Raw genomic sequence first — 57,671 nt, forward strand, 5'->3', positions numbered from 1 at the left:
TGTTTATCCTGCCGCTTAAGTGGCAGGATAAACAGATCCCGAATCATTAATATTTTAGCGACCTTAATTCAGCCACCAACACTATTTGACAAAGAGCCACTTTACTGTACATTCACACATACAGCCTCATCAAGTACTCGCGTGCATAACACGCTTTATACTGTGGTGTTGGTAACGAGCACCAAATCTCGTCGTAACCTACTAGTATCAAATAATACGTTCAGCACGAAACTCTAAGGCCATTGTTCAGATTCGTATTTTCACTTCTTTTCAGCTACCGAAGCTCTCTGTACAAAATAACTAAATCCTACTTTTCCTTGTCATCGTCTTTAAAAAATTCACCATATTTCATGTTTAACCCATTATAATGAATTATTTTAAAATAAGCAAGTGAAACATGGGGACGGTTCTCGTGTTTCATTTTGTGGCGAAACGCAGGGACGGTTCTCGTGTTTCATCTGTAAGTAACATGAGAATTACTCCGCTTCTAAATGTTTAGTTAAAGAAACCTTCTTTACTTTGGTTGATCCCCACACCACACTTATCATATAAAGTGATTTCCTCAAAATCCAAAACCGGAGGCTGACTATAGCAAGTTAGCCATCCTAGATAGATTCCGTTTACGAACAAAATATTACGATGATGGGTCTCAGCCATACTAAGTCGTGCATTTTTCCTTGCTGCCCTCTCTAATCTATGCAATAATATAAACAGAACAAACGTACGACTTTTTTAGAAATAGAGGTGCTATGATGAAACCCGTCATTTTAGCTGAAAAGCCGAGTCAAGCGAACGCTTATGCGGATGCATTCACTACACGTAAATATGAAGGCTATATGGAGATTTCCCCCTGCCCTACATTTCCTAAAGGAGCTTATTTAACTTGGGGTGTCGGACACCTCGTCGAATTAAAAGAACCTCATGCCTACAATCCTTCCTGGAAACGCTGGTCTCTCGGTAGCCTACCAATTCTGCCACATCGTTATGAATTTCAAGTCGCAAAGGGGAAATTTAAGCAATTCTCTATTGTGAAAAGACTCATTCGCAGTACCGATACGGTCATTAACGCATGTGATGTGGATCGCGAAGGCTCAAATATCTTTTATAGTATTTATTATCAAACTGGAGCCCGTGGGCAAACAATCAAGCGGCTGTGGATTAATTCGCTAGAAGTAGACGAGGTACGCAAAGGTTTTGAAAACTTACGTGATAACAGGAAAGATTTACAACTTTACGAGGAAGCGAAGGCTCGTCAGATTAGTGATTGGCTTGTTGGGATGAACGGTTCACGTCTTTACACACTACTCATGAAGAAGAAAGGCATCCAGCATGTATTTCCGATTGGACGCGTGCAATTGTATCCCTCTTAATAGTGGGGTGTAATTATAAAGACGTTGTTTTACCTAGGTTGTACGAATTTGACCCGAAACTTATTGGGCATTTTAATTGACTCTTGTAAAAAAACCATCTATATAAGCTAGTTCTTCCTGCTTTTGTCTCTTATCTTAATTTTATAGAATCTATCTATTGAACAGATCAGATAAATCGCTTAACAAAGAGAGCGGGAGAATATCAAATATTACCGAAGGGGATTGTTAGATATGAAGGAGTTTCCAAATGCCATAATTTCAATAGAGAAAACAAAGCAATCTGATATCAGGAAGATGGCTGGTCTTGCGAGTACTGCAGGTCAAATTAAGTTCCCCAATATGGACAAGTTTGCGGATTTTTCGAGTGCTGCAAGTCAAATTAAGTACCCTGATATGGACAGGTTTGTTGGTCTTGCGAGTGCTGCAGGTCAAATTAAGTTCCCCAATATGGACAAGTTTGCGGGTTTTTCGAGTGCTGCAGGTCAAATTAAGTTCCCCAATATGGACAAGTTTGCGGGTTTTTCGAGTGCTGCAAGTCAAATTAAGTACCCTGATATGGACAGGTTTGTTGGTCTTGCGAGTGCTGCAGGTCAAATTAAGTTCCCCGATATGAAAAAAATTTCTGGCCTTGCGAGTGCTGCAGGTCAAATTAAGTTCCCCAATATAGAGAAGTTTGCTGGTCTTACGAGTGCTGCAAGTCAAATTAAGTACCCTGATATGGACAAGTTTATTGGTCTTGCGAGTGCTGCAGGTCAAATTAAGTTCCCCGATATGAAAAAGTTTGCTGGTCTTGCGAGTATTGCAAGTCAAATTAAGTTCCCAGATGTGGAGAAACTTATTCCTTTAGCTCAATCACTATCTACATTGTCAGATAAGATAAGTGATCTAGACTGGGAAAACCTTAAATTAACTGATGAAGATATAGCGCTATCCCAGACCATTTTAGAAAGTGATAAGGCAGAAGAAGTAGTATCTAAAGAAATTAGTGAAAGTATTGATGCTAAGAAAATAAGTAAGCCAATTATGAGTATTATTATATTTATCTATTATTTTATAGACTTCCTTAACTCCCTTACGCAAGTTGCACAATATGTGGAAGAAACAGTAATACCAGTCGTTCAATCGTACACATATCATGAAGAAGAGGGTATTTTTCAATCAGAAAAAACTTCAGTTAAATGGATAAAAGATGAGCTTAAAAAGGACGTTTCTAATCAAATAACTAACAATTTCAGAGTAGTTTCTAAGAATAATCTTGTTGTGCGAGAAGGCAAGTCAAAAGACTCAAGAATAAGTGGTACGTTAAACGCGGGATATGTAGTACAAATTGTTGAAAAGAGAAAGAACTGGACTTACGTGATTTATTCTGACTATGAGAATCAACAAATTGTAGAGGGGTGGGTTTTTACAAGATACCTCGAACAAATCAAATAATAAGAAACAGACTACTGTTTGTATTATGGCGGAACGAATAAGCCCAAATTAATCATCAAAGAGAGGCCTTCCGTTGCAACTACATAACAGACACTCTGAAAATTTAAAGCAAAAAATGCCTATCCGAAGGAAATGGCTAAATTATCATATAAGCTTTTGGAAATTTGCTATTACTGTATAATGTCACAAAGGATTACGAAGAAATAATGGCATAATGGCGCCTAAATAGTCTCTCTATTATGGTTGAGGAAAACCCTTAATAGTGGGTGCGGAGATTCTGGTGCTGGAAAGCAATTGAAGATTATATATAGTTTTAGTGATAGAAAATGACTTGAATATGATTACCCTGGTTGTCGACTTTGTTCGGTATGGAGGAATGTGCTATGAAGCTAGAAGAGTTCATAAAATTAATTAACTATTTCGATAGCATTTTATGGGATACAAAGGTAGATGAAACCAATTGGTATTATAATGGTTTAGTTCTTGATTATTACTTTGAAGATTCAGTCCTATCAATCGACTATTTGAATCTCGAAGATTACTTTGATAGCTTTTTAATCTTTAAGTATATCGATACAGAACAGCTATCTGAACAGTTCAAAGAGCTAAGTGAAGCTAAAAGATTAAAATTAGTTGAAGCTATTTTAAATATCTTCAAGTTTTCTACATATGATAAAGAAATATCTAAAACTGTCTTTGATAAATCAACTAGATTTCTTAAAAGAAATGATATAGAGTTTAAAAATCCTGAGAATGGCTTATTACAGCTATCTAATAACGACATTTTTGATCAAGGTTCTTATTGTGTAATTATAAAAGTTGAAAATGGCATTGTAAAAAAGGAATTAAAACCTCTATATAAAGATAATCTTGAGTTCCAAAAAAGAATGAAGTATGAATTTGAGAACATGTATAAATTACGGGACTCTGCACAAATTTTAAAGGTATTTAGCTATGACCACGAAAACTTTTCTTACCTAATGGAAAGAGCCGATGAAAATTTATATGATTACCTAAAAAAAGAGGTAGAAATCCCCTTTGAACAAAAATTGAAGATTATATATGATGTACTAAATGGAATGAGCTACGCTCATAAAAACCATATAATTCATAGAGATTTACATTTAGGTAATATATTAAAGATAAATAATGATTTTGTAATATGCGATTTTGGACTCAGTAAAGATGAATCAATAGAGAGGAGTTTAAAGTCAAGTGCTTCCGAAAAAAATAATCATCTGTTTTTAGATCCTTTAGCAATAGGAGATTTTACAAAACTTGATAGAAAAAGCGATATATATTCTCTCGGTAAATTTATAGATTATGTATTTACTACTGGATCTACAGATGCTGAACACTTACTATCATTTGTGGTAGAGAAGTGCTGTAGTAGAGATAAACTTAAACGATATAATTCTGTTGACGAGATATTAATTGATATCAAGATGAAACTCAATGAAAGAAAAAACAAATTCGATAAAAGAGCTACACTAGAGAAAATACATAATTCAATATTAGACATTCAAACAAATGAATTTATTACAGAGTTAATTAAGTCCGGTAGGCTGTGTGATTATCTAGTAGATAATAAATTAAATTCATTCGGTAAGCTTATTCTAAAACTCAGGTATATAGAGCAGATTGAAATCCTTGATGCCATTAGAAAAAATTATGCAGTAGCCACTGGTTATGGGAGATTTCATAATTACGATATTTTTTCTGACATTGCTTATTTTGTTTGTTTGAATAGTAAAGAAAGTAATGTTTATAATGTTGCTTATGAAATTTTAGAAGGTTGTGCACAATATAGATATCAAGCTGCAGGTTATTTAGAAATTGTCAACAGACGTAGTATTTAAAAAGTGGTGGGTAATTCTTTTAAAATATCAGGTGTATATTACTCTCAATAGTTTACACCTGATATTTTTCCAAAAAGAAACACTACAAAATTCCTAAAAGCCTATTGTTATCTAGTTACACTCAGCAGTTATCTAGCTTGATAGACTTTTCATTAGCAAGCAACTTAAAGTTTCTGTTCTAGTTAAATCTTTTGAAGTCATCTCTGTCTGCGAATTTTTGATGTAAACTCTTGGAGAAACAATTTCTGATCCAAACGACAATTTGATAATCTGTCCTGTAACTCTCCTACAGTCCATTCATTTGAACCTTTGACACTTAGTTTTTCGCCCAATGCTCTTACTTTTTCTCTTAAGTGAGTTAGTTTCTCTTTATTTACCACGTTAAACTCTGAATCCCCATATGCATCTCTTCTGAGAATACTTTCCGGGTGGAACATTACCAAACATAGCCTGTTTTCTTCAGCATATAAATCAGTATACCATCTCTTAGATGAGGCAATTTGAGAAGTCTCAGATCTGCTAACCTCTCCAGTCGATTGATTTTTACATTCAATAACAAAATCGAAGTTTTCTGTTCTCCAAAAATTATCTGGCCCATCTGATTTTTTGTCCGGCTGCTCTGAAATAAACCCTAAAAAGTACCCGAGATCTTTTACAGCCTTTTCAAAAATTTGATAGTCATGACTTGGAGAATATAATAATTGCGATGTTATCTCATCTAAAGCTATGACTATATCGTTTGCAGTAGAGTATTCTTTTAAGCGTTCTTTAAAATTCTCAACCTGACTACTACACTTTTTCACTTTTTTCGATTTCACAAATGTCAGCGGTTTCAATAAAGCGCTATTAAGGTCGTAAGCCTTAAGTTGCAACTCTTGCGCTCTTACTTTATTTATTGTGCTTATAAGATTAGAATATAACTGGTAAAACCAACCTTCATCTGCAGTATCTGTTACCTTTTTTACTATCTCATTCATGCAAACATTAACGTTCTGTTCATCTCTTCTTGAAGAATATCTTGTAGCTTTTCTCAAGAGACTCGCTACTCCAATATAATCATCTAATTGTACTTTTTTATACTTCTCTGACGCATTACTCACTAACTCCTTATGGAATTTCCTCCATTTTTCATCTGCAGCTAAACATGTATCCATTGCAGAGTTTATTGCTACCGCTACCTCTTTTACACTCATATTATTTTCTCTAATTAAACTCATACCAAAATCAATTTGTGCTTGTACACTTGGGCTAAATAACTTTTTATTTTGATTTTTCCCTATAAAAGAAAGCAAATCATTTCCAAGTAAAAATGTGATACAGTGATCGGTACCGGATCTGACACCCCTACCCATGCCTTGTTCTATGATCTGCGCTCTTTTGAGGTTAAGATAAGTAGAATCCTCTCTATACTGCATCTCAATTTTGTCCTTTAGACTTTCTTTTGTAGGCATGCCATCCAGAACTAAAATTCTACACATGTCGTTTATTAAATCAATACCATCATATCGATTCATAAAAACTAAAACATTACCCTCACTATCCCTAAGCTGTTGTAAGCTTTCCTGTATATTATTACTTGTTACTAGTTTAGCTCCAATCTTACTCCATTTCTGCGCTATTGAATCATTAGGGACGATTACCACTACATTAATGTTTTTCCTCTCAGCCCATATTAGGCATTGTTTCCGCATAATATCATCATTAAATTCCGTCTTATACCTCTTAGGCGTCAAAATAAGCCTTTCACCTAATTGGGTATTATCTACTGTTATAGGGTTCTTTAAAGTTTCTTCTGATATATCCAGATCACTAATTAGCTCGTAGCTATTCCCTAACGTCGCCGATAAAATATAACGGTGTTTAGCATTTTTATATGATGGTACACTCTCAACCGGTATTGAAATAGGTGTTATTTCTATTTTTCCGCCACTAACATAACAATCACACAATGATAAGCAATCATTTATCAATGGCAGATTGAAAAAGATATTAGGGTTTCCGTCGTTATTATTATCAGCCAGTAACTTCTTAACCATTGTCAATTTATTTTCCCATGCCCAGGAGGGCACTTGTAGGATTACAGAATACTCGCGTTTTTGGATATTATTAAAAGCACCTTCCCCTTGGTACCTTAGTTCCTCCTCAAAGAGAGCCAAAATTTCATTATAAAGTGTCTCGTTCCCACTTCTAGTTATTTCTACAGTAGCCTTTTTCCGAGCTTTTATCACACAGTCATGGGCATCGTCTATAACTAGAGCACCTATATCTTGTATTTCTCTTCTCATACTATTTCTAATCCCAAATATTGATTGTCCGTTGAATAGTTGCTCAAATGTTGCAACTAAAATTTTCTCTTGGTTTATAAATTCAAGAGGAAACTCTCTTCTACTACCTTCTACTTTCTCCACGATACAAGTTGGTATTCCATATAAGGCTGCCTGAGCACATACCTGTTCCACTAATTGATTATCTGGACAGAAATAAACAACAGGTCCTACCCCCTCTAAAAGCTTTGAATATAACATAAGAAGGCCCAAAAGGGTTTTACCAGATCCCGTTTCCATAATACCAACAATATCTTTATCTTCTCTTTTCCTATCCCACTTGCGTAAAAATTCGGTTTGATTGTCTCTCAGAAAATTATAGGTAGGCTTTTGAATTAATTCCTCATAAAAGATTTTAACTGGATCTATCACCTTCTTCTTTTTTTCAACACCAAATTCCTCCATTGCTTTGCTCAAGAAATTCATTAAAACACCCCTTTTTTTCTAATTAATCTATTCACAATATACCTGCTCTAAATAGCGAATTATATTCCTGATAATTCTAAATTCATTATCGATTTTATCATATAATTGGGTATATTATACTACTAAGCTAGGTTTGAATAGATATTGTTGAAGAATAAATACAATAAACTGAGTTAATATTGTACCTATGGTGTTCAAGGATACTGCCACATAGAATAAAAACTAACGTAAGAGGTTAGTGAAAAAAGCTTTGAAAAAGCATTAAAACTTAATGGGAAGACCTCGAAGAAATTGAATGGCTAATTAAAAAAGAGTTAAACATTGCTTCATTGAGGTATCAAATTGACTTTAAAAGAGAGATAAGAGATTTTTTATTTTATATAGGGTATGCATAAGAGAAAATCTCTAATTTTTTAAAGAAATAATTAATTGCACCATTGGTTCAATATCTTCTCTGTCTTGGTAACAAATTCATCTAGCAATTGATTCTAATACGAAGGCAATTGCGAAAATGGTTTTAAGAGGTGGGGTTCTTTTTCCTCTTTCCATAAGGCCTATATAAGTTCTATCTAAATCGCTAAAACTCGCTAGTTATTCTTAAGACAAGAAATATTCAGTCCTAACTTGTTTTAAAACTAAGCCAAAGGCCTCTCTCACTTCCATAGATATTTCCTCACAACTCTCTTAGTACATAATCGAAGAAAATAGAAGAAAAGTCTAAGAACTATAATCCACAACACCTTTTGATTGTGCTAAACTACTGAATATATGTACTAAATCATGGAGGAAGAACAGCTATGGATTTATTTATTGACAACTTGGATTTACCTCTCCAATTAAAGGAATACTTTTCGAAAAGCAAGGTTCATAAAAAAGAATTAAGTGAAAAGGTTCTTAATGATATTGAAGAATTTTTTATTTTATATAGATCGCTTTACACGTTTGATGAAACAGAATTTAGTGCTAACGTAATTATAACTTTAAAAAAGTGTAAGGATTTTTCCTCATTCTATTATTATTTAAAAAAGGTCTTAGAGAATAACCTAGAGGTTTTTCCTAAAACAAACGGAGTTGAAGATAACGAAAATAGAAAATATATTAAAATAGAATGGGATCTATTAGAAAGTGTTTTTAAGCAGTCCACAAAGGATTATATTGAAACAGTAGATGTTATTTACGGAAAATCAAATCTGCAAAATATAGATATAATCAAGGTATATAAAAATTTAGGGAAAATGGAGTTGATAAACGAGCTGATTGAAAATGAGTATTATGAGAGTTTATTAGTTGCCGGTACAGAGATAATTGAAACAAATCTAAAGGTTTTAGAAGAAAAAAGCCAAAAGAGTATGCATTCGTTGGCGAATCTAGCTTCTACACAAACTTAACTTAGTTACAATATTGTATTAAGCAAGGATAGGGCATTGTTATAAAAGTGAAAACATCTTTTAAGAGGGGAAGATTAATCCAATTTCTTACTCGAGCAGTAATTCTCGCTATTAAGAATCCCCTCTTTTTCATCATGAAAATTCTTGCTCCTTAAGTATAGATCAACAAGCAATTACCCATCTCCCTTATAATAGTAATCCTCGTAAAAAGTTTCAATTTTATAATATAATCCTTAAACATTTGGTTCTTTATTCAATCTGTGAGATAATATATTCACAGAACAAACGTACGATGTAATTTGAGGTATTACTCTAAAATCCTCCACCCTCTTCAAACATAAAGTCTAGACACTATTTAAAAGTCATTTATATAACTTGCACAAATTTCACTCAATTTTATTTGGGTGTATTTATTTTCTATGTAGTAAAATCCAATTTCCTCTCTAAAAAGAGGGGTAATGGAGGGATAAAATGGTTAGTATAATTATTGCAGAAAAACCATCCGTCGCAAAAAACATTGCGGATGCCTTAAATATTAAAAATAGAAAAAATGGATACTTTGAAGGAAAAGACTATATTGTTACATGGGCTTTTGGGCATTTATTACAACTTTATGACGTTAGGGATTATGACGAAGGATTGGCAAAGTGGAAAATGGAAAACTTCCCTTTTATTCCTTCTAAATTTCGCTATAAGGTGAAAAGCGATCCTCGTAATAAAGGAAAAGAAGATCTTGGTGCTAAAAAGCAATTGAAAATCATATACCAATTAATCAAACGCAATGATGTAGACTCAGTGATATCGGCTTGTGACTATGATCGGGAAGGACAAGTTATTGGGGATACGATTATTTATAATCTACATACAAAAAAACAGGTATATCGCTTATTACTGAACGAATGGACTCCAGACGAGGTGTTAAAAGGACTCCAAAAACTAGTGCCAAATACAGAAATGAGACCTCTTTTTGATGCTGGTATTAGCCGTCAGTGGGCTGATTGGGTCATTGGTATTAATTTAACCTCCGTGGCGACGTTGAAATATCAAAAGGGTTCTGGAAAGGCACTGAACATAGGAAGAGTGCTACTTCCAACGTTGAAAATTATTTATGATCGAGATAAGGAAATTGAAAACTTTGTGCCAGAAGATTTTTTTAAATTAACAGCTATATTTAAAACAAAAGATGAAAAAGAGTACGAAGGGACATACGCGGAAGATAGGAAGGAGAAATTTAAGGATAAGGAAGCTTTGGAATTAATTCAACAAGCTCTAAGTAATCAATCAGCCACAATCTTAGACAAGAAAGTTGAACTAAAAATGGAATACCCCCCACATTTATTCAACCTTTCAAACTTACAAGGTTTTATAACAAGTAAATATAAAGGTTGGACTTCTGATAAAGTCCTGAAAGTGGCTCAATCTCTTTATGAAAAGAAATATATTACGTATCCACGCACCGCTAGTGTAGTGTTGGAAGAAAGTTTAGTAGATAAGGCAGCAAAGGTACTTAATAATCTAAAAGAAGGACTACCCTATGAACATGAAATTAAATTTGCAAAAAAGAAGCGTATTTTTGATAATTCTAAAGTAGAAAGTCACAGTGCGATTACTCCGACTTATTTACTTCCGAAATCATTATCGGGAGATGAAGAAATTGTCTATACTTCTATTAAAAATCGTTTTATTATGCAGTTTATGCCTATAGCTAAACATGAGGAAACTAAAATTATCACCAAATCTAATAATGATGAAATAAAAGGTGTTTTTTTATCAAAAGGGAAAGTACAACTAGTTGAGGGATGGAAAAAGGTTGAAAAAGTCGAATCGAAAGATACTATTTTACCTTTAGTCAATATAAATGACACCGTGAGTATTGAAAATCACAAACTAACTTCTCATGTAACAAAGCCACCAAAGCATCATACAGAAAAAACACTATTAAGAGTAATGGAAACATGCGGTAAGGTTAAGGACAAAGAGATTGAAAGTAGTGAAGAAATGATGGCTGCTATTTTAAGTGGCTATAGTATAGGTACACCAGCTACAAGGGCAGAAACAATAAAAAAGCTAAAGGATGTCGGCTATATTGCCACTCAAAATAAAAATTTAATCTGTACAGAACTCGGAAGAAAGTTAGTTGAGACATTTCCAGTGAAAGAATTATTTGATTTAGAATTCACTGGAAGGTTAGAAAAAACATTGTCTGATATTGAAAAGCAAAAATTTAATAAAGAAAGTTTTTTAAACTTAATTTTCGATTTTACTAAAGATGCTGTTAAAACAATTAAAAATGAAAAAGACATCACTATTAATGAGGTATCAAATAAAAGGAAAACAAATGAGGTTCTTGGAAAATGTCCTCTTTGTGGCCATGGAATAATTGAGGGCCAAAAAGGCTTCGGATGTAGTAACTGGAAAAACGGCTGTAAATTTGTTATTTGGAAAAATGATAAATATTTAGCGTCAATGAAAAAGAAACCAACAAAAACAATGGTAAAAGGTCTTTTGAAAAATGACGTTGTTTTGGTTAAAGGATTAACGAGCAAAAAGGGGAAAAAGTTTGATGCTAATTTGCGTTATGAGAAAAATCCTGATAACGAATATTTTAGTTGGAAGATGGAGTTCCCAAAAAGATAAAAATCATAAAGTTATCTAATAAATCATTAGTTCGAGATGTTGTTTAATGATCTTAAAACAGTTTACAACTCTCTTTTTCTAATCCCTAATTTTTTATGTACAGGTAACTCATGTGTAGCCAAATGGCTGAAAGTTGGGCGAAGAAAAAGCATCTGAGTTTTGAATGGGGTGTTAAAAGTGCTGGACTTGAAGCATATGGTTTGAATCCAGATGCTTATAATCTCAACATGAACGAAAAAAAACTGCATTATTAATGGAGTTTTTTTTCGTTCATTTTATTGATATAAGAATTCCAAATTATTCATTTAGTTATTCAAAATCCAAGAGTTTTAAAATACTATAAGCTATATTTCGTTCCTTACCTATGTAAGGATAAGAGTGAATATGGATGGCTGGATTAAAATTTAATTCAATGATTGCGTAGGGTGAACATTCATCTTCTAAATCCTCAATCATCATATCCACTCCACATATTTTTGCACCTACTGCTTGTGATGATTCTACAGCAATTTGTTTAAATATTTCTGGCACTTGATCTGTTACATCGATACTATCTCCACCAGTTGAGATATTAGAGTTCTCACGTAAATATTGTAATTTACCTTCAGGAAGTACGGTATCAATTGTAAAGTCTTCTTGTTGCAAGAAGAGCTTCATGTTTTCATCAATTTCAATCTTCTCTAATGGTGTTTTATACCCTTTACCTCTTAACGGATCTACATTTTTTTTGCCGATTAGTTGTTGAATCGTAGATATTCCATCACCAGTAACATTCGCAGGTACTCTATGCAAGACAGCAACTGTTTCATCTCCAATGACCATAAAGCGATATTCTTTTCCTTTAATAAAAGGCTCAATAAGAATTGTTGAATCTTCACGAAAAGCGATTTTTAACGCTTTTATTAAATCTTCTTCATGGGCTCCATTTGGGAAGATGGAGATACCTAAACCAAAATTTGTTGATTTTGGTTTTATCACGAGTGGGACACCAATCCAATTACCAAGTGATTCCTTGGCAGAATCTATATCAAAAAACTCTTCGCCTTCAGGAACGATGATGTCATTTCGCTTAAGAATATGCTTAGTCACACTTTTATTTTCCATGATCAATACTGAAACATACTGATCTTTACTCGTTTTGGTTGCTTGTTTGATGAATTGTATATTTGTCCCTTTGATTAATTCAATAAAATTATCACTTCTATCCAGGATGTTAAAAGAGATACCTCTTTTAATGCTTTCTTTCAGAAGGATTTGAGTGGAAAGTTCCATATCTGTATAAGGTTTTAATTTGAAACGCTCTGAGAAAGCATCTTTTCGATGTTGTTCTGCTAGTTCCAAATGAGCTTTTACATACCCTTTTTCTTTGCACAGTTCAGAAAGACGATAAGAATACGTCTTTTGATAATTAGTTATTACTTCTTTTTTTTCTTTGAGAAGATGATAAAAAGGAAGTCCATACTGTTGATTCATTTCTATAAGGTCATGTAAAATTTCCATTCCCCAATTTTGTAATGAAATAGGTGATCCATCTTTAAGAAGCTCTAATTGAAGATTTTGTCCTTCAATCGCTACTTTTTTGCTATTACTTTCACTCTCTATCTGCCAATTATCATACAATGTTTCTTCTTTCTCTAGACAATATAACAAGAATAGGTGAATAAAGTTCATATCCTCAACAGATAAGCCACTCTTTATAAATGGATTAATATCAATGGTACGAATCTCTAAATATTCAATGCCATTTTCCACTAAATTTTCAGCTGAATAGATTCCTTTACTTTTTAAGCGTATTTGTGAATACAATTCCCTTATATCTTCAATCACACCTTTACCAATATAAGATGTCACGGATTTCACATATTGATCAATGGAAGAGTAATCGAGCGTAAGGAATTCTTTATTTTGATAACCACAGATACTATTCCTATAGGAAGTGGCTTTTCCATTAGAGTATGTCTCCTCTGAAATTTCTTGAAGTGTTTCTACACACTGTTGCTCATAGGTTTTATGAATGGTATTAGTGGCACCAAGAAAATAGACTAGTAACCAATGATGACGTAAATAGTTACGTGTCATTTTTAAATATAGTTCTTGTTTAAAATCTTTTAATGATTGTTGCTTATTCGTTTTACTATATAAGGTCTGTATCAATTTATCTCCTAAAGAGAAATTGATATGAATGCCTGAAATGAGTTGTTTCTTTCCACCATATTTTTGTTCTAAATATGCTCGATAACTTTCATCCTTTCCTTGTTTAGAAAATGTAGCTATAGGAATATCTTGTTCTTCAGGCGTTACAGAAGGCATTGATTGTGGCCAAATAAACTCATTCTCTAGTTCCAATGCAGCTATGTTATATAAAGAATCTAAAAAATCAATGGCATCATTTGTCGTATGAAATACGGGTGTAACTAACTCTAATTGACTTTCCGAAAAATCGGTAGTGATATAAGGGTTTTCTTTTTTATCACCGAAAACTTCAGGATGTGGGGCTAAAGAAAGCTGTCCATTACTAGTGACACGTAAACCTTCCCGTTCAATGCCAAAGTTAGCATCTAGAATTTGTTTATTTGAAAAATGAGAAAACATGTTAAAGCGCATTTTGGTACTTCCTCCTATAAATAACATTGAAAATGGTGACTGATAACAGACCTTTCACTAAAGAAGAGATGGCGATACTTAACCAAATTCCATTTAATCCAAATATCGGCATAAGAAATATAGCTAAAGGTATCCGTATAAGTGTAAAGATAATGGAAATAATTGATGGTATTTTAGGTAAGCCGATACCCGTATACACACCCGTACCAATCATCTCCATAGCCATAAATATTTGAGATAACCCTATAATTTCTAAATAGGAAGATGTGATGGCAATCGTCTCGCTATCTTGAGTAAAAAGTCGAGCTAATTCTTCAGAGCAGAAGATAAAGACTATGCTAGTGAAAAGAGCGTATAAACTTCCCAAAATCAGGCTTACCCGGTAACCTTTAAGAATTCTTTTAAACTTTTTCGCTCCAAAATTTTGTCCGACAAAGCTACTTACAGCACCATTTAAGCTCCCCATTACAATAAAAGTAACAGATTCAATTTGTAGACCAATTTTTTGTGCAGCAACTGCATCTGTCCCATAAGAAGCGATAAATTTAGCTAAAATAATATTAATGACAGTAAAAAGGACACGTTGTGTTGACATCGGGATACCGAGTCTAATAATTTCTGAAGCCTTACGGTAACTTGTCTGGATAATGTTTTTCTGAAATAATATATTTCTGGCTAGATATACAAATAAGATAAGCATGAGTATCTGTGCGATTAACGTAGCAATGGCAGCCCCAATTACACCCCATTTAAATGTATAGATGAAAATAGGATCAAGAATGATATTGAGTACAAGACCAAATGCACTGATATAGAAGCTATGCTTATTATTTCCGAAACTGCTAAACATTCGTATAAAAAATGTATTAAAATAAGAAAAAAACAGCATAAAACCAGAAACGGCTAAGTATTGATAGGCATTGGTTTGAACGGCTTCGTTTTTTAAATCTAAAAAGGCTAATAAGTAATTCCCTAAGAACAATAGCCCAAAAATGGTTATAATTCCTATGATAAAGTTCAGAAATAAGGAAATACCAATGTAGGAGCTACTTTCTTTATCATTTTTACTACCCATTGCATGAGCAATTTTGATTCCTCCACCAACAACGATCATTGCCTGAATGGAATATCCTAAGTTAATAAAAAAGCTAGCAGATCCAACAGATGCGATAGCATCAGGACCTAGACCTCCGACAAAGAGCATATCTATAAAGTTATATAGGAACTGAAGTAAGGAACTTCCTATTAATGGTATAGACAGAAGGGTGATAACTGAAAGTTCTTTTCCAGAAGTTAAATCAATTTTTTTCATGTTCATTTCCCTAATTAATAAAATATAATTTTCTCTTATATAAGAGGATATTTATATTATAAATATTTACTTGCAATTTGCAAGCGTTTAGTCTATATTTTAACTATCAATTTAATTGTAACTTACAAGGTATACACAACATACAAATATAAGAGGTGATTACAATGGAACAAAATTTAAGAGAGTTATTCCAAGTCTTTAGTCGACGTTTTGGCTTTTTAAATAAAGATTGCTGTCAAGCTGGAGGGCACGATATTTCTTTGGTACAAAGTCATATTCTATATGAAATTGAACATCAACATTATCCTTCCATGCAACAAGTGGCGGAAACTTTAGGGACGGATATTACAACGTTTAGCAGACAGGTACAATCTCTAATTAAAATAAATCTCGTTACTAAAGCACCTGACCCAAAGGATCGAAGAATTTCTATTTTATCACTCACTAAGGAAGGCAAAGGAGTAGCAGAAAACATTGATCAACAAATGAATCAATATTTAGATGACGTTTTCTCAAACATGAGCCAAAAAGAGAAAGAGATGGTTATTCATTCTGTTCAATTACTGAATAAGAACATGCAAAAAACAAGCAAATGTTGTACTACCCCATTAGGGTAATACAAAGTTGCATAAAATATGCAAATTACAATTAATCAATAAAATACTTGCAAATTGCAAGTGTTTGGTTTATATTTTAATTATTAATTGTAACTTATAAGAAATACAAAGCACACAAATATAAGAGGTATTTACAATTTCTCTTGAGCAGAGTCATATATTATGTGAAGTCGAATATCAACATCAAATTTCTATGCAACAAGTGGCAGAAAACATTAATCAACAAATCAGTCAGTATTTAGATGATGTTTTCTCAAATATGAGCCAAGATGAGAAATAAATGGTTGTTCATTCTATACAGTTACTCAATAACAGTATGCAAAAAACAAGTAAGTGTTGCGCTAATCCACTAGGATAATACAAGGTGGCAAATACTTGCAAAATACAATTAATCAAATTAAATACTTGCAAATTGCAAGTAAAAAGGAGTAAGAGAATGATTAAAGAAATAATAAGCGAATTTTTTATTATTGCATTAGAACTAACAGCTCTTTTCGTGGCTATTTCATTTGCAGTTAACTTGCTACAAGCAATTGTGCCTTACGATAAAATTAATAAATATTTGACTGGTAAAAATACCTTCTTAGGAGTGGTTGCAGCTTTAGTGTTTGCTTTTGTGACACCTTTCTGTTCTTGTTCAACCATTCCAGTGGTAGTCAATTTGTTAAATAAAAAGGTACGCTTTGGTATTGTTATGGTGTTTTTATTCTCATCACCTTTATTAGACCCAACGATTATAACAATGATGGGCGCGCTTTTGGGAGTTAAAGTGGCCGTGACATATACAATTATTACAGCTATTTTCTCAGCAATTGTTGGATTATTATTGGAAAAAATGGGATTTGAGACAGCTGTTAAAAAGGTCAAAATGAGTGGATTTAACGAAGATGAAATGAAATTTAGCTTTAAAGCTGCTGCCAAAGAAACATTAAGTTTGATGAAAACCGTATATCCATATCTTCTATTTGGAGCAGCTGTTGGTTCTGTTATTCACGAAGCTGTGCCAACAGAATTTATTACGACCTATTTAGGAGGGGATAAATGGTGGCTGGTTCCTATTGCAGCTGTGATTGGAATTCCATTATATGTTCGCATTGAAACGATGATTCCACTATCCAAAATATTAATTGCAAAAGGGATGGCATTTCCACCTGTTATGGCATTAATGATTGGTTCAGTTGGAGCAAGTATTCCTGAGGTAGCACTATTAAATTCTATCTTTCGTAAGCGATTAGTTGTTGCTTTTGTGGTATCGGTTATTACAATGGCTACTCTTTCAGGATTCTTATTCTATATATTTTAAGGAGGTGAAATAATTTATGTTGAATTTTTTTAAAAAAGCGAAGAAAAACGATGATTGTTGTAAGATAAAGATTGAAGAAGTAAAAAAAGAAAAGAAATCTTGTTGTAATGTGAAAATTGAAGAAGTTAGTGAAACTGAGAATCATAATGATTTAAAGTTAAATGCAGAATCTAGTTGCTGTTCTTCAAAAACTGAATAATAAAGTTTACAAAAATAAAGGTGTTTTTCAATAAAAAAGATCAAGTGAAATATATTTAACATTTTACTTGGTCTCTTTTATTTTTATAGAGCAGCACCCTTTAAGGTATACATTAGTGATATGGGGATTATTGGTGGTATTAATGGTTTGGCTTAATATAAAACGTTTATTTGTAAGTAAAGCATAATTAATTTATTTCTTATTAATCTGTAGAGAATAAATGATATATCACCCTAGAATTTTTAAAAATTTTCTTGTTCCACAACCGGAAGATCAAGTGCAAAAATGACCAAACGTCTTTATGAAAGTTGTATATTTGAAAAATACCAGGATGAACTTGGTTTTCATATATCCCCCTATACATTACAGCATACGTTTGCTGCACATCTGGCAAGGAAGGGGATGCACCTTTCAAGCATCCAACAGTTACTTGGCTATGTAAGTCTGCAGCAAAGCCAAATGTATGCAAGACTCACGATCATGCGCGAAAGGAAACTTATGATGAATATATGAAAAATTTTGCTCATTCGGCGGAAAGATAATACCTTCATAAAATCATTAGTTTTGAGAAAAAACGCCCCTGTCTGTTGAAGGGACGTTTAAAGTTATTCTGTTTCAGGACTTTCCCTAAAGTAAATATAAGCATTTGCTTATTTACTTTTTTATCACTTAGGTATATCCTATATAAGAGAAAACTTATATAGGAGGTATACATTTGAACATTTCCTCAATGGAAAAACAATTAAAGGCTTTGGCTGATGCCAATCGCTTAATATTGTTATCCTGTTTAAAAAATAAGGAGGTCTGTGTTTGTGACCTCGTGGATGTTTTAAACATCTCACAACCAGCTGTAAGCCAGCATTTAAAAAAACTGAAAGACGCAGGGATTATTAAAGAACGCAAAGTCGGAACCTGGAAGCATTACAGCATAGTAGAGAATTTATCTCCGGTAGCTCAACAAGTAGTTGATGAACTGGATGTACTTACTAAATGCGATTGCGGAGGTGAATCATGTTCTATTTAGCAGCATCCATTTTTATAGTAACGTTAATTTTTGTTATTTGGCAGCCACGAGGACTCAATATCGGCTGGTCAGCCATGGCAGGAGCTATTGTCGCACTGCTTTTGGGCGTCGTCAATCTGCAGGATGTACAAACAGTAATCGGAATCACATGGAACGCGACGCTATCATTTGTAGCCATCATTTTAATTTCGCTCATTTTAGACGAAATTGGTTTGTTCGAATGGGCTGCACTTCATATGGCTCGAATCGCTAAAGGGCATGGAGTGAAAATGTTTGTACTTGTCAGTTTGTTGGGTGCTGTCGTAGCCGCACTTTTTGCGAATGATGGGGCTGCACTTATTTTGACGCCTATCGTCCTGGCAATGGTTCGAAATCTAAACTTTAGTGAAAAGATGATTTTTCCGTTTATCATGGCAAGTGGATTTATCGCTGATACGACATCACTGCCTTTCGTTGTAAGCAATTTGGTCAATATCGTATCAGCTGATTTCTTTAATATTGGCTTTGGTGAATATGCATCACGCATGATTATCCCGAACCTCTTCTCAATTATCGCAACGATTGGTATTTTGCTGTTATATTTCAGAAAATCAATTCCACGTGTGTATGATGTGAACATGTTGAAAGAGCCGGCACAAGCAATCCGCGATCAAAAGCTGTTTCGCTTATCGTGGGCAGTCTTGGTTGCGCTTGTCATTGGTTACTTCATCAGTGAGCCTCTAAACATTCCAGTATCGTTTATCGCAGGCGGGATTGCGATCATCTTCTTTATCTTTGGAAGAATGAGTTCGGCGGTTGATACCAAAGCGGTAGTTAAAGGTGCTCCATGGAATATTGTTATCTTTTCAATTGGAATGTACGTTGTGGTATATGGGCTTGGTAACGCTGGATTAACAGAAGCGCTCGCTAGCTTCATTGAATGGTCTTCTGAAAAGGGGTATTTTGTTTCAACTATTGTGATGGGCTTCTTGGCAGCGTTCCTGTCTTCAATCATGAATAACATGCCGACTGTTATGGTCAATGCGCTAGCAATCGCAGAAACCCATACCTCCGGAATCATGCAAGACGCATTAATCTACGCCAATATTATCGGTTCGGATTTAGGTCCCAAAATAACACCAATCGGCTCCCTTGCGACGCTTGTTGTTACTCTATGTGGTGATGCGGCAGATAAATGTCCTGTGATTCCACCAACTGTGAAATATGAGCACTGGGGTTTTGATGATCCGGCAAAGACGACTGGAACGCTCGATGAGAAATGGCAAGTGTTCCAGCGTGTGCGAAATGAAATCGCATCTCGCTTGGAAAAGTTTGCGAAAGAGGAAGCGCGATAGACATTGGATTTCAAACGCTTTTAACGTATATATAACTATATTCTTATATTAAAGGAGTCTTTCAAATGGAATTTAACATTTTAAATCAAAATCAAACTGATTGTTGCAGCCCTGAAACAGGTTGCTGTGATACGACGCTGCCCGTCGCAATTATCGGTGCAGGTCCAATAGGTTTAGCTGCCGCTGCACATCTGAAACAACGTGAAGTTCCTTTTTTCATTTTAGAAAAAGGGGATCTTGCCGAAAATATTCGTACTTGGGAACATGTTAGACTTTTCTCACCATGGAAATATAATATAGATACGGCGGCAAAATCCATGCTGGAGGAAACGGATTGGGTGATGCCTAGAGAAGAAGAAATTCCAACAGGTCGCGAGCTTATCCAGGAATATTTGGAACCTCTTGCTGGTCTATTCAGCGATAAAATCCATGCCAATCATCAAGTGCTCGCGATTACACGCGAAGAAACAGACCGCATGAAATCGAACAAACGCGGAGATCGTCCATTCCAAATTTATGTGAAAACAACTAATGGTACTGATACCTTTACAGCGAGTGCAGTTATTGACGCGACAGGGACTTGGGGTCATCCAAACCCAGCAGCTAGTAATGGCCTATTTCTTCCTGAAGAAAGGCAGCTAAGTGATAGAATAGATTACAAGATTCCAAATGTACAAGAAAACATTGAAACCTATGCGAATAAGAAAATCGCTGTGATTGGCGGTGGCCATTCTGCTATTAATTCGTTGTTGCAACTTGCTTCATTAAAAGAGCAATATACAAATACAGAAATAACTTGGATACTTCGCAAGGCGAAAGTAGAAGATGCTTATGGCGGCGGTACAAATGATGAACTTGCTGCGCGTGGTGAATTGGGTACACGAATCGCTTCACTTGTTGAAAATGGTACGGTTAAGGCTGTTACACCTTTTCGTGTTCAGTATGTATATAAAGATGCGAATGGAATTATTTTGAAAGGAAAGAGTAAAGAATTAGGTACATTTGATCGTCTAATTGTTAACACTGGTAGTCGTCCAGACTTTAGCATTCATCGTGAACTTCGATTTGAAGCTGATGCAATTACTGAAGCTGTTCCTACACTTGCCCCATTAATCGATCCGAATCACCATAGCTGTGGTTCAGTCGATGCGCATGGCGAAAAAGAACTTCGTCAACCAGAACCAAATTTCTACATTTTAGGTGCTAAATCATATGGTCGCGCGCCAACATTCTTGATGGCGACAGGGTATGAACAAGTACGTTCGGTGGTGGCCTACTTAGCGGGAGACCTGGAAGCAGCTAAACTCGTCCAACTTTCACTACCGGAAACGGGTGTATGCAATAGTGGAGCTGGTGGTTGCTGTTAAATAAAACGGTTAAGCAAAAAAATGGTTTGCTTTTTGAAAGTTAGTTCTTCGAATCGCATAATTGTCGAGTAATGACTCGAAGTAAAATGCGGCAAGTCACCAAAATTTTCAAGTTATGGTGTCTTGCCTTTTTATTATTTTTTTAATAACTGCTCTCCTATTCAAATAAGAATCTACTATAAGTCTAAATCGTCAATTAGAGTATTCTCTTTATTGTCCCTGAATGGTACTACACTGGTAACATTTTTCTTGTTTTTCCTAAATTCCTCAAACTTTTCATAACCCTTAACTGGATTCTCACTGAACATAGTATCAAATAAGTGTTGAACAATTTTATTCCTTGATTTCCCTGTTGTTATCACGTTGATAAGTGGTACATCTTCATGGCTACTAGCATCAATCCACTGAAAAAAAAGTTCTTCGTACTCGGCTAGTCTTTGTTTAAGGAATCTGTTTTCTTGTTCTAATAAATGGACCCTTTTTTCTTTATTATTATGATCGGCTATAATTTTCTTGTTTTTTTGTATATATTTTTTTAATTTATTTTCGTTAATAATAATAGCACCAATAAGTTTATCTTTATTGCTTTCCGTTCCTTGAAAGAACTTGTTAATTGCATCAATAGAATCCACAACTTTTTCATCTTCTTGAATTGATAAAGAAACGGTATGTTCGAGAACTTCATTTGCCTTGTCAATTGTTTTTCTACCTTGTCTTCCTTTTTTTCTCCAGAAATCTTCGCTAAGGAGAAGGTTAGATTTGTCGATTTTATACAATTCCTTGGAAAATCGGTAAATTTCCATATACTTAATCAGCCCATTATTTTTTTGCTGTTGAAGATACTGAGATATAATGTTATCAATAGCTTCTTGAGGATAAATTTTTGGTTTCCGACCTTTTTTACTCATTGGTAGTCACCTTTTCTTTTAAAATTGCTAGCTGATACAGGGAATGCTTTAGCTGCTTAGAGGTTTCTATTAGTTCGCGGTTAAACAACACATTTTTTTCAGAATATAGACCCTCTTTAAAACCTTTCATAGCTATTTGATATAGATCTTTCAAGTTTTGGAGCAATTGTTTTGTCATGTTTTCTTTATCATTAATTTTTTTTAAAATGATATCGGCTTTTTCTTTATATTCTTCAAAGCTTATACGCCATGCATCACAAAAAACATGATCGTCCACCTTGCAGTTTTGATTAGGATCTGTACAATATCCAATACTCAAGGGGATTCGAACATCCTTGTTTTCAGAAGGTCTTAAAATAAACTTCTTTTTAAATTCCTTTTCATCAAAAATTTCCTTTGTGTGCTGTCCTATATTTTGATTTAAGCTGAACTTGAGCATTAACTCCAGTACTTCTGAATCAACCCAATACTCCAAATGCTGATGATAGTGGTATTGGGAGTAGATGGAGACATGTCCACCCAATCTTGCAATTTCTACCGGATGGTAGCCTTGTGTCATAAGATTTAAAAAGGCGAAATGCCTTGTATCGTTAGGTCTGATTTTCCTGTTAATTACTTTTTCAAGGTCTAGGTTATGTTCGGCTATCTTTACTTCTTCTTGTTCCATAATTTTAAATCCATATTTTTTGCAGACTATTTCATAGTAGAATTCGTTTAAGATATACAAGAATATCTTTGAGTCAAATGCCTCAGGATCAAGCTTATTTTCCAAATAGCGTTTTTGAAATGGCAAGGACAAATATGAAATTAGAGTTGAAGAACTCCCATAATTATCAGTTGAATTTATATAAATATTTATTGCCTTAGCTAATCTGTTAGGAATTAAAATAGAGTCAATTACTTGTACCCTCCGGTTATTTTGCTTTTTTCTAGGTAGTTTTAATAGAAAACCGTCCTCTTCTTCTATTAAACTATCCCTTTTAATATCGCAGAATTCTGAAATCCTTAAAGGAATAATAGTAGTTAGATTCCACCATAAATAAATACAAAAGTACTTTCGATAATTCTCATCTGATAAATTATTTTTAAAATAATCCTCAACAACCATTGAAAATTTTAAAGTGTCCTGGGAACTAGGTAGTTCTCTTATCCCTTGCTTTTGTTCAGTCTTGGATTTAATGTTCCATATCCCTTCTGTATAAATCCCCGCATCATCTGCAGATGGAAAATAATCAAGAAAGTTCAACACAGAGTTGCAAAGGGACAAACGTTGTCTAGATGTTGAATTTTCTATGTACTTAATAGTGCTGCCTAAAAGGTCATTAGTAAAACCATTAGATATTGTTGCAATCTGCAAAAGCCCATTGACTTTGCCTTTTATAGTTACTGCGGCTAGGCCCTTGTCAATTAATGTTGCTGTCCAGCATTTCACAATAGTTTTTAAATCAAACTTTACCTTTTTTAACAACGTTTCCGTCAGACACTCGTAGTTTATATAACGTTTGTTTTTTTCTGTTTCATCGTATAAAGCCCAAATATCCTGATTAAACTCACAGTGATTAAATTGACTCTCATTCGAATATCTTGATAAAGAATCATGTGCCTGCAAAACCGAATGTTTTATATCAAACTCCTCACTCGCCAATACTTCAACTTGCTCAAAGTCCTCTACTTTTATATTCAGCATTTTCAACCTCTTTCTATTGTTATATATTCATAGGGGCTTGGTAATGCGCTAATTTGCTCTTTTAAATCGTCATATTCTATCTTAATAAAAGCACTTAGAACATCTGCACCAAACTTTTGTTTAGCATGGCTTAGAACTATGAGATCAGAAAATAGCAGGTTCGATATTCTCACCTTTTCACCTAAATACTTTGAGTTTTCATGTATTTCTAGGTAATCTATAATTCGCTTCTCCATGTTTGCGGCAATCTTGGTTAACGCGTAAAAATGGGGGACAGCGAAAGGGCATTTGTTACAGTCTCTATCTAAAAATATGCACTTTCCATAAATACATTGATAGTTTGCTTCTTTGGCTGGAAGTTGTCCGAAATTTAGTAAAAGCATCTTTTCTTGAAGCGCATTTTCTGAATGACCATTTAAATAATGAAAGAGATCTTCATCCTCTTGTTCAATAACATTAATATATCTAGCTAAATTTTCAATTTTATAAATATCGCCAAATATATCTTTTATAACGGCCGATTTCCTCAAGGGATCATCTGAGCTTATACTAGTCTCCCCAAGTAATACTTTAGAAAATAAGTCATAAGTATATCCGAAGTATCCTTTATCAAAAAGCTGACTGGCGATATAATCTACGTGCTCTTTTGGAATATCAATGTAAGTATTTGTCGTGTCTAGGTCTGAATGATTGCGTATGAATTTAGAGATTTCTAAGGGATTCCTCTTTGTTTTTTTCTTTACAACATCAGTCATTAGGCCAATAAAGGTACGGTTCATTTTTAATGAACCGAATATAAAGTTCTTTTTAAAATTAGTAAAAAGCGAATCATGTGTACCTTTAAGCATTTCGTTTCTTTGATTCATAAAGTCGATTAAATAATGTTTATTTGTTCCCAACAACCTTGTCCTTAGTTCACAAATTATTAGTGCGTTGGCAAGAGGGGGTATAAGCTCATCAGAACAAAAAAAGTAATTTGTTTTTTGATTTTTGGTATGCTTCAAGGACTGTAATTTACTAGAAAGCTGAACAACAATATACCTTGCATCCTCCAAACCTAAATTAGTATTCTCAAAATCAGAGATACTTCTAATTTTGTCTGGCAAATCCAGTCGAGGAATTTTATAAGCAAAATCAGAAGCTCTCCAGCCATTATTCATATGAAGCAAAACATATAACCAGGCAGAATCATACTTTTTATATGTATCTCTATCGTTTAATGCACTATTAATATCCTTAATTGCATTATGCTTGTGCAGCTTGATATCCTTAATATAATCTAACAACTCAATAAATTCAGTAGGGGAGTAGACCTCCTTTTTACCAATCCCTTTTCTCCTTTTCACCTCATAAGGATTATTTATTTTGCCCACACCTATTAAAGCAGTTGGCATTGCATTATTGATGGCATTAAAGAATGAAAAAAGGGTCATCTGATACTCCAGAAAGATTTCATGATTAAATAACAATAAATTTAACTCCTTTACAGAGTAAGAGAATATCTCTTTTGATTTTGTTATGTTCGCTATCAACTTAGTTATCGAAGCAAAACGAATAATTTGCTTCTTAACGGATTGTTTATTTCCTTTTGTTTTATTTAATATTTGCTGAACATAGGAAAACCAGTATTTTTGCGTTAAAGGGGCATTAGCGGAAAAGGAGATCTCTAATGCTACAATTAATCGTTCATAAGTAGCATAAGGGAGAGCAATGTCCTTTGTTATTTCTTTTTGAAGTTGTTCTCTTCTCATCTGACTCATATACTCATCAACACTGTTCTTAGGGTAAACCACTTTAGAATTTTTAAATTTCCCAATCTTTATAAGCCTAGGAAGATCTCTAGCAGTAAACTTTTGAATAGAGTTTCCACTTATGTTTAAAGAACGTAGCTCAATAAACGTCATGTACTCATTTTCAAACTTAGTCAACAGACTATTCTGAGCCTCTTTAAGCTTGTAAATTTCGTCTTTTGAATACCATTTGACGTTACTAATAACATGCCTTGGGGTAATTTCATTTTCTTGCAGGGCTAAGACCACAAGTTCTTTAGATAAGCCTAAAACTTTACTGATATCTCTTAAAAGAAGATGCTTATTTTTTAGATTCCCTTCTTCTATAAATTGACATCCGCTTTTCCCCTTCTTTAGAATAAAATCCTTTCTTTTACTTTTCGACTCCTTTAAGTTTAAATACTTCTTTTTACCTTTTGCCTCTTGCCTCTTTTCTCCCTTTTCTTTTTTGGCCTTTAAGTATTTATCTATTGACGATTTTCTAAAAGCTACCTTTGTTTTTTTGAAGCGATTGAATTTAGCAAGCGAAGGAAGTTCGTCTAGAATTAAACCATTGCTCTTGATTGTGTACGAACTAACCATTTTAACGTTTAATAATTTACTAACCTCTTTATAAGTCAAATGATTTTGATCATAATAGTTGTATAATTTTTCACGTCTTTTAAACAGTGAATCAATTTCATTTTTATCCCATCGATTGTAACTCCCACTTTTGCTATTTATAATTATCGGTTCAACATTATTACTTTTCAGAAATCTCTCGATGCATACGACTTTGAATAGTAGTGAAACTTCTCTTCTCGTATAGTAGGACGTATTATTTAATAAGGCTTTTCTTTCCAATGCTACGTTCACTAATCTTTTCTCGTAAACTGTTCTTATATTACAATACTTTTTTACTCTTGCAATTATAGGCAACTCTGTTGGATTAGATAAACTTAAACTATGAGCGCTAACACCTAGTCTTATTCCCTCATTATAGGTGACAAAGTTTGTTTGATAATACTCGTAAAGCTCACTTTGTATTTTTAGTAATTTTTCTGTATCACTTTTTTTATAATACTCAATATTACGTGTATCTTTTGAAATAGGATTTATATTATACTCATTCAATATCTTGACTAATTTAGTTGAATATGTAATATTCAATAGCTTACTCAATTCATATCTCGGATACATTTCTTTATCCATGTCCTTTATCACTCGCTTCCTCCCATTTTTCTAAATACGCCGTATCAATGGTTGAAACTTTATTATCATAAGCCTCTTGAATGAAGTTAATGGCCACTTTCATATTTTCAATTGCCGTTTTTTCATCAACATATGCTAACGCTGAGTTGATATCTCTGTCCCCCCGCGCAATGGCTATTTGAGTCGGATTTAGTCCAAGATCGAGCAAGAAGTTAGTAAATACCCCTCTGCCAATATGTGTAGACCAACTATTCTCTGCTAACAGGGCATAGTCGCCTATATTTTCTTCCATGCTTAACGCCCTTAAAAATGCTTTTTTTACTTTCATAAACCTCAAATGATACTGTTTTCCAGTTATAGGCAACCCGGTACGTCCAGATACAAACAAATAAGCTGGATTATTATAAACTCCTTTGTTCATAAGATTTTCAAGTCCCTCTAAATGCTCCTTATATATATTTAGCATTAGGTTGTTCATTAAAAGTGATTGATTTCTTGGGTTTTTCACTTGTATATGAGAAGTATTTTTTATGTCAGGAAAAAGTAATTCTTGGTTATCCCTTATCTCCAAGATCAACCCATTTCCTTGCTCCTTAATGTTTTGCCGAGTCAAATTAACTACTTCTGATCGTCTTAATCCGCCAAAGAACTGAAAGCAGATTCCTAACACTATATCTGGCGCAATATTTCTAGCAATATTTATTAACTTTATCGTAAGTGAATATCTATTTGTACCAAAATCAGACAACATACTTTTTACTCTTTCGTCTTTTCCAACAAATATAGTACCAAGCTCAATATCATCAAACGGATTAATTTCCACTAAATGATTGAGTTTTCCTCGTTTAATTGACTTATAAGTAATTTCAAAATCCTCATATATAATCCCTTGAATTTTTAACCAATAATAAAATTTGATTATATATCTCATTTGATCATTAACATATCCCGGGGAAAGTTCACCAGCCCTTGCCCTTAAAGATAGGCTTGAAATATATTTAGAACCGTGAATTAGTCTCATTCCGTTTATACCTTCATTTTCCAGACAAGCAAAAGAAATATCTTTTTGCTTTATCTGATCGATTATGTAGTTTAGAAACCTAGTTACCGCATATGCACTGTTACGTTGGCTACTTAAAGACTTACCTTTGTTTCTATACATTGTCTTGATAAAATTAGTAATAGGGGATGGAAAGATATTGTCAGTATTAGGATTTTTCATCCCAATTCCTATTGTCCTTACTTCACTTTCATATTCACCACTCAACTCAGTAATGCTGTACTCCCTTACAACAAAAAAACTCATATAATTGTCCTCCTTTCGTATTAATTTAACTTCTTTAGTTTCATAAATGGGAGAAGTGTTTTTTACAGTTTACACCATTTATTATAAACCATTCCCTCTAATATGGGCGGAATACTTAAGTAGGTTTAATGCTTTTAATATAAGTATTTATGGTGTATTTATTAAGTTAATACTATAAATAGCCCAGAAGTAGTTATACAAGTGCAATCACCAACAGTCTATTTGATTTATCAGCGTCAGAGAGAAATTGAAACGTTTGTTTCCGAACCATTTTTCGAAGTGGAAGCCCAATTTACCGCTCAACACGGAGTATATAAAGGAAAGGCAAAATTAAAAGAACCGAAGCGAGAAATCATTGCCAACCTGTTGCGTGATCGCAATATCCATCCCGATACACCGGGCACGATTACAGAGCTCACCCATACAGATAAGCGCATGCCGGCACCGCAGCTTCATTCACTTTCCACACTGCAAGCTACGGCCAATCGTAGATGGAAAGCGAGTCCAGCAATCGTATTAAAAACAATGCAGACTCTTTACGAAAAGAAAATTGTCTCTTACCCAAGAACGGACGCACGGCACATCACACCCGCTGAATTCGCCTACTTGTCAGCTTCAATTGAAGATTTTCAAAATCTTATTGGGCACGAATTTGAAGTCGCATCAAGAACACCGAAGAAAAGATTTGTCGACAGTTCCAAGGTGAATGAGCACCATGCCATTATCCCAACGAAGAAACTGCCCACTGCAGCAGCTGTCGCCAAACTGTCACCGCTTGCGCGTAATTTATATGAGGAAATCGTCCGGACTACACTTGCCATGTTTCACCGTGATTACTTGTATACTGAAACGAAAGTAACGACAAATGTAAATGGACTTCCGTTTTTCACAACAGGCAGGACAGAGCGCGATAAGGGGTGGAAGGAACTTTTCCCCCCATCTAAAAAGACAAAGAACTCCGAGGAACTCACTCTTCCGCAATTGGAGCGTGAGGAAACGGTACAAAGTGAAATTGCTATCAAAGAAGGAAAAACGCAAGCCCCGAAACCATACACTGAAGGCCAACTAATAGCGATGATGAAAACATGCGGAAAACTTGTTGAGGATCAAACTGAGACAAACGTTTTGAGGGAGATTGAAGGACTTGGTACTGAGGCAACACGTAGTGGAATTATTGAAACGATCAAAAAGCACGGCTATATATCAGTAACCAAAAATATCGTCGCCATTACTGACAAGGGTCGCGTCCTATGCCAAGCAATTGAGGGAAGCCTACTCGCAAGTCCTTCCATGACAGCGAAATGGGAAACATACTTGAGGAAAATTGGGAATGGAGAAGGGACAGGTCAGCACTTTTTAAACAACGTCACAAAGTTTATCCAAAAACTGCTTCAAGATGTCCCAAACGAGTTAGACAAGCAGGAAATCAACATTGCACTCCCGCCTGCACCTTCCTCTCGCAGGAAAACTTATAAACCAAAGGAAGTAGCACCCTGCCCTGCTTGTGGTAATGGTACAATCGTGCATCGAAAGTCATTTTATGGCTGTAGTAATTATAAAAATGGCTGCAAACAGACATTTCCCGGTACATTTCTCAAGAAAAGGCTAACCCCAGCCCAAGTAAAGCTGTTGTGCACAAAAGGACGGACAAGCGTTATCAAAGGATTCACTTCATCTGCAGGTAAAAAGTTTGATGCCCCACTGGAATTTAAAGATGGAAAATTGATGTTGGATTTTAAATAAAAATACGAGGTACAGACAACATTCTAAGTTCCGTCTGTACCTCGCCTCATATTATTTCTGATGACCACATGATGTGATAAAAACAGGGACGTTTCCGCCGTATCTTCAGCATAGAACTGAATCAACCGAGACAGCATTCCTCTCGGTGGATTCCTACTGCTTTTCTTAGATAATCAACCGAGACAGCACTCCTCTCGGTGGATTCCTGCTGCCCTTCTTAGATAATCAACCGAGACAGCAATCCTCTCGGTGGATTCCTGCTGCCTTTCTTAGATGATAAACCGAGACAGCACTCCTCTCGGTGGATTCCGGCTGCTTTTTTTAGATAATAAACCGTGACAGCACTTCTCTCGGTGGATTCCTTCCGCCTTTCTTAGATAATAAACCGAGATAGCACTTCTCTCGGTGGATTCCTGCTGCTTTTCCTGGATGATAAACCGAGATAGCACTCCTCTCGGTGGATTCCTGCTACCTTTCTGAGATAATCAACCGTGACAGCAATCCTCTCGGTTGATTCCGGCTGCTTTTCTTGAATGATAAACCGAGACAGCAATCCTCTCGGTGGATTCCGGCTGCTTTTCTTGAATGATAAACCGAGACAGCAATCCTCACGGTTGATTCCTGCTGCTTTTCTTGGATGATAAACCGAGACAGCACTTCTCTCGGTGGATTCCTGCTGCCTTTCTCAGATAATATGCGGCAGAACCGTCCCTCTGCTTCACCCATCCCTGCTTCATACCTCGGCTTCTTCATAACAGTAGTTTGAGTGATTCTTGGAGCGTTTGAATTTCTGCATAGATTCTTTGATTATGTGGCATATGAGGTACTTGAGCTGCTCCCAGCAACTTATTTTGTTCAATGGATTGTGCCATTGTTTCAAAGATATATAAAAACTGGGCAGTCTCATCTTTTGTGAGCAATGTTCTTCCTTCTCTGTTTACATTTGATTGCAGAAAATAACCAAGTTGTTCCATGGAAAAGAGAACTGGCGATATGTGACTTAGCCTGTCCATGTTATGGGGGATTTCACCTAATGCCGTATCATAAACCGTACGTAAATTACTTAGATTCGTTCTCATTTTATTTTGAATTCGGCTGATTCTTTGCGTATTCTGGGAGCTGTTACTATTATCAGCAAAGAGACTAAAAAATAGCTGTGATTGACTACGTATCGTTTTTGACATTAAATGTGGCAATCGACTAGAAGCAGAATGTCTACCAACTAGGAGAACCCCTATAACTCCGATAACACAACCAATGAGCACATCCGTCACACGTGCAGTTGCAAAATAAGAAATATCTCCAATTTGTGTTGTACTTTCAGCAGCCAAAATAGCATTCGGTGTAATGAAAGTAACAGCAAATGCATAATTACGTACAATGAAAATTTCTGTAAGGAAGAACAAGATACCGATAAGAAAAGCAACAACAATAGGTGATGGAGCAATCAAGAGAATGCTAACAGCAAGAAGGACACCAACCAAAGTTCCGAGTGACCTTTGAATCGAACGGTGAAATGTACTAATAATGGTAGAGCCAAGCATAACAGAACCACATGTAACAGGAATCCAATAAGAACGATCAAATTCATAGGAAAAGGCAATCAATGCGGCAATACTAAGTACAATCGTGTAGCGAATTGCTGATAAAAGCACAACTGAATTCTTGTCAAACGCATCTATAAATGTTCTTGTAAATGGCTGCTTTTGAATTTGAACTTCCATGTCTAAGTTTGGATTTGTTGCATGTAACACCCTATTTGCTTCCGCTACTTTGTTCAATAAACTTCCTTCAATAGATCCCACATCTTCAATCATAGGAGTAGGAATCATCTTCCCTTGACCCTTATTATGAAGAGATTGTGTCACTTGCTCCAAAAAGTATACTGTTTCAGAAGATAAGCCTCTAACTCCTTTCGCCTCAAGTTCTAAAATATCCATCCATATTTCATGGGCAATATTTTTTAGTACATATAAACGTTTAAAATACTGCTTGCTGCGCCATGAAATATAACCAGAAGTCAATGTTGCATCTGCATTCTTTAATGAAAATAATGTATTTTCTTTTATCTCAATAAACTTTTCCGTCCCTATTGATTTTGTTAAATTCGTAAGTTGCCCATAAAGGTAGTAAATGGATTCCTTTTCCGGTTTGTAAGGATCCGAAAACCAACCAATCATCGCTACTATCCAAGAAATTACTCCGCCCGAGAAAACAAGTGAAGCTCTTAAAAGCGCATCATGGGGGCTCACTTCCATCGCGGATGTCATCGCAAAAATTATGACAAAGAAGATAGCTGCTGGGCCTTGAATTTTAAAAGCACCGAACGTAAATGTCGCCAGGCCACCTATTAGCCCTAATAAAACACCAAATACAAGCGGATATCCGGCTGTTAGTGAACCAAGTCCCATCGCTAAAGTTAGTCCAAGTAAAACAAAAAATAACTTCTTTGCTCTATGCTTGTACGGCTCGTTAAATACATATAAATATGCAAATCCTCCAATCCCAGCGAGTAGTCCATATTGAAAGTTGCCAAGTAATATACCAATCATGACAGGTATGGATGAACTTAATGCCGCTCCAAATGCTTTTCGCAAGGGAAAAGGAGACTGCTTGATCTTGAAAGCATCTCGAATAATAGAGAGTTTCACACAATATTCCTTCTTTCTTTTTATAAAGCGAGTTTTCAATCAGTAGTAGGGTAATCACACTTATTCCACTGACGTTCGTTGAATGAATCGGGATTTTAGGCTATAAATTCTTCACGTATCATTCTTTAAAATCCCATCAAGTTGTGAAGTAGGGTCATACAGCCTGCGGTAAGCCTTAAATCTTTTATCCATTTAGAAGGAAAAGGGGGAAATTTACGCTTATATAATGAACATGTACGAAAGACTTTCTATACAAATATTAATTTTAATGAATTTACTTTTTAACGTCAAATGATGGCCGACTACATTTGACCACCCAACAACATGATGTATGCTAGTTAAAATATTTACCAACATTTATTTACTCACTTAAACAGGCATATAAATCCCCCATTTATCTCAAAATAGTAGATAACCTTTCTAAATAAATTTACGATAATCATTGCTATAATAGTTGTATACATTTTACTTACATAATGAAAATCAGTATATTTAAATAGGCAGTAATCAAATGTTTTGTTTGATTTTATATGGATGTGATTTTACAAATTATGTTTTTTATTCCATACATAAATAGTAGCAAGAAGAAGGAGCGATTTTTGTGGAAAGAGTTGTAGGTACTATCGCAAGGGGGCTTCGTTGTCCGATTATTAATAAAGGTGATCGTATTGAGGAAATTGTTGTTGATAGCGTATTAAAAGCTGCGGAAGTTGAAGGCTTTACGATACATGATAAAGATATTATATCCGTTACAGAATCCGTTGTGGCACGTGCCCAAGGAAACTATGCCACTATTGACCATATTGCCAAAGATGTCCAAGCTAAATTTGGTGATGATACAATTGGTGTCATTTTCCCTATTCTAAGCCGTAACCGTTTTGCAGTTTGTCTTCGTGGTATCGCAAAAGGCGCAAAGAAAATTGTATTAATGTTAAGCTACCCTTCCGATGAAGTAGGTAATCATTTAGTGGATATAGACACACTTGATGAAAAAGGGATAAATCCTTGGACGGATGTTTTAACAGAAAAACAATTCCGCGATCACTTTGGCTACAATAAACATACCTTTACTGGTGTCGATTATATCGATTATTACAAGTCATTAGTTGAAGAATATGGTATAGCATGCGAAGTCATTTTTTCAAATCAACCAAAGACCATTTTGGACTACACAAAGAATGTGCTTTGCTGTGACATTCATTCAAGAGCTAGAACAAAAAGAATTTTAAAAGCTAATGGTGGCGAGAAAATTTATAGCCTTGATAATATTCTTGCCGAATCAATCGAAGGCAGTGGATTCAATGAGAACTATGGTCTATTAGGTACGAATAAGGCAACAGAGGATAGCGTAAAGTTATTCCCACGTAATTGCCAACCAGTCGTAGACAAAATCCAAGAAGTCATGAAGGAAAAGACAGGTAAAACCGTCGAGGTCATGGTTTATGGAGACGGTGCATTCAAAGACCCTGTAGGAAAGATTTGGGAGCTCGCTGACCCAGTAGTTTCCCCAGCCTATACTCCTGGATTAGAAGGAAGACCAAATGAAATTAAATTAAAATACCTTGCCGACAATCAATTTGCAGATTTAAAAGGCGAAGAACTAAGACAAGCCATTGCAACATATATAGATGAAAAAGAAGATGACTTAGTTGGAGCAATGGAAGCGCAAGGAACTACTCCTCGTAGACTAACAGACCTTATCGGCTCACTATCCGACTTAACTTCGGGTAGCGGAGATAAAGGAACACCGATTGTTTATATTCAAGGATATTTTGATAACTATACAAAGTAATAATTATCGTAATCTTATTGGACAAGGGAGAATGGCTCCTTTGTCCTTTTTTCATCGTATTTTTCTGAAACTGGGGTAAGATCAGTATTATCCTTTAAATTAAATTCAGAAATATGATTTCAAAGGACTTTTATGAACTACCTGCCCAGGCTTAAGGTATCAGGTTGACGGATCATCAACTCCATCATATGAAAGCCAAAAGACAAACTACTCCATTTTAAGTAGGATTTAGGTTGCCCTTTACACAAGGCTTATAGGTTTAACTTTTTTATAATGATTCACAAGGATTAGCAACCTTATCTCCCAAATTAACATTACAATTGTTACAATTACTTTGATTGTGTTGAACCCATTTCCAACAAAGTTAATTGAAAATGTTTCTATGATGTAGAATAGAAGAGAGAGTATAACATAACTATTGCATAGTCTAGTTGTCAATTGATGAATATTACTCACTTCAGCAAGACGACTAATGTCTAGCATAAGTTGAAAAATGTAAAAAACGAGCACTAGTTTTAGTAACCCAAGCAATAATGGATACATACTCCAAAGTGAAAAAGTCTCCAAAAATAAATCACCTTGATTTTGCGGAATAAATACAGATGGAATCGAAATAAACGTAAGAATAGCCGCCAAATAGCTAGCTTTTTTCTCTCCATCAATTTGATTAGTCAGATTTACGACTCCTTGATAAATCAAATAGTAACCAATTGGGTTAGGAAGTATATCCACAAAGATGTGAATATCTATCAAAATGATAATTAATCCCCAAGTTATTTTTGTAAATGCTACCTTCATTTTAATTGATCCTTACTTTCCTTAACCAATTGATTGACTGATGTTTGGTTTAACCATGGTTCACGAATAACTGTTAACATATATGTAAAATCCCCCTCATTCTCAGTAACTCCGTGCAATGCCACATCTAATTCAATAAAGCTAGTAAGATTCTCATCTGTGGAGAATTGCAAGATAAGGCTATCGTCTTTTTGTAGTTCCATTGCCCCAAATTCAGATGCCACATAGGGTTTACTGTTTATTTGCATATGTAATTGATTTTCTACTTGTTTATAAGGTAGCCTAATCTCTTCAAGCCGTACTGACTTCTTCACTTCCAAAACATCTTCACTCGCTCTATCACCACTATCGCTTGAACTCCTATGTTCAAATACATCAGTATTTTCCTCATTCATGCCAATCGTAACTGTACCGATGTTAGTATGCACCTGTTGATGATTTGAAAAAGTAACATCAATCTCTTCAAACGTCCAAACCTCTTTAGAGAAGTCAATTGGCACCTCGCTAATGGGAATTTCAAGCAATACCTCCATTAAATAATTTTGGTTGAATGCTTGTTTGTAAGAAATTTGCTCTTGCCCATCACCAAACCACACACGGCCTTCATTCGTTGGTGTTAAGATAACCCCATTTACTTCCACGTAACTGACATGTATAAACTCATGCTTATCGATTAAATAATTGAATCGAATTTCCACAGTTTCTTGGTCATCAAAGATATTTTTTGTTATATAATGTTCTAGAAAAATTGGCTCTTCTAATTTACTTGATTGGAAATAAATGTAGTTTCCAACTCCACTTATCAATACGAGCAATATGCCTATCCAAAACATCCAAGGTTTCAAAAAATCACCATCACTTTTATGAATATATTTATTTCTTAGATTATAACATAAGATTTTTAAATATTCTTAATAAAGTTTGTGACTATTGTAAATCTGCTATTAGAGAAGAGCTTGACTCATAACACGTACCTACCTCGTGTCATTTCCATCTGGCTTACTTTGAATTCAACCTCTCTACAGGTTAAAAACACCTTCCCTTTATAGGCGAAGTAAGGATGCTTCAAGCAATACCACAAAACTCTTTTGCATTAAAGTAAGCTAGTCGTCCTACATTGTGCAATGAAATGAAAGATACATCCGGGACAATTAGCCAATTTTACCTTTTTGATAGAGGTTGTTTCCTAAAGATTGTTGTTATTAGGTGTTTTTGTTATAAATAAGTTCCCTTGGTATAATATATAGGAATGACTATTTCAAAGGGTCAAAATTCCGTTTGGCAAATGGTGAAATCCTTATCACTATATGTTCGTTATTTAATTCGGGGGGATGCACAATAAACAAGAAAATAATTCACATCATAAATGTTTTAATAGGTATTTTAAGTATAGGGTTCAGTTTATTCTTTACTTGGGGAGTTTTAGGGTTCGGTCCAGAGGGAAATATGCTAATCATCGCCTTTCCGTTGGCGGTTATTGCTGTATGGGCAGTAATCTACTACTTACAGATTAAATTCCGTTCAATAAAAAGTTTCGTAATCTTACTATTGGTAGAATTGATTTTATTTTTTTCAATAGTTGCGATGATTAACCTTCATTAGCATCGTTAAAATATTGGTTGAAAAACCTCCCACAAAAATAATTTCTATATAATGAGCAAATTGTACATGTTAATCTATGTAACCACGTTCAGCCATTAATGCACCTCTTACAACGGGCAACTAGGTACCCATATTCGAATAGGTACCTAGTTGCCTATAAAGAGGCTTTTATTTATATCTCTTTATCAACTCCAAATATTGTGTATCTCCATACCCCAACATTGGAAAAAGCGCAAATAGTTTTTGCAGCAGTTCGGAGGTTGGCAAATGTTTATGTTTCACAATATATTTTATCACCGGGTTATCTTCTGTCTGCATCTCTAGGAATAAATTGACAGCCTGATACATCACCGGTAATAGTTCTATAGATGGCCTTTGGTGCTGAATCAATACTTTCTCATAAACAGTTGCATACTTACCCAGTGTCACTTCCGTCTGACTTACTTTAAATTCGTCTTCTCTAAAGCTATTTAAAAATACCTTCCCTTTAAACCTCGACTGTTCCAAATAGGCGAGGATCGTCAATGCATTCATCTGGCAAAATACATCCTCCCCAAACCATAAGACAATATAGTTGTAATCCTTCTCAAACAAATTACACAAAGGCTTGATCACCTTGTTCCGGTAACTTTCTACCGTATCACGATGTCCAGATGCCCGCATTTGGATGAACGCATCATCAAAGACAGGTACTGATGTTTGGTGTACACACATCGCTTCATTGAATGGCACATAATCAGACATTCCCATCAATTTTTTACTGTTAAATTCATCATACATCACTTGACCATTTAAAATATTTAGCACGTCCTGATCAAACAATTCCTGTTTCCTATCTTTCAACTGTTTTACTTCTACTTCTCTACTCATTTTTACATCTCCCTGCTGCATGATAATTTTGGTAAAGGACTGGACCGGCTGAGGATGAAGCTGGAATTCCTTTGGATTAAGACCAAAAGCAGTTTTAAATGCTCTACTGTATGATTCCTGTGACGAATATCCATAATCCATGGCAATATCAATGATTCTTCTGTTTTGGATGAGATCTTCAGTTGAAAGATATAACCTGCGTAGAAGAATATAACGTCTTATACTAATTCCAGTTAATTGATGAAACTTAAAAGAACAATAATAAGGTGAATATCCCATATAATCCGCTAAATCCTCTAACGAAAACCTTTCTCTCATCCTCTCCTCCATCCAGTCAATCATCCACTGTATATATGTATCCATTTGCTTCACCTCTATTGTCATTATATTGGAATGAAGAATAAGTAATTTGACATTTGTTGTGCAAAAATAGTTTTGAGCTTTATAAGTTTCACAGATTGAAGGGAATTTTTATTGGACAAGTTTTGGAGAACCCCTTTGTGAAGTGAAAATTCAGCAAGTAGCTGTTACGCAATGACAATTTCCCCCATCGCTCATGCTCCATCGTTTTATCTATTAGCTTGTCTACTAAGCACTTTCACATAAAAATCTAATCGAAATCTAATCTCTTTCAAATGGCGCTCTCATTGAACCTCTGCATAATAAACAATGAAGGGAATGAAATAAAATGGCAATTGAAATTTTCAGGAGAAAGGAACAAAAGTATCTCATTTCAACAGATCAATACAAAGAATTGATTTTCCAGATTTCGCCTTATATGCGCCCAGATAAATTCGGTATTGATGGCAGATATACGGTAACAAGCCTGTATTTTGATAGTAGTGACCATAAAATTTACTTTGAGACAAAAAATAAATTAAAATTTCGACAAAAGTTACGGTTACGAATATATGATGATACGGATATTGATGGGACTGCATTCTTTGAAGTAAAACAAAAGCATAAAAAAGTGGTAAATAAGCGCAGAATGCTACTTCCACTTCGAGAAGCTTATCGTTATTTAAATGATACAACTAACAATGCCGTGGAACAATATGAATCATCTAATCCACAAGTATTCCGAGAAATTGACTACTTCCGGAAACACTATCAATTACGCCCTGAAATGATTGTCAGCTATGATAGGCATGCACTTCATTGCACATATGATCCTAATTTAAGAATTACGTTTGATCTAAACTTACGTTGCCGAAACGACGACCTTTTACTTGAAAATGGTTCTAGTGGAGAACATTTTATCGATCCGAATTTAGTCGTTTTAGAAGTGAAGGTGGATGACAGCGTACCATTATGGCTCACACGAATTTTGCAAAGTCTTAACTGTGAGCAAAGGGGCGCATCCAAATTTTGCACGAGTTTAGAGATGTTAAGAGGAAATCAACTACCCAATGGAATTGTACCAGAACCTGTACAGTTATCAGGGGTACAAAATGAAAAAATATTAATTGGAGGAATTTAAAATGGATGTATTAAATCAACTTTTTTCAATTCAAGCAGGAGTTGGACACAGTATTACCATGACATTTCTTGGCCTACTCATTGCAACAGCATTAAGTTTAGTTATTACAAAGGTGTATCTCATTACTTTTACAGGGGAACGTTATTCCCAAGCATTTGTTCATACAATCATTATATTGAGTATTATCGTATCCGTTATCATGAATGTTGTTAGCGATAATGCAGGCGTAGCGTTTGGTTTATTTGCTATTTTTTCATTAATCCGCTTTAGAAGTGCCGTAACGGATGTAAAAGATATTGCCTATATCTTTTTTGGCCTATGTGTCGGAATGACGTGTGGACTCTATCAATTTGATCTCGCTATATTACTCACTTTATTCGCTAGTTTCGTATTTTATCTTCTCTATCGTTTTGATTATGGAAAAGGTAAAGATACGCAAATCCTAAAAGTAACTGTACCTGAAAACTTAAATCACGAAAATCTACTTGATGATGTATTTCATGATTATACAACAAGCCACACATTACGTCAGGTCGAAACAACGAACCTCGGTACCATGATTTTGTACACGTACGCGATTCGTAGTAAAAATACTACAAATGATAAAGAATTACTTGATCGCATCCGTGAAAAAAATGCCAATTTAAAAGTATCCATTACGTATATGGAAAACGGTAATTAAAACTTTAAATAGAACTTGTATGGATAAGGATACTAAATTGATTTGTACTTCTATTCACATTCTACAATCCGTAACTTACATATCCATCACAAGTTAAATAATTAACGATAATGATAGAAAGCTACAGCACGTTTGTAGAGGAAATTTTAAAAAAAGCAGTAGGGATCTTGCTCTTTCTCTACTGCTTAATTAATGAATCAAGCCTTTTCTGACTATTGATTTAGCATTCTTTAAATCCCCGGAAATGCTAGAAATCTTCGTCTTACATCTTGTTAACAAGCGATAGAAGTTGCAAACTGTCGGAATTTATATTTCCCATACTACATTGAGTATAAGAAAGAGGCCATCCTCATTTACTTCCTGATGATGGCCTCTGCAACTGTCCTTGTCATTCCGCGCTTAGTAATATCCGCCATATGGTTGGTATGGATAGTTCTGATAATATGGGTACGGTGTCTGTGGATAGGTAGGGTAGTAACCATAATACGGATTAGGCCCATATGGATAAGGACCAGATGGGGTGAGTAAAGATCCCGCTAATAACCCGCCTGCAAATCCACCTAGTAATGGTAGCCCACCTTGGGATCCCCCGTGCGGTCCGTGGGGTGGTCCATGCGGTGGTTTTCCATGGCCACCACCATGATGCCCCGGATTACCAGGAGGTCTAGGCGGTCCATGGTGCCCGCCAACATGCCCATGACTAGGCTCACGCATCATGTTCTCCTGTTCAATATCATGCTCCAATGGAAATTGCATAGGATTAAATTGATTCCATTCGTGATTCATAACTTTCCCCTCATTTCATGATCATCGTCCATACAGCATATGCAGCGGCCTATAAAAGGTATTGGGCACATGTCTCTGAAAGTGAATATTAACCTAGCAAACCATTAGGGCTAGGCTTAAGCAGGACTTCCTTTTTAAACTAGCCTTTCAATTAAATCCCTCTCTCCTTTACCTATATACTTACCACTCGAACTGTTTATAGCCGATGTTATCATCTTTTTATAAAAGGGCTTTTTTAAACAACAATTAACACAGACAAGTATCCATTATTTAACCGACAAACCGTCATCCACTCCCTAAAATTTACATTGGTAAATATGACCAAACAAGGATACATAAGCGGCGTTTTTATGACTACTTTTCCTAGATGAAAACCCAACTGAACACTGGGTTATATTACCATGTAACGTACTTATTAATTATCTAATCGATACTTCCGATAGTATTAATTGAAGGGAGAGTGTTCTATAAAGCAGAAATTCTCGTACACGATATCGCATTTATTTGTAATGTACTAGTAATAGAAAAATTTATTTAATATTGCTCTTCCAACAATCACCTAATTTATTTCCCTCTCATCTATTCCTTATATGAACGACATTAGCAAGATGAAAATGCATTTATAAATGGTAGCTTACGGAAAAGGAAATAACTGCACTTGATTATTTTCGATTGAAACAGAAAACCATCCTCTGTCTTAGTTCCCTACTGAGGTTCATACTTTATCACCTCGGTTTATCCGCTAACCTCTAGGAATCAGATCAGAGTAAAATCCATTGGGTGTAATAAACACAAAAAAATTATAGAAAAAGGAGTGACATATAGTGAAATTTCGTAACATGAAAACTTCAACAAAATTATCTCTACTAATCATTATTTCTATCATCATTTTTGGCATCATTGGTGGTAATGGATACTACTTTATGAATAAAATGGATAAAAATTCAGATGCCATGTACAAAGATACTTTACTTCCAACTAAATGGCAAAATCAAATTGAGGCAAATAATCGTGCTATTGACAGTTATGTACTGGAGTTATTGATTACTACAGATGCTACTGTGGTACAAGAATTAAAAGACGCAATTGTTAAAAGGGAAAAAGAAAATGAAACTTTAGTAAAACAATTGGAAGAAAGCCTCCTTTCCGAAGAAGAATCCGGCTATCTCCAAAAATATAATGATATCAATCAGACTTATGTCAAAAAACTCGATGAGGCAATACAATTATCTTTAGCAAATAAAAAAGATGCAGGTTACGTTACTTATCGAGATGGTATGCATGATCGCGACAATGCTAATGTTTATATGAACAAAATCAAAGACTATTTAGATTCATATGCTAAAAACCTTCATACAAATATCACAAAGGACAAAAAGTTTAGTACGTCGATCATCTTTACTGTATTTGTCTTGGCCATTATCTTAATAACAGTCATTGGCTATATTTTTACCCGTGCAATTGTAAAGCCAATTAGGGAAATACAAGGACTTATGGAAAAGGCTGAAAATGGAGATTTGACAGCCCACGGGAAGTACGTTTCAAAGGATGAATTAGGTCAATTAACCACTTCCTTTAATAGCATGATGGATAAACTAAGAGACCTTATGAAGCAGGTAAGTATTACGTCTGAACACGTAGCAGCATCTTCTGAGGAGTTGTCAGCAAGTGCCGTCCAAACCACTGAGGCAACGAATCGTATTTCAGCATCAATTATTGAAATTGCAAGCGGATCTGAAGTGCAGAAACAAGCAACAAATGAAAGTTCCATCGCGATGAATGAGATTACAACTGGGATTCGTGAAGTATCAAAATCAACTACTTCTGTCTCTGAATTAGCAATGGATACTAGTACTGAAGCGAATAGCGGGAATCATTCCATACAACAGGTCATTCAGCAAATGGAAAAAATCGATAAGGTAGTAGATAACTCCGCTTCTATTGTGAAACAATTAGGGGACCATTCAAAGGAAATCGGGAAAATTATTGACGTCATTACAACAATCGCAGATCAAACGAATTTATTAGCCCTAAATGCCGCTATTGAGTCCGCTCGTGCAGGCGAACATGGCCGTGGCTTCGCGGTTGTCGCTGATGAAGTAAGAAATCTCGCTGAGCAGTCTAAAAGTTCCGCCGAACAAATAGCTGCATTTATTGAGAAAATACAAGCGGACACCTCTTTTGCAGTCGATGCAATGGATATGGGTACGAAAGAAGTGAAATTAGGAATGGAAGTCGTCCAGGAAGCCGAAAAAGGATTTAAAAAAATTCTAAGATTAATTGAACACGTTACCGCCCAGACCCAAGAAACTTCGGCAGCATCAGAAGAAATGTCCGCTAGTTTAGAACAAGTTAATTCATCGATGGGGGAAATTGCTAGTATTACCAAAGCTTCATCAGATAGTACGCAAAATGTTGCCTCCTCCTCAGAAGAACAGTTAGCAGCTATGGAGCAAATTAATTACTCCGTATCCGAATTAACTAAAATGGCTGAGGATTTACTAGAACATGTAAGTAAATTCAAGATTTAATTTCAACATAGGGGGATAAATTAAGATTTACTATCCCACCATGAATAGCATTACTGACAATGCTCCTTTGTAGAAAATCCGGGATAAGTATAGTCCCTTCTACATTAGGAGCTTTTTTTGGAGTCAGACCCCTCAAAAGAGGGGATATGAAAAGATTAATATTTTTTACCATGTTCATATTGATCCCCTAAAAATTACTATTGAAAATAAAGGATTACAGCGGGTAAGCGTAGAATAATGATAGGGAAGGATAACTAAGGTCTTTCCCTTACTAAGGGACAAAATAATTATCAACGGAGGAAAACTTCATGAAAAAGCCTATTGTATTCACCATTCTTATTGGTATTACATTACTTGCAGCATACTTAGGCTGGTTTGCCCAAGATATAGCTTATTATTTTCAAAGTCATTTATTCTATGTAGAGCCATTCATCACACTTATTATTGTAACCGCCATTAGCATCTGTTTATTTGTACTTGCTTTTATCATAGAATTCATTTTATATTCTATAAAGAAGATAAAATCCAACATGCTCTTTGCTTTATTCATTACGAATATCATTGCTGGCATTTTCATATCACTTTGGTCTTTATTTGTATTAGTTATGTGGTGGGGATAAGATGGATGTTCAACCTGCGTGAGTTCTCATACCACCTAACAACTATTAGTTAAGTTAATCGTGGTGTTAATTCTAACAATTGAGGCCCGTTTTCAAATACTAATATACTATGCTAGTGCTCATGACTAAATAAAAGTAGGTAATCATATTGGAAGTTATTTCAGAAAAACTGATATACATCGCTTTGTTTATATTTATCATTCACTCTATTGAAACGCTCGCTTATGCCGTAAGGTTGTCAGGAGCTAGAGTAAGAATGATTGCTTCAGCTTTATCTCTATTTAATATCATGGTGATGGTATCAAGATTGGCAAACATGATGCAGCAACCATTTACAGGGAGCTTAATTGATACTGCACCAAGTAATAACGCACAAGAATTTGTAGCAATGCAGTTTCGATTTCTCATTGGCGCATCAACAGTTGGCACCATTTTTGGAATACTTCTCCTTCCCACATTTATAGCTCTATTTTCAAGGGCAATTATTTACTTGGCAGAAGAGAAGGGCTCCATTCCATCTTTATTTAAAAGGTTATTTTCCTTACAGTACATAAAACGTAGTATCACACATTTTAGCTTGCCAAAATTTTCTTACTTAAAAGAGACTAAAATCAAAGACATACCAATAAGATTGTTTTTGGTGAATATGATCATTACCGCAATATATACTATCGGAGTTTTATCTGCATTGTATGCGGCATTATTAGCACCAGCACGCGCATCAACAGCTATTATGGCTTCCGGTTTAATAAATGGCATAGCGACAATATTATTAGTTATTTTTGTCGACCCAAAAGTCTCTGTCGTAGCAGATGATGTAGTTAACAAGAGAGGAAGTTACCAAACTCTGAAAAACATATCCCTCATGATGGTAACTTCCAGACTATTAGGTACACTGCTAGCACAATTATTTTTTATCCCCGGAGCAAAATATATTGCCTGGTTCACACAATTCATTGTTTAAAATACTTTAACAAGCTAATACAATTATAGGGAAGGAACTGTACCCGTTAAGCAGACTTTATAGTTACATTTTATCGGATAGGATGTTATTGAAAAAACCATCAAAGCCGGTTCTTCTACCATGGATTCGCAGACTTCTACAATCAAAACCAATTCTTCTACCATGGATCCGCGAACTTCTACAATCAAGGCCAGTTCTTCTACCATGGATTCGCGGACTTCTACAATCAAAACTAGTTCTTCTACCATGGATTCGCAGACTTCTACAATCAAAACCAGTTCTTCTACCATGGATTCACTAACTTCTACAATCAAAACCAAATCTTCTACCATGGATTCACTAACTTCTACAATCAAAACCAATTCTTCTACCATGGATTCGCGAACTTCTACAATCAAGGCCAGTTCTTCTACCATGGATTCGCGGACTTCTACAATCTAAACTGGCTCTTCTACCATGGATTCGCAGACTTCTACAATCAAAACTGATTCTTCTACCATGGATTCGCGGACTTCTACAATCTAAACTGATTCTTCTACCATGGATCCACTAACTTCTACAATCAAAACTGATTCTTCTACCATGGATTCGCGGACTTCTACAATCAAAACCAATTCTTCTACCATGGATTCGCGGACTTCTACAATCAAAACCAAATGTATAGCTACTCGTTTATATCAATCATTCAATAATTATAGAATAACTCATTCTATAATTATTGAATTTTATTATTTTATAGGTTACGATGTTTATACAAAAATAAATAGAAGTTTAGGAGGTTTATATGGATATTCTAAATACAACAAGCAGAAAAAGAGAAACATACCAAGTAGCATTCACTTATTCTCCATTATGGGAATGTGCTTTAGGTATTGCTGCTATAACAAATACAAAAATGCTGCATACTTTAGAAAAGCCAACATCATATTGGCAAGCATTAAAAGAAGGGTTTTCAGAAGAACTTTTAAACGAATTGAAATATGTAGAGGAAAACAATACATGGAAGGCATTACTACAACTTCTTCACTCCTTTGAGGGCCAAGGGTTAACTGACTTTTGCGATTACATAAATGGATTACATACATACCAACTTAAATTTATTTGTTTACCGTACATTGGTGATCAGTATCAAGATGTTAGGAAAAAAGCTGCACATGCTGATAAGGAAGCTAATTTGGGTTTAATAAACGTAACTAAAGATAACCCGTTCTTCCCACAGTATGTAGATTTTATATTTCATGTTAATCCTGATAAATTGAAGCAACATTTGGTTAGTGTGATGTCTAATTGGTTTTATGCTGTTGTGGAACCTTCATTAAAGAGAGTGACTGAAATACTAGAAATAGATTATCAGTCTAAAATTAGCATGGCCGAAACATTGAATCCAGAGCAGTTAGTTCATTGGGCAACAGGAGGAGTGGATTATCTGCCTGAACCTAGTGTTCATAAGGTGTTGTTAATACCACAATATGTTTATCGCCCTTGGAATATAGAAGCAGATATCGAAGGTACAAAAGTATTTTATTATCCAGTTTCTAACAAAAGTCTATCACCAGAAGATAAATATATGCCATCAAACTTTATGGTTCAGAAATATAAAGCACTAGGAGATGAAGTAAGGCTTAAGATAGTTAAAATACTTTTTGAAAATGCTCGTTCACTCCAAGAGATAACCGAAATACTTAATATGGGTAAATCGACTGTCCATCACCATTTAAAAATATTAAGAGCATCTAAAATTGTCGAGATAAAGGAATCTAAATATTGCTTAAGACTTCATGTTTTAACCATGTTAGACCAGGAATTAAAGGGGTTCTTAAAAAACGAATAGGGTGGTTTTATATTGAACAAACGACTATTAAAAAACCGTTCCTTTATTGCTACCTGGATGGGCAATGGAATTTCAGAAATTGGAGGAGCCTTTGGTACATTTTGTAACTCGATATTAGTATACCAATTAACAGGTTCAACTTTAGCTTTGGGAAGTATGTGGTTGCTCTATTTCCTCCCATCCTTAATTATTCAATTATTCATTGGGCCATATATCGATCGTTGGAGTAGAAAATGGATATTAGTTATCTCACAATGGACAAGAAGTATTATCTTTTTAATCCCTTTCGTAGCTATATTTTTAGATAGCATACATGTTTGGCAAATGTACACTGTGCAAATTGTTATAGGCTTCATTTCACCACTTTATGTACCAGCAAATCATGCGATTACACCAACAATCGTAACAAAAGAGGAATTAAAATCTGCAAATGCCTACATTGATGGAACTACGCGTATTATGTCCTTTCTTGCACCCATACTAGCAGGAGTTGTTATTCAATATTTAGGAGTGAACATCACCCTCATGTTTGTTAGTCTTACACTTTTTATCAGTGGGTGCACCTTACTTCTCATAGATGAAAAGAGAGATAAGATAAATACGGTGAGAAATACTTGGTTATATGATTTTAAAGTAGGGCTTCATTTTTTCCTTGAACAACGAATCATCGTTTGGCTTGGATTTTTTTTAGCCTTTGTTCAATTTGGCGTGGGAGTAACAATGGTTACCACACTACCTTATATAACGGATGTATTAAATGGCTCATATTCTGATTATGGTTATTTTATGGCGGGATTTCCAATAGGATATTTTATTGGAGCTATGCTCGTACCAAGAATTGCATTTACAAGTAGAAGGTTTCTAATGTTAGGCTCCCTTTTTATCGGTGGTATTACCTTTTTTGTCCTAGCCTTTAATTACAGCATTTATTTTGCAATTATAACAGAAATAATTGGCGGCATCGCAATGGCCTTATTTAGCATACATAATACGACTATTTGCCAACATGTTGTTCCAAATCATTTAATGGGCAAGGTATTTTCAGTTCGTTTGTTCATCATGAGAGGAACAATGCCTTTGGGCGTTTTATTGGGTGGAATAGGAAGTGACTTGTTAGGTATACGACCGCTCTATTTGTTCATCGGACTCCTTATTAGTATCGTTGCTTTAGTTGGTATGACATTACCATTCTTTAAATTTATTGATAATAAATTAGAATTTGAAGAAGGGTAAAATGGATGATTGGGCTTTAAAACTATTTGTTTTAAACAAGGAAAAAAGTGGACAGGAATAAACAAAATCCTGTCCTTTGAATTGATTATTGCTAAGTTAGAAATACCATATTCGATCATGATTGGATGTTAACAAAGGTGTATTTTATAAGATAGTCCGAACGTATTGACATGTTGCAAAGCAGCACAGCTAGCTACCTTACAATTTCCACCTTATCAGCCACCCGTAAATATCTGATATAGCGCTCATCATCAGGAGAGATACCTAAGGTTTCGAAAATCCCAACAAATCTATATCTATTAAAGCCTAGATTATCTTTGTATTTTGCAAATACAGCCCTTTTGCTCCCAAAGCTTACTTCCTCCATATAGTTTTCTTTTCTTTCTGCAACAATTTCCTCTTCTTGATGGGATTCATCAATGTATGACCAGTCTTCAGCCAAGAAATTAAGCCATCCTCTCGCTACTGATTTGGTATCACCATTTATAGTAACTGAAAGTTTAGGACACCATAGCCACAGTTTATCTATTACCCTGAAAAAACTCCGTTGGTACCTTTTGGAATTCCTTCCAAACACAGTATTTGCAATATCCTTAATATCTCTAAACGATACATCATCGTAAATTGATAAATATTCTTGTTGTTTCAGCTGCTGTAATTCCTCTTCATATGTCCGCCACTTCAATGTAGTGTTTGATGCCTTATCATTGATAGCCGCTAAAATCTCTTTAATCCTATCATTTATTTCGTCTAAAGATTTGGTAGCATCTATTCTAAAGCACTGGAAATCCTTAATAGACTCTTCATTAACTGCGGATATGATATCATCCATGCGAAGTTCATCAGCCTTTTGATTATCTTGATGATATGCTTCATCTACTTCTATTCCAATATGTAGTTGCGGGAAATAAAGATCCATCAAAGCATGTTTTCCATTTGGGCGTTTAACGTATTGTTGGCTAACAGGCTTAAGATTCATATTGTCCAATTTATGCCAGATTGCAGTTAAAATATAATTCTCGTAATCTTTCCTTTTGGTACGCGAAAAAGTCTTCACTAAGTAATCACGCTTGTTCATCTCTACACTCCTTTTCACGCCTTCTTTATGTAACTAGATATGATCTTTTCAGAGATTATCTTTAATCAATACTTCTTTATCATCAAAGCCTTTATCCTTTATTTGCTTCTAATATTTGAGAAATTTTATTGTCTGCCTTTCGTAATACCTGTTTTATTTGTTTTATATTTTTTTCTCTTTGTACCATTTGTGCATACTTTTCTTGGAATACCTCTTTTATTCGAAGAACATTTTGCATTTCCTCATTTGTTAGTCGTTTATTTGGGTCAGTATCTTTTGACCACTCAAAAAGCATTTTAATCTCTTGTAGTGAAAATCCAGTTTGTTTAAGTTTAATAATAATATCCATTATATCGATATCGTGGTTACCGTAAAAACGTTGTGTGTTTTTTATTTCTGGATGCAATAAATCTATCTTCTCATAATAACGAATCGTATCTATACTAACCCCAGTTCTTTCTGCAAATTCACCAATCTTCATAATTGTCACCTGCTATTTTATAAAATTATAAACCATAAAAATAATTATACAATGGAAAATAATACGAATGATATGATGGCTGTACGTGAGTTGGCCGTTTTTTAATATTCCTTGGAAAATTGCTAATAGATGTACCAGAACAAATGCAATGATTAACAATATAAAAAGCAAGTCTTTATTTGGCATACATAATATTACGATTATACCCACTGATACAATAACAAACAATAAGGCCCGTACGTTATATCCCACTTCTTTCCATTGGTTCACGCCTGCTATTCCAGTTAAAAGAGCATACAACCCAATCAATATATAAGTCATAATAGCCATTTCATTTCATTCCCTCCATACTTTTCATACTTTCACTATAAAAGATGGAGTTAGCTCCATGTCAATAATAAAAATAACCTACGTTATTCTGAGACTGTTTCAAGATGGGGTAGCATTTAATCACTTTTACATTTAAGCACTCTGTTGCCCACCGGTGGAATTATGTACCTCGGTGAGAACGAACACGGTATCTGATTGCGATTATCATTTCGAGGTTTATAATGTTTTGCTTTTCCTTTCGCCTCTCTGGAACCTTCATTTTCAACTTGTAAGTAATACTTACAAGTTGAGTTTCCCTGCAACTCTGCTTCATAAATATTTTTAATGTGAAGTGTAATATTTTGAGGTGAGATTAGATTTGATACAAATCCACAATACCCTTTGTGTCATCCAAACCATCTTTTAAATCTCTCAACTTCATTTAGACTTGAAAATTTTAAAGCCATCGGGTACCTAAGACTAGAATAAAAAGAGCACGTTTTATAGATCCTCTACTCAGAAAAAAGTACTTTGATTACAAGTTCAAATCGGGCACTGTTATCGCTAAAGAGGAATTTCCGTCTTATAAATAAAAAGGATGATATATTTTTGCTTTGATATGTGTTATACTAAAGTTACTTAATTGTTCGTTAGCAATGCAGGATCTATGGCATAACTTTACAATGTTTATCATCGTCTTGAATTCTTATCAGAACAACAAAGGAATAAACGTGCTTTATGCACAATGGAGGAATTTCACATGAACACAGGTTCAGTAAAATGGTTTAACGCAGACAAAGGTTTCGGTTTCATCGAAGTTGAAGGTGGAGACGATGTATTCGTACATTTCTCAGCTATTCAAGGCGAAGGTTTCAAAACTTTAGAGGAAGGTCAACAAGTTACTTTCGATATCGAAGAAGGCAACCGTGGACCACAAGCAACTAACGTTGTTAAAGCATAATCATTTATATGAAACAGCTCTTCTGTAATAGAAGGGCTTTTTATTTTGCTGTTTTTTAAATATTTGATGAGAATGATACAACTATCATATTAACTAGGTAGCTGCAGCTAAATATTGCAATAACTATAGACTTACATAACTATCCTCTACGTGAATAAATTCATATAAAAGGCCTAATTATTTTCTACAATGAAATAATTAGGCCTTTCTTTATTATAATCTAATGCAACTCTTTAGTGGAAAAGGATTGGTTCTAGATTTATCCCCCTTTATTCCACAATAAGAGACTGAGCGAACGGGGTGTGTACCATACCAATTGTATTTTTAGAGTTTAAATTGATGGATTAAATCTTTCAGTTCTTCAGCCAAATTAGATAGATCATTAGAACTACTTGCTACTTCCTCCATTGAACTTGTCGTTTGCTGGGAAGTAGCAGTTGCTTGTTCAATCCCTGCAGCGGCTTCCTGAGATATAGCTGCAATATCCTGAATGCTTTCGTTCATTTTTTGCGCACCAGTAGCGATAGTTGCTAAGTTTTCGGTAACTCCTTGTATATTATCCACCATTTGATTAATAGAACTCTGTATCTCATGGAAGGTTTGCCCAGTCATTTTGATTTGGTCTGTTCCACTTTCAACTTCTTTATACCCTTCTTGCAATGATTCTGTCACGTTACTAGTTTCATCTTGTATATCCTTTACAAGACTTGTGATATCCGTTACTGAATCTGATACTTGTGCTGATAACTTTCCGACTTCATCGGCAACAACCGCAAAGCCACGGCCATGTTCTCCAGCACGTGCAGCCTCAATTGCAGCATTTAAGGCTAATAAATTAGTTTGTTCTGCAATTCCCTTTATAATTAAGACTAATTTAGATATTTTCTGGGAATGCTTACTTAATACTCCTACTTTCTGTACTGTTTCAAGGAAGGTCTCATTAACTTTTTCCATTTTTTCAGTAGACCTTTGCATGAATTCATTTCCTTTATTTGTTAAATCCAAAACAGCGTGGGAAGAACGTGTTATATTTCCTCCCATTTCATTCGCATTTTGAACTTTATTGCTAAACAGACCCATTCCATCAGAAAGTTCATTCGTTTCATTCGCTTGAGATTCTGCTCCCATTGCCAGCTCTTGCATCGTTGTGGCAATTTGTCTAGAGCCCATTTTAACTTCATTAGCGGATTGTGTTAACTCTTCACCATGGGTACTTACTATCTCGGAAACATTTCTAATTCGATTTAGTAATTCTCTTACTCTTTGATTCATTTGGTTTGTAGAGACAACTAATTGGCCAATTTCATCATTTGAATTTGCTTGTAAATCTTCTTGGCTTAAATCACCTGCTGCAAGTAGCTTCATACGATTTGTAATGGAAGGTAATGCTTTTAGCATGTTTTTCAAAAGCAAGAACACGATAATAAGAAGAATTAAACAAGCTATACAAAATAAAAATAACATCGTTTTTGTATAGGATCCAAGTTCACTTAAGGCTTGTTTCTCGGGTACTGAGGTTCCAACCGACCAACCAGTCGTCGGAACAGGTGAATATCCAATATATTCCTCCCTGTTATTTACAAGGCTAAGTTTAAGTCCGTTTCCCCCCTTAATCATCTGTTGACCAATATTACCGAGATCCCCTGACATCGACTGGAGCTGCTTATTAAGAACTAACTCATCATTTGGATGATAAAGAATCGTTCCATCTTTCGATATTAAAAATGAGTAGCCACCATCGCCTAACTTATAGGACTTCATAATCTCTGGTAAATTGTCTAAGAATAAATCGATTGCAACAAATCCGACTGGTTGATTATGTACTTTAATTGGTTTAATAATACTCAAGATAATCTTGCCAAACACTTCATCCATATAAGGATCTGTAAAGTAAACATCATCTTCGGCTAAAGCTGGTTTATACCAAGGCCGACTAAATATATCAAAACTTGGATCTGATAATAGATTGTTACTTCCAATTAAAAAATTCCCTTTACTACTAGCTATCCAAGCCATTGCAACATTGTCATTCGTTTCAACAATGCTATCAAGTGTTTGCATAATTCCCTTAAATTGGGGATTCGATTGTACTTCATTTCTTGATTTTGTCGTATCTAATAAATTGGCAACCCCATGATTTGACGCAAATTGTTTTATAACCGCTCCCTTTTCAGCAAATAAATGATCCACTTGGGCTGCTATTGCATCACTTTTTGTTGTCAGTTCCGTTTCTATATTTCGAATCAATAATGATTTTGTGTACGAGTATATAACAGAACCTGTAATTGAAAATATAATAACAATCGTTATAAGTAAAACGAAAGATACCTTTAACGAAATACTCTTAGAAATCCAGCCAAACCACTTCTTATTTATCTTATTCGCTGTTCCCACTATATTCACCCCTTAATTATTTTTTAACATTTATTACTATATTTATATCGGCTAACCTTTCCTTTTTTTAACATTTAAATGCAGTGGGATTTCTAACTTGGACAAAACAAGGTAAACATAGGCTTAAATCGTCTAGATTAAGCGTAGATTAAATGAGTGAATTCGCCTTTTTTATGTGGAGGCTTATATTCTCTTAGTAGATTGATAGTTTAACAATACAGAAACAACCATTCCCCCACCGTAATATTATTATCGAAGTACAAAAACATAACCCCCTCAAACTTAAGCGTTCGAGGGGGTTACAGTTGAATTATTAATTTGTTTTACCGTTGTTTGTATGCTCAAAGCTACATCCAATCAAACGACAAAGTTTTAATACTTCCTAAGAAAGCAGGAGCCTGATTGGTACCATTCTCTTTTTACGATGTCATGGCACTCCGTGAATATCCTTTCGATTACTTGTGTAGAATTCGCAAACACGCGTATCGTAAATCCAGGTACTGGTAATTCGGATATTCCCACTTTATATTCATCAGACTTCCCATCCATTGCATCGTACAAACGATTAACTAGTTCACTGCTCGTTTGTTCACCAACTACAATCATAGAGCCTAAATGTGTATATCCCTCCATGATACCCATTCCATCCATTTTCTGACTGGATGGGTCTAATTTAATGTGGTCAAATAGGATCAATTCATCATCCAGATAGATTTCGTTTATCAATCGAAGTAGTTGATAGCTAAATAATTTACTATCGGGTGACCAGCCAGGTGTAATAATGTCTGCATATATCAATGTTGCCCCTTTTTCCATGCGAAACACATTTTTTTGCCTATAGCGCGCATGTTGATAGGCTATGAGAGGATCTGGTAAATATTCTAAAAAACTACCTGATTTCAAGTGAAATTCAGATTCCTGATAGGCATGTGTTTTTAAAGTTTTATATACCTTTGTTGCGGATTGTGTCGTTAACGTCAGTTTTGCCTGTTCCCTCAATGATATTTGAATTTGGTAGCGATCACCATCCAAATACCCCCCACCAGGATTTAAAATATAATAACAAGCCTGTCCAGAATCATCTAGATAAACGGGACGCATAACCTTCAGTGCCCCTTGAAAGTACACATTACGGGCAACTGTTTTTTTACCTCTATCCTCCACGTCCATTCGTAAAACTCCTGTCCAGTCTGTCATTTTATACTAATCCTTTTAAAAGTACATTCGACTTCAACCAATCAATCACTTGATCGAGGCCTGTATTATCTTTCAGGTTCGTAAATACGAATGGTTTGTTACCACGAAATACTTTTGTGTCTGACTCCATCACATTTAAATTAGCCCCGACAAATGGTGCCAAATCTGTTTTATTAATAACAAACAAATCGGATTTTATCATCCCTTGTCCACCTTTTCGGGGAATTTTCTCTCCTTGCGCGACATCAATAATATAGATCGAAAAATCAACAAGTTCTGGACTAAAGGTAGCTGCAAGGTTATCGCCACCACTTTCAACAAAGATTAACTCCAAATCTGGATGTTTCCTTTTTAATTCCTCGATAGCAGCGAAGTTCATAGAGGCATCTTCACGAATTGCAGTATGCGGGCATCCTCCCGTTTCAACACCGACGATTCTATCATCAGAAAGAACACCATTATTGATTAGAAACTTGGCATCTTCTTTCGTATAAATATCATTTGTCACAACTGCCATACTCATTTCATGATGTAATTCCCTAGTAATCTTTTCTACTAACATCGTTTTCCCTGCCCCAACGGGACCACCTATACCGATTTTAATTGGTTCCACAAACAGCACTTCCTTTCAATTGTTTCTAAAGTTTTTCGATTAACTTATTTGCCCTTAAGACATAAAAATACGTATATTTACTCGCTCATGTTTCATTTGGGATAATTCAAGTCCAGGTGAAACGATTCCGAAATCCTCCTCATCCAAATGCTGGATTGTAGAGACAGCCGCTACTAAATGATTTTGAAAATCATGCATGAGTGTTTGCCCAGCTGTTTGACCTAATGGGATAGCACGAACAGCATTTTGGACAAGGCTTGAAACAACAGAATATAAATAGTAAAGAACACAGTTTCCTCGTGAAATCCCTAAATGCTGGGCGACCATTGTAAAAACGATAGCAGGATGCCCAAAGGATTGTTTGTTCTCGATTCTTTCTCTATATTGGGTCAGAATAGGCGCACCATATAGCAACTCTGTTAGTTTTAACATTCTTTCTCCAATAAATTTTGTACCTTCTCTTGTTTCGCGCGGCAGATTTTGGACTGTTATCAAGCGGTCTATTTTCCAGACTTCATGTAAATCTGCCTGCTCTAATAATGGATACATTAGATAACTTGCAAGCCCATCTGAATAGACGAGCTGCTCATTCAAATAGACTTGGAGCCATTCCTGAAATGTCTCTAGGTTATGAACGACTCCCTCTTGTATATAACTTTCCAACCCATAGGAGTGACTAAATGACCCTGTTGGGAAATTTGAATCACATATTTGAAATAAAGAAAGAATATTATGCTCCATGACTATGTCCTATATGGCGAAATGCTTGCTTCACTTTTCTGTTCTCTCGTTTAAAAGGAATCCGTAGTTCTTGAAGTAATTCTTCGACTAAGTAATCATATTGAACCATCATTTCATCACCTTCAAATTGTGCAGGAAGATGGCGATTACCTAACTGATGCGCAATGTTTCCCATTTCTTCTATACTACGTGGGCTAATTACGATCAGATCATCTTTAAGAACATCAATTACGATAATATTTTTATCGTCCATAAAGAGGATATCCCCTGCGACTAAATCTCGAGGATTCTTTAATCGGATGCCAATGTCTCTTCCATGATCTGACTTAACCCGTTGAATTCTCTTCACTAAATCAGCACTTTCAAGATAAACCTTTTCAATATGGCGATTTAACAGCTCTTCCTTTTTTAAATCATTAATATTCATTTCAACTTTTTCTATAATCAATGTCCTTCACCTCAAAATAGAAAATATCGTTGTCCCATTGGAACTTCATCAACTGGGTCACATGTAATTAATTCACCATCTACTCTAACCTCATACGTTTGAGGATCAACTGATAGTTCAGGTGTTTCCGAATTCAGCTTCATGTCTTTTTTCGATAAAGTCCGTATGCCATGTACAGGGAGAATCATTTTTTCAAGTCCTAGCTTTTCATGAATTTTGTTATCATAGGCAATCTGAGAAACAAACGTAATGTTACTTTTTAATAACGCTTTACCAGTTGCGGCATACATTGGTCGATGGATCACTGGTTGTGGAGTTGGGATAGATGCATTTGCATCTCCCATCAGGCCTTGGACAACCATTCCGCTTTTGATAACTAATTCAGGTTTCACTCCAAAAAATGATGGTTGCCATAATACGAGATCCGCTGTCTTCCCTACCTCAACGGAGCCAACATAATCGGAAATACCATGTGTAATAGCTGGATTGATTGTATATTTAGCAACATATCTTTTAGCTCGATTATTATCGGCGAGTTTACTGTCTCCCTTCATCGACCCTCGTTGTTTTTTCATTTTATCTGCAGTTTGCCATGTACGAAGCACGGTTTCTCCGATTCTGCCCATCGCCTGTGCGTCAGAACTTGTCATACTAAAAATCCCCATATCTTGGAGAATATCCTCTGCTGCAACTGTTTCCTTTCTAATTCGGGAATCAGCAAAGGCAATATCTTCAGGTACAGATGGATTTAAATGATGGCAAACCATTAACATATCCAAAGCCTCATCAACCGTATTGATTGTATAAGGAATGGTTGGGTTTGTTGATGATGGTAAAACATTCGCATAACTAGCAGATTTAATTAAGTCCGGAGCATGCCCGCCTCCAGCACCTTCAGAGTGGTACATATGGATGACACGGTCCTTAATAGCCTCCATTGTCCTTTCCACAAATCCACTTTCATTCAATGTATCTGCGTGAAGCGCCACTTGGACGTCGTATTTATCTGCTACTCTTAAAGAATGGTCAATTGCCGAAGGAGTTGCTCCCCAGTCTTCATGTACTTTTAGACCGATTGCACCCGCGCGGATTTGTTCTGCTAAAGGTTCCTCTGCTGCAGCTTGTCCCTTTCCTGTAAATCCTACATTGATAGGCATTCCTTCCGCCGCTTCAAGCATACGGTGAATATTCCATTCCCCTGGCGTAGCCGTTGTCGCTCTAGAACCCGCAGTCGAACCAGTACCACCACCAATTAATGTGGTTAACCCTGATGCTAGTGCTACCTCGATTTGCTCGGGATTAATAAAGTGAACATGCGTATCAATTCCCCCCGCTGTAACAATCATGCCTTCTCCGGCAATTACTTCTGTACCAGATCCGATGATAATGTCAACGTTATCCATGATTAATGGATTTCCTGCCTTACCGATTCCAGAGATTTTCCCATCTCTCATCCCAATATCAGCCTTATAGATTCCGGTATAGTCTAAAATTACTGCATTGGTAATCACCGTATCTGGAATTCCATCTCCTCTCGTTACAAGAGGATCCATCCCCATTCCATCACGAATGACTTTACCACCGCCAAATACCACTTCATCACCATAAGTTGTATAATCCTTTTCAATTTGGATAAATAGTTCTGTATCTGCAAGACGGATGGAGTCACCTGTTGTCGGACCAAACATTTGTGCATATTGTTTTCTTGACATGTTGAAACTCATTATTTGCAACCTCCTTCCACAGAACCATCTGTTTTATTATTAAATCCATATGCCTTACGTTT

Annotated in this window: 44 protein-coding genes and 2 pseudogenes (1 of these 46 running past the window's edge); 23 read left to right on the forward strand and 23 right to left on the reverse strand. The window is 35.2% G+C overall.

Translation table 11 applies throughout. From position 1 onward, the window contains the following. Nucleotides 1-752: 752 nt before the first annotated feature. The 3 genes and pseudogenes from ACFFIS_RS06215 to ACFFIS_RS06225 form a co-directional block, all read left to right on the forward strand. Nucleotides 753-1,355: pseudogene (locus tag ACFFIS_RS06215) on the forward strand (toprim domain-containing protein); the annotation flags it as partial. Nucleotides 1,356-1,601: 246 nt separating this feature from the next. Continuing rightward, the gene (locus ACFFIS_RS06220) at nucleotides 1,602-2,804 is read left to right on the forward strand and encodes an SH3 domain-containing protein (RefSeq protein WP_390186638.1); all 1,203 of its coding nucleotides are present in this window, start codon (nucleotides 1,602-1,604) and stop codon (nucleotides 2,802-2,804) included. Nucleotides 2,805-3,187: 383 nt separating this feature from the next. After that, nucleotides 3,188-4,663 (forward strand): protein kinase, encoded by a 1,476-nt coding sequence (locus ACFFIS_RS06225; RefSeq protein WP_390186639.1) that lies wholly within the window; start codon nucleotides 3,188-3,190, stop codon nucleotides 4,661-4,663. Nucleotides 4,664-4,860: 197 nt separating this feature from the next. On the opposite strand, the gene ACFFIS_RS06230 is transcribed toward ACFFIS_RS06225, so the two are convergent. Then, complete coding sequence (locus tag ACFFIS_RS06230) at nucleotides 4,861-7,413, reverse strand: DEAD/DEAH box helicase (RefSeq protein WP_390186641.1); 2,553 nt, start codon at nucleotides 7,411-7,413, stop codon at nucleotides 4,861-4,863. Between the two features lie 797 nt (nucleotides 7,414-8,210). Here ACFFIS_RS06230 and ACFFIS_RS06235 point away from each other — a divergent pair. The 3 genes and pseudogenes from ACFFIS_RS06235 to ACFFIS_RS18170 all read left to right on the forward strand — a co-directional run. Further along, nucleotides 8,211-8,801 carry a hypothetical protein gene (locus tag ACFFIS_RS06235; RefSeq protein ID WP_320380581.1) on the forward strand — a complete coding sequence of 197 codons (591 nt, stop codon included), beginning with the start codon at nucleotides 8,211-8,213 and terminating at the stop codon, nucleotides 8,799-8,801. Between the two features lie 471 nt (nucleotides 8,802-9,272). Beyond that, nucleotides 9,273-11,438 (forward strand): type IA DNA topoisomerase, encoded by a 2,166-nt coding sequence (locus ACFFIS_RS06240; RefSeq protein ID WP_390186642.1) that lies wholly within the window; start codon nucleotides 9,273-9,275, stop codon nucleotides 11,436-11,438. A 36-nt stretch (nucleotides 11,439-11,474) separates the two neighbouring features. Next, nucleotides 11,475-11,653 (forward strand): annotated as a pseudogene (locus ACFFIS_RS18170) (arsenate reductase/protein-tyrosine-phosphatase family protein); the annotation flags it as partial. Nucleotides 11,654-11,747: 94 nt separating this feature from the next. Here the strand turns inward: ACFFIS_RS18170 and gshAB are convergent. Both gshAB and ACFFIS_RS06255 read right to left on the reverse strand, forming a co-directional pair. Beyond that, a complete protein-coding gene (gene gshAB / locus ACFFIS_RS06250; protein ID WP_390186644.1) occupies nucleotides 11,748-14,030 on the reverse strand; it encodes a bifunctional glutamate--cysteine ligase GshA/glutathione synthetase GshB in 2,283 nt (760 codons plus the stop codon). Between the two features lies 1 nt (nucleotide 14,031). Further along, a complete protein-coding gene (locus ACFFIS_RS06255; RefSeq protein WP_390186645.1) occupies nucleotides 14,032-15,354 on the reverse strand; it encodes an MATE family efflux transporter in 1,323 nt (440 codons plus the stop codon). A gap of 164 nt (nucleotides 15,355-15,518) precedes the next feature. Here ACFFIS_RS06255 and ACFFIS_RS06260 point away from each other — a divergent pair, with 164 nt between their 5' ends. The 7 genes from ACFFIS_RS06260 to ACFFIS_RS06290 all read left to right on the forward strand — a co-directional run bounded on the left by ACFFIS_RS06260 (nucleotide 15,519) and on the right by ACFFIS_RS06290 (nucleotide 21,198). After that, entirely contained in the window at nucleotides 15,519-15,971 is a 453-nt protein-coding gene (locus ACFFIS_RS06260; RefSeq protein WP_320380585.1) for a MarR family winged helix-turn-helix transcriptional regulator, read from the forward strand. Between the two features lie 436 nt (nucleotides 15,972-16,407). Beyond that, nucleotides 16,408-17,274: a permease gene (locus tag ACFFIS_RS06265; RefSeq protein ID WP_390186646.1), complete on the forward strand. Its 867-nt coding sequence runs from the start codon at nucleotides 16,408-16,410 to the stop codon at nucleotides 17,272-17,274. 16 nt (nucleotides 17,275-17,290) lie between these two features. After that, on the forward strand, nucleotides 17,291-17,473 hold the full coding sequence (locus tag ACFFIS_RS06270; RefSeq protein ID WP_320380586.1) for a hypothetical protein: 183 nt from the start codon (nucleotides 17,291-17,293) through the stop codon (nucleotides 17,471-17,473). Nucleotides 17,474-17,758: 285 nt separating this feature from the next. Next, nucleotides 17,759-17,986 (forward strand): tyrosine-type recombinase/integrase, encoded by a 228-nt coding sequence (locus ACFFIS_RS06275; RefSeq protein ID WP_390186647.1) that lies wholly within the window; start codon nucleotides 17,759-17,761, stop codon nucleotides 17,984-17,986. A gap of 202 nt (nucleotides 17,987-18,188) precedes the next feature. Then, nucleotides 18,189-18,497: an ArsR/SmtB family transcription factor gene (locus tag ACFFIS_RS06280; protein ID WP_320380587.1), complete on the forward strand. Its 309-nt coding sequence runs from the start codon at nucleotides 18,189-18,191 to the stop codon at nucleotides 18,495-18,497. Then, entirely contained in the window at nucleotides 18,485-19,831 is a 1,347-nt protein-coding gene (gene arsB / locus ACFFIS_RS06285) for an arsenite/antimonite efflux transporter (RefSeq protein ID WP_390186649.1), read from the forward strand. Before ACFFIS_RS06280 ends, arsB begins: the two co-directional genes overlap by 13 nt. Nucleotides 19,832-19,896: 65 nt before the next feature. Then, entirely contained in the window at nucleotides 19,897-21,198 is a 1,302-nt protein-coding gene (locus ACFFIS_RS06290; protein ID WP_390186650.1) for an NAD(P)-binding domain-containing protein, read from the forward strand. Nucleotides 21,199-21,374: 176 nt separating this feature from the next. Here ACFFIS_RS06290 and ACFFIS_RS06295 read toward each other — a convergent pair whose 3' ends face one another. Genes ACFFIS_RS06295 through ACFFIS_RS06310 form a run of 4 tightly spaced genes read right to left on the reverse strand, consistent with a single transcriptional unit; the run spans nucleotide 21,375 to nucleotide 28,080 of the window. Next, the gene (locus ACFFIS_RS06295; protein ID WP_320380589.1) at nucleotides 21,375-22,106 is read right to left on the reverse strand and encodes a hypothetical protein; all 732 of its coding nucleotides are present in this window, start codon (nucleotides 22,104-22,106) and stop codon (nucleotides 21,375-21,377) included. After that, nucleotides 22,099-23,793 carry a site-specific integrase gene (locus ACFFIS_RS06300; protein ID WP_390186652.1) on the reverse strand — a complete coding sequence of 565 codons (1,695 nt, stop codon included), beginning with the start codon at nucleotides 23,791-23,793 and terminating at the stop codon, nucleotides 22,099-22,101. The genes ACFFIS_RS06295 and ACFFIS_RS06300 overlap by 8 nt, the downstream gene beginning before the upstream one ends. A gap of 2 nt (nucleotides 23,794-23,795) precedes the next feature. Continuing rightward, on the reverse strand, nucleotides 23,796-26,786 hold the full coding sequence (locus tag ACFFIS_RS06305) for a hypothetical protein (RefSeq protein ID WP_390186653.1): 2,991 nt from the start codon (nucleotides 26,784-26,786) through the stop codon (nucleotides 23,796-23,798). Next, complete coding sequence (locus ACFFIS_RS06310; RefSeq protein ID WP_390186654.1) at nucleotides 26,767-28,080, reverse strand: site-specific integrase; 1,314 nt, start codon at nucleotides 28,078-28,080, stop codon at nucleotides 26,767-26,769. Before ACFFIS_RS06310 ends, ACFFIS_RS06305 begins: the two co-directional genes overlap by 20 nt. Before the next feature lie 201 nt (nucleotides 28,081-28,281). Between ACFFIS_RS06310 and ACFFIS_RS06315 the strand changes: the two genes are divergently transcribed. After that, nucleotides 28,282-29,823 (forward strand): type IA DNA topoisomerase, encoded by a 1,542-nt coding sequence (locus tag ACFFIS_RS06315; protein WP_320380681.1) that lies wholly within the window; start codon nucleotides 28,282-28,284, stop codon nucleotides 29,821-29,823. Nucleotides 29,824-30,572: 749 nt separating this feature from the next. Here ACFFIS_RS06315 and ACFFIS_RS06320 read toward each other — a convergent pair. Beyond that, nucleotides 30,573-32,474 (reverse strand): FUSC family protein, encoded by a 1,902-nt coding sequence (locus ACFFIS_RS06320; RefSeq protein ID WP_390186656.1) that lies wholly within the window; start codon nucleotides 32,472-32,474, stop codon nucleotides 30,573-30,575. 601 nt (nucleotides 32,475-33,075) lie between these two features. On the opposite strand from ACFFIS_RS06320, the gene ACFFIS_RS06325 reads away from it, so the two are divergent. Continuing rightward, the gene (locus ACFFIS_RS06325; protein ID WP_390186658.1) at nucleotides 33,076-34,266 is read left to right on the forward strand and encodes a coenzyme F420-0:L-glutamate ligase; all 1,191 of its coding nucleotides are present in this window, start codon (nucleotides 33,076-33,078) and stop codon (nucleotides 34,264-34,266) included. Between the two features lie 240 nt (nucleotides 34,267-34,506). Here ACFFIS_RS06325 and ACFFIS_RS06330 read toward each other — a convergent pair whose 3' ends face one another. The 3 genes from ACFFIS_RS06330 to ACFFIS_RS06340 all read right to left on the reverse strand — a co-directional run bounded on the left by ACFFIS_RS06330 (nucleotide 34,507) and on the right by ACFFIS_RS06340 (nucleotide 37,899). Then, nucleotides 34,507-35,064, reverse strand: coding sequence for a hypothetical protein (locus ACFFIS_RS06330; RefSeq protein WP_320380684.1), 558 nt, complete (start codon nucleotides 35,062-35,064; stop codon nucleotides 34,507-34,509). Continuing rightward, complete coding sequence (locus tag ACFFIS_RS06335; protein ID WP_390186660.1) at nucleotides 35,061-35,909, reverse strand: hypothetical protein; 849 nt, start codon at nucleotides 35,907-35,909, stop codon at nucleotides 35,061-35,063. Before ACFFIS_RS06335 ends, ACFFIS_RS06330 begins: the two co-directional genes overlap by 4 nt. 925 nt (nucleotides 35,910-36,834) lie before the next feature. Next, nucleotides 36,835-37,899 carry a helix-turn-helix transcriptional regulator gene (locus tag ACFFIS_RS06340; RefSeq protein WP_390186662.1) on the reverse strand — a complete coding sequence of 355 codons (1,065 nt, stop codon included), beginning with the start codon at nucleotides 37,897-37,899 and terminating at the stop codon, nucleotides 36,835-36,837. 325 nt (nucleotides 37,900-38,224) lie between these two features. Here ACFFIS_RS06340 and ACFFIS_RS06345 point away from each other — a divergent pair, with 325 nt between their 5' ends. Together ACFFIS_RS06345 and ACFFIS_RS06350 are read left to right on the forward strand one after the other, a co-directional pair. Then, nucleotides 38,225-39,016, forward strand: coding sequence for a polyphosphate polymerase domain-containing protein (locus ACFFIS_RS06345; protein WP_390186663.1), 792 nt, complete (start codon nucleotides 38,225-38,227; stop codon nucleotides 39,014-39,016). A 1-nt stretch (nucleotide 39,017) separates the two neighbouring features. Beyond that, the gene (locus ACFFIS_RS06350; protein WP_320380688.1) at nucleotides 39,018-39,698 is read left to right on the forward strand and encodes a DUF4956 domain-containing protein; all 681 of its coding nucleotides are present in this window, start codon (nucleotides 39,018-39,020) and stop codon (nucleotides 39,696-39,698) included. Between the two features lie 399 nt (nucleotides 39,699-40,097). Here ACFFIS_RS06350 and ACFFIS_RS06355 read toward each other — a convergent pair whose 3' ends face one another. Then, nucleotides 40,098-40,484 carry a hypothetical protein gene (locus tag ACFFIS_RS06355; RefSeq protein WP_320380689.1) on the reverse strand — a complete coding sequence of 129 codons (387 nt, stop codon included), beginning with the start codon at nucleotides 40,482-40,484 and terminating at the stop codon, nucleotides 40,098-40,100. 824 nt (nucleotides 40,485-41,308) lie between these two features. Here ACFFIS_RS06355 and ACFFIS_RS06360 point away from each other — a divergent pair. The 3 genes from ACFFIS_RS06360 to ACFFIS_RS06370 all read left to right on the forward strand — a co-directional run bounded on the left by ACFFIS_RS06360 (nucleotide 41,309) and on the right by ACFFIS_RS06370 (nucleotide 44,599). After that, a complete protein-coding gene (locus ACFFIS_RS06360) occupies nucleotides 41,309-43,015 on the forward strand; it encodes a methyl-accepting chemotaxis protein (protein ID WP_390186665.1) in 1,707 nt (568 codons plus the stop codon). 308 nt (nucleotides 43,016-43,323) lie between these two features. Then, nucleotides 43,324-43,635 carry a hypothetical protein gene (locus ACFFIS_RS06365; protein ID WP_390186667.1) on the forward strand — a complete coding sequence of 104 codons (312 nt, stop codon included), beginning with the start codon at nucleotides 43,324-43,326 and terminating at the stop codon, nucleotides 43,633-43,635. Nucleotides 43,636-43,783: 148 nt separating this feature from the next. After that, entirely contained in the window at nucleotides 43,784-44,599 is an 816-nt protein-coding gene (locus tag ACFFIS_RS06370) for a lipid II flippase Amj family protein (RefSeq protein WP_320380692.1), read from the forward strand. A 23-nt stretch (nucleotides 44,600-44,622) separates the two neighbouring features. On the opposite strand, the gene ACFFIS_RS06375 is transcribed toward ACFFIS_RS06370, so the two are convergent. Both ACFFIS_RS06375 and ACFFIS_RS06380 read right to left on the reverse strand, forming a co-directional pair. Continuing rightward, nucleotides 44,623-45,015 (reverse strand): hypothetical protein, encoded by a 393-nt coding sequence (locus tag ACFFIS_RS06375; RefSeq protein ID WP_320380693.1) that lies wholly within the window; start codon nucleotides 45,013-45,015, stop codon nucleotides 44,623-44,625. A 105-nt stretch (nucleotides 45,016-45,120) separates the two neighbouring features. Continuing rightward, entirely contained in the window at nucleotides 45,121-45,255 is a 135-nt protein-coding gene (locus ACFFIS_RS06380; RefSeq protein ID WP_320380694.1) for a hypothetical protein, read from the reverse strand. Nucleotides 45,256-45,383: 128 nt separating this feature from the next. On the opposite strand from ACFFIS_RS06380, the gene ACFFIS_RS06385 reads away from it, so the two are divergent. Continuing rightward, entirely contained in the window at nucleotides 45,384-46,430 is a 1,047-nt protein-coding gene (locus ACFFIS_RS06385) for an ArsR/SmtB family transcription factor (protein ID WP_320380695.1), read from the forward strand. Between the two features lie 12 nt (nucleotides 46,431-46,442). After that, a complete protein-coding gene (locus ACFFIS_RS06390) occupies nucleotides 46,443-47,663 on the forward strand; it encodes an MFS transporter (RefSeq protein WP_390186670.1) in 1,221 nt (406 codons plus the stop codon). Between the two features lie 193 nt (nucleotides 47,664-47,856). On the opposite strand, the gene ACFFIS_RS06395 is transcribed toward ACFFIS_RS06390, so the two are convergent. Together ACFFIS_RS06395 and ACFFIS_RS06400 are read right to left on the reverse strand one after the other, a co-directional pair. Beyond that, complete coding sequence (locus ACFFIS_RS06395) at nucleotides 47,857-48,741, reverse strand: AbaSI family restriction endonuclease (RefSeq protein WP_390186672.1); 885 nt, start codon at nucleotides 48,739-48,741, stop codon at nucleotides 47,857-47,859. Nucleotides 48,742-48,832: 91 nt separating this feature from the next. Further along, a complete protein-coding gene (locus ACFFIS_RS06400; protein ID WP_320380698.1) occupies nucleotides 48,833-49,222 on the reverse strand; it encodes a helix-turn-helix domain-containing protein in 390 nt (129 codons plus the stop codon). 1,069 nt (nucleotides 49,223-50,291) lie between these two features. Here ACFFIS_RS06400 and ACFFIS_RS06405 point away from each other — a divergent pair. Beyond that, a complete protein-coding gene (locus ACFFIS_RS06405) occupies nucleotides 50,292-50,492 on the forward strand; it encodes a cold-shock protein (RefSeq protein ID WP_320380699.1) in 201 nt (66 codons plus the stop codon). A 324-nt stretch (nucleotides 50,493-50,816) separates the two neighbouring features. Here the strand turns inward: ACFFIS_RS06405 and ACFFIS_RS06410 are convergent, their stop codons facing one another. From ACFFIS_RS06410 to ACFFIS_RS06440, 7 genes are all read right to left on the reverse strand, one after another. Beyond that, nucleotides 50,817-52,886, reverse strand: a complete 2,070-nt coding sequence (locus ACFFIS_RS06410; RefSeq protein WP_390186674.1) for a methyl-accepting chemotaxis protein — start codon at nucleotides 52,884-52,886, stop codon at nucleotides 50,817-50,819. Nucleotides 52,887-53,258: 372 nt separating this feature from the next. After that, nucleotides 53,259-54,083, reverse strand: coding sequence for an urease accessory protein UreD (locus tag ACFFIS_RS06415; protein WP_390186675.1), 825 nt, complete (start codon nucleotides 54,081-54,083; stop codon nucleotides 53,259-53,261). Nucleotide 54,084: 1 nt separating this feature from the next. Next, nucleotides 54,085-54,696, reverse strand: coding sequence for an urease accessory protein UreG (gene ureG, locus ACFFIS_RS06420; protein WP_320380705.1), 612 nt, complete (start codon nucleotides 54,694-54,696; stop codon nucleotides 54,085-54,087). Nucleotides 54,697-54,750: 54 nt separating this feature from the next. Continuing rightward, the gene (locus ACFFIS_RS06425; RefSeq protein WP_390186676.1) at nucleotides 54,751-55,437 is read right to left on the reverse strand and encodes an urease accessory protein UreF; all 687 of its coding nucleotides are present in this window, start codon (nucleotides 55,435-55,437) and stop codon (nucleotides 54,751-54,753) included. Next, entirely contained in the window at nucleotides 55,427-55,885 is a 459-nt protein-coding gene (gene ureE / locus ACFFIS_RS06430; RefSeq protein ID WP_390186678.1) for an urease accessory protein UreE, read from the reverse strand. The genes ACFFIS_RS06425 and ureE overlap by 11 nt, the downstream gene beginning before the upstream one ends. Nucleotides 55,886-55,896: 11 nt before the next feature. Next, nucleotides 55,897-57,609, reverse strand: a complete 1,713-nt coding sequence (gene ureC / locus ACFFIS_RS06435) for an urease subunit alpha (RefSeq protein ID WP_320380707.1) — start codon at nucleotides 57,607-57,609, stop codon at nucleotides 55,897-55,899. After that, nucleotides 57,609-57,671, reverse strand: the final stretch of a protein-coding gene (locus ACFFIS_RS06440; protein WP_320380708.1) for an urease subunit beta. Its footprint extends 258 nt past the window's final position; 63 of the gene's 321 nt are visible here — the last part of the coding sequence; its start codon lies beyond the right edge, outside the window; the stop codon is at nucleotides 57,609-57,611. The genes ureC and ACFFIS_RS06440 overlap by 1 nt, the downstream gene beginning before the upstream one ends.

Origin of the sequence: Paracerasibacillus soli (genome assembly GCF_042432965.1) — a bacterium.
Classification (GTDB): Bacteria; Bacillota; Bacilli; order Bacillales; family Amphibacillaceae; genus Paracerasibacillus; species Paracerasibacillus soli.

Excerpts from the sequence above, each read along its gene's own strand:
- ACFFIS_RS06220 (WP_390186638.1), top strand. The coding sequence starts at position 1,602 with ATGAAGGAGTTTCCAAATGCCATAATTTCAATAGAGAAAACAAAGCAA.
- ACFFIS_RS06225 (WP_390186639.1), top strand. The coding sequence starts at position 3,188 with ATGAAGCTAGAAGAGTTCATAAAATTAATTAACTATTTCGATAGCATT.
- ACFFIS_RS06230 (WP_390186641.1), bottom strand. The coding sequence starts at position 7,413 with ATGAATTTCTTGAGCAAAGCAATGGAGGAATTTGGTGTTGAAAAAAAG.
- ACFFIS_RS06235 (WP_320380581.1), top strand. The coding sequence starts at position 8,211 with ATGGATTTATTTATTGACAACTTGGATTTACCTCTCCAATTAAAGGAA.
- ACFFIS_RS06240 (WP_390186642.1), top strand. The coding sequence starts at position 9,273 with ATGGTTAGTATAATTATTGCAGAAAAACCATCCGTCGCAAAAAACATT.
- gshAB (WP_390186644.1), bottom strand. The coding sequence starts at position 14,030 with ATGTTTTCTCATTTTTCAAATAAACAAATTCTAGATGCTAACTTTGGC.
- ACFFIS_RS06255 (WP_390186645.1), bottom strand. The coding sequence starts at position 15,354 with ATGAAAAAAATTGATTTAACTTCTGGAAAAGAACTTTCAGTTATCACC.
- ACFFIS_RS06260 (WP_320380585.1), top strand. The coding sequence starts at position 15,519 with ATGGAACAAAATTTAAGAGAGTTATTCCAAGTCTTTAGTCGACGTTTT.
- ACFFIS_RS06265 (WP_390186646.1), top strand. The coding sequence starts at position 16,408 with ATGATTAAAGAAATAATAAGCGAATTTTTTATTATTGCATTAGAACTA.
- ACFFIS_RS06270 (WP_320380586.1), top strand. The coding sequence starts at position 17,291 with ATGTTGAATTTTTTTAAAAAAGCGAAGAAAAACGATGATTGTTGTAAG.
- ACFFIS_RS06275 (WP_390186647.1), top strand. The coding sequence starts at position 17,759 with ATGACCAAACGTCTTTATGAAAGTTGTATATTTGAAAAATACCAGGAT.
- arsB (WP_390186649.1), top strand. The coding sequence starts at position 18,485 with ATGTTCTATTTAGCAGCATCCATTTTTATAGTAACGTTAATTTTTGTT.
- ACFFIS_RS06290 (WP_390186650.1), top strand. The coding sequence starts at position 19,897 with ATGGAATTTAACATTTTAAATCAAAATCAAACTGATTGTTGCAGCCCT.
- ACFFIS_RS06295 (WP_320380589.1), bottom strand. The coding sequence starts at position 22,106 with ATGAGTAAAAAAGGTCGGAAACCAAAAATTTATCCTCAAGAAGCTATT.
- ACFFIS_RS06300 (WP_390186652.1), bottom strand. The coding sequence starts at position 23,793 with ATGCTGAATATAAAAGTAGAGGACTTTGAGCAAGTTGAAGTATTGGCG.
- ACFFIS_RS06310 (WP_390186654.1), bottom strand. The coding sequence starts at position 28,080 with ATGAGTTTTTTTGTTGTAAGGGAGTACAGCATTACTGAGTTGAGTGGT.
- ACFFIS_RS06330 (WP_320380684.1), bottom strand. The coding sequence starts at position 35,064 with ATGAAGGTAGCATTTACAAAAATAACTTGGGGATTAATTATCATTTTG.
- ACFFIS_RS06340 (WP_390186662.1), bottom strand. The coding sequence starts at position 37,899 with ATGGATACATATATACAGTGGATGATTGACTGGATGGAGGAGAGGATG.
- ACFFIS_RS06345 (WP_390186663.1), top strand. The coding sequence starts at position 38,225 with ATGGCAATTGAAATTTTCAGGAGAAAGGAACAAAAGTATCTCATTTCA.
- ACFFIS_RS06350 (WP_320380688.1), top strand. The coding sequence starts at position 39,018 with ATGGATGTATTAAATCAACTTTTTTCAATTCAAGCAGGAGTTGGACAC.
- ACFFIS_RS06355 (WP_320380689.1), bottom strand. The coding sequence starts at position 40,484 with ATGAATCACGAATGGAATCAATTTAATCCTATGCAATTTCCATTGGAG.
- ACFFIS_RS06365 (WP_390186667.1), top strand. The coding sequence starts at position 43,324 with ATGAAAAAGCCTATTGTATTCACCATTCTTATTGGTATTACATTACTT.
- ACFFIS_RS06375 (WP_320380693.1), bottom strand. The coding sequence starts at position 45,015 with ATGGTAGAAGAACTGGCCTTGATTGTAGAAGTTCGCGAATCCATGGTA.
- ACFFIS_RS06385 (WP_320380695.1), top strand. The coding sequence starts at position 45,384 with ATGGATATTCTAAATACAACAAGCAGAAAAAGAGAAACATACCAAGTA.
- ACFFIS_RS06395 (WP_390186672.1), bottom strand. The coding sequence starts at position 48,741 with ATGAACAAGCGTGATTACTTAGTGAAGACTTTTTCGCGTACCAAAAGG.
- ACFFIS_RS06400 (WP_320380698.1), bottom strand. The coding sequence starts at position 49,222 with ATGAAGATTGGTGAATTTGCAGAAAGAACTGGGGTTAGTATAGATACG.
- ACFFIS_RS06405 (WP_320380699.1), top strand. The coding sequence starts at position 50,292 with ATGAACACAGGTTCAGTAAAATGGTTTAACGCAGACAAAGGTTTCGGT.
- ACFFIS_RS06415 (WP_390186675.1), bottom strand. The coding sequence starts at position 54,083 with ATGACAGACTGGACAGGAGTTTTACGAATGGACGTGGAGGATAGAGGT.
- ACFFIS_RS06425 (WP_390186676.1), bottom strand. The coding sequence starts at position 55,437 with ATGGAGCATAATATTCTTTCTTTATTTCAAATATGTGATTCAAATTTC.
- ureC (WP_320380707.1), bottom strand. The coding sequence starts at position 57,609 with ATGAGTTTCAACATGTCAAGAAAACAATATGCACAAATGTTTGGTCCG.